The organism is Rhizobium sp. KNZ2-6A, from assembly GCF_056755475.1.
In genome coordinates this window covers 1-57,671 of sequence record NZ_JBNDIC010000024.1, presented here as the reverse complement: position 1 = coordinate 57,671, position 57,671 = coordinate 1, and the positions used below count along the sequence as shown (strand labels likewise).

The 57,671-nt window shown below is 60.9% G+C and carries 50 protein-coding genes and 1 riboswitch (1 of these 51 running past the window's edge); of the genes, 13 read left to right on the top strand and 37 right to left on the bottom strand.

Going from position 1 to position 57,671, the window contains the following annotated elements:
* The 3 genes in view from ACPYOP_RS17670 to ACPYOP_RS17660 are tightly spaced (each overlapping or abutting the next) and all read right to left on the bottom strand, a layout consistent with a single transcriptional unit that may run on beyond the window.
* Positions 1-715, bottom strand: the 5' portion of a protein-coding gene (locus tag ACPYOP_RS17670) for an acetyl-CoA carboxylase biotin carboxylase subunit (RefSeq protein ID WP_481411666.1). Its footprint begins 671 nt before the window's first position; 715 of the gene's 1,386 nt are visible here — the first part of the coding sequence; the start codon lies at positions 713-715; its stop codon lies beyond the left edge, outside the window.
* Positions 712-954 carry an acetyl-CoA carboxylase gene (locus ACPYOP_RS17665; RefSeq protein WP_481411665.1) on the bottom strand — a complete coding sequence of 81 codons (243 nt, stop codon included), beginning with the start codon at positions 952-954 and terminating at the stop codon, positions 712-714. The genes ACPYOP_RS17670 and ACPYOP_RS17665 overlap by 4 nt, the downstream gene beginning before the upstream one ends.
* Positions 941-1,747 carry a 5-oxoprolinase subunit PxpA gene (locus tag ACPYOP_RS17660; RefSeq protein WP_481411664.1) on the bottom strand — a complete coding sequence of 269 codons (807 nt, stop codon included), beginning with the start codon at positions 1,745-1,747 and terminating at the stop codon, positions 941-943. The genes ACPYOP_RS17665 and ACPYOP_RS17660 overlap by 14 nt, the downstream gene beginning before the upstream one ends.
* Positions 1,748-2,004: 257 nt before the next feature.
* Here ACPYOP_RS17660 and ACPYOP_RS17655 point away from each other — a divergent pair, with 257 nt between their 5' ends.
* A complete protein-coding gene (locus ACPYOP_RS17655) occupies positions 2,005-2,913 on the top strand; it encodes a LysR family transcriptional regulator (RefSeq protein ID WP_481411663.1) in 909 nt (302 codons plus the stop codon).
* Positions 2,914-3,016: 103 nt separating this feature from the next.
* Here ACPYOP_RS17655 and ACPYOP_RS17650 read toward each other — a convergent pair whose 3' ends face one another.
* The 10 genes from ACPYOP_RS17650 to ACPYOP_RS17605 form a co-directional block, all read right to left on the bottom strand.
* Positions 3,017-4,750 carry a pilus assembly protein TadG-related protein gene (locus ACPYOP_RS17650; protein WP_481411662.1) on the bottom strand — a complete coding sequence of 578 codons (1,734 nt, stop codon included), beginning with the start codon at positions 4,748-4,750 and terminating at the stop codon, positions 3,017-3,019.
* Positions 4,750-5,172: a TadE/TadG family type IV pilus assembly protein gene (locus ACPYOP_RS17645; protein WP_481411661.1), complete on the bottom strand. Its 423-nt coding sequence runs from the start codon at positions 5,170-5,172 to the stop codon at positions 4,750-4,752. The genes ACPYOP_RS17650 and ACPYOP_RS17645 overlap by 1 nt, the downstream gene beginning before the upstream one ends.
* A gap of 294 nt (positions 5,173-5,466) precedes the next feature.
* Positions 5,467-5,655 carry a hypothetical protein gene (locus tag ACPYOP_RS17640; protein WP_481411660.1) on the bottom strand — a complete coding sequence of 63 codons (189 nt, stop codon included), beginning with the start codon at positions 5,653-5,655 and terminating at the stop codon, positions 5,467-5,469.
* 94 nt (positions 5,656-5,749) lie between these two features.
* Positions 5,750-6,550, bottom strand: a complete 801-nt coding sequence (locus ACPYOP_RS17635) for an ABC transporter permease (RefSeq protein ID WP_481411659.1) — start codon at positions 6,548-6,550, stop codon at positions 5,750-5,752.
* The gene (locus tag ACPYOP_RS17630) at positions 6,547-7,401 is read right to left on the bottom strand and encodes an ABC transporter permease (protein ID WP_481411658.1); all 855 of its coding nucleotides are present in this window, start codon (positions 7,399-7,401) and stop codon (positions 6,547-6,549) included. Before ACPYOP_RS17630 ends, ACPYOP_RS17635 begins: the two co-directional genes overlap by 4 nt.
* Positions 7,402-7,488: 87 nt before the next feature.
* On the bottom strand, positions 7,489-8,661 hold the full coding sequence (locus ACPYOP_RS17625) for an ABC transporter substrate-binding protein (RefSeq protein ID WP_481411657.1): 1,173 nt from the start codon (positions 8,659-8,661) through the stop codon (positions 7,489-7,491).
* A 48-nt stretch (positions 8,662-8,709) separates the two neighbouring features.
* Positions 8,710-9,807, bottom strand: coding sequence for an ABC transporter ATP-binding protein (locus ACPYOP_RS17620; protein WP_481411656.1), 1,098 nt, complete (start codon positions 9,805-9,807; stop codon positions 8,710-8,712).
* A 1-nt stretch (position 9,808) separates the two neighbouring features.
* Positions 9,809-11,872, bottom strand: a complete 2,064-nt coding sequence (locus ACPYOP_RS17615; protein ID WP_481411655.1) for a hydantoinase/oxoprolinase family protein — start codon at positions 11,870-11,872, stop codon at positions 9,809-9,811.
* Complete coding sequence (locus tag ACPYOP_RS17610; protein ID WP_481411654.1) at positions 11,869-13,560, bottom strand: hydantoinase B/oxoprolinase family protein; 1,692 nt, start codon at positions 13,558-13,560, stop codon at positions 11,869-11,871. The genes ACPYOP_RS17615 and ACPYOP_RS17610 overlap by 4 nt, the downstream gene beginning before the upstream one ends.
* 98 nt (positions 13,561-13,658) lie before the next feature.
* On the bottom strand, positions 13,659-16,226 hold the full coding sequence (locus ACPYOP_RS17605) for a winged helix-turn-helix domain-containing protein (protein WP_481411653.1): 2,568 nt from the start codon (positions 16,224-16,226) through the stop codon (positions 13,659-13,661).
* Positions 16,227-16,696: 470 nt separating this feature from the next.
* Here ACPYOP_RS17605 and ACPYOP_RS17600 point away from each other — a divergent pair, with 470 nt between their 5' ends.
* Complete coding sequence (locus ACPYOP_RS17600) at positions 16,697-17,983, top strand: peptidoglycan L,D-endopeptidase MepK (RefSeq protein WP_481411652.1); 1,287 nt, start codon at positions 16,697-16,699, stop codon at positions 17,981-17,983.
* A 29-nt stretch (positions 17,984-18,012) separates the two neighbouring features.
* Here ACPYOP_RS17600 and ACPYOP_RS17595 read toward each other — a convergent pair whose 3' ends face one another.
* A complete protein-coding gene (locus ACPYOP_RS17595) occupies positions 18,013-18,690 on the bottom strand; it encodes a TetR/AcrR family transcriptional regulator (protein WP_481411651.1) in 678 nt (225 codons plus the stop codon).
* Positions 18,691-18,843: 153 nt separating this feature from the next.
* On the opposite strand from ACPYOP_RS17595, the gene ACPYOP_RS17590 reads away from it, so the two are divergent.
* From ACPYOP_RS17590 to ACPYOP_RS17575, 4 genes are read left to right on the top strand one after another with little or no spacing between them, the layout of a single operon-like run.
* The gene (locus ACPYOP_RS17590; protein WP_481411650.1) at positions 18,844-19,854 is read left to right on the top strand and encodes an HlyD family secretion protein; all 1,011 of its coding nucleotides are present in this window, start codon (positions 18,844-18,846) and stop codon (positions 19,852-19,854) included.
* Positions 19,855-19,866: 12 nt separating this feature from the next.
* The gene (locus ACPYOP_RS17585; protein WP_481411649.1) at positions 19,867-21,627 is read left to right on the top strand and encodes an ATP-binding cassette domain-containing protein; all 1,761 of its coding nucleotides are present in this window, start codon (positions 19,867-19,869) and stop codon (positions 21,625-21,627) included.
* Positions 21,624-22,775, top strand: coding sequence for an ABC transporter permease (locus tag ACPYOP_RS17580; protein WP_481411648.1), 1,152 nt, complete (start codon positions 21,624-21,626; stop codon positions 22,773-22,775). The genes ACPYOP_RS17585 and ACPYOP_RS17580 overlap by 4 nt, the downstream gene beginning before the upstream one ends.
* Before the next feature lie 2 nt (positions 22,776-22,777).
* The gene (locus ACPYOP_RS17575; RefSeq protein ID WP_481411647.1) at positions 22,778-23,899 is read left to right on the top strand and encodes an ABC transporter permease; all 1,122 of its coding nucleotides are present in this window, start codon (positions 22,778-22,780) and stop codon (positions 23,897-23,899) included.
* Positions 23,900-23,959: 60 nt separating this feature from the next.
* Here ACPYOP_RS17575 and ACPYOP_RS17570 read toward each other — a convergent pair whose 3' ends face one another.
* The 11 genes from ACPYOP_RS17570 to ACPYOP_RS17520 form a co-directional block, all read right to left on the bottom strand.
* Positions 23,960-25,054: an LLM class flavin-dependent oxidoreductase gene (locus ACPYOP_RS17570; protein WP_481411646.1), complete on the bottom strand. Its 1,095-nt coding sequence runs from the start codon at positions 25,052-25,054 to the stop codon at positions 23,960-23,962.
* A 209-nt stretch (positions 25,055-25,263) separates the two neighbouring features.
* Positions 25,264-26,028, bottom strand: a complete 765-nt coding sequence (locus ACPYOP_RS17565) for an ABC transporter ATP-binding protein (protein ID WP_481411645.1) — start codon at positions 26,026-26,028, stop codon at positions 25,264-25,266.
* The gene (locus ACPYOP_RS17560) at positions 26,025-27,062 is read right to left on the bottom strand and encodes a FecCD family ABC transporter permease (RefSeq protein WP_481411644.1); all 1,038 of its coding nucleotides are present in this window, start codon (positions 27,060-27,062) and stop codon (positions 26,025-26,027) included. The genes ACPYOP_RS17565 and ACPYOP_RS17560 overlap by 4 nt, the downstream gene beginning before the upstream one ends.
* A 2-nt stretch (positions 27,063-27,064) precedes the next feature.
* A complete protein-coding gene (locus ACPYOP_RS17555) occupies positions 27,065-28,081 on the bottom strand; it encodes an ABC transporter substrate-binding protein (protein WP_481411643.1) in 1,017 nt (338 codons plus the stop codon).
* A gap of 164 nt (positions 28,082-28,245) precedes the next feature.
* Positions 28,246-28,501: riboswitch (cobalamin riboswitch) on the bottom strand.
* Between the two features lie 79 nt (positions 28,502-28,580).
* Entirely contained in the window at positions 28,581-29,675 is a 1,095-nt protein-coding gene (locus ACPYOP_RS17550; RefSeq protein WP_481411642.1) for a diguanylate cyclase, read from the bottom strand.
* A gap of 555 nt (positions 29,676-30,230) precedes the next feature.
* On the bottom strand, positions 30,231-31,406 hold the full coding sequence (locus tag ACPYOP_RS17545; RefSeq protein ID WP_481411641.1) for a patatin-like phospholipase family protein: 1,176 nt from the start codon (positions 31,404-31,406) through the stop codon (positions 30,231-30,233).
* A 100-nt stretch (positions 31,407-31,506) separates the two neighbouring features.
* Positions 31,507-33,186 (bottom strand): phospholipase D-like domain-containing protein, encoded by a 1,680-nt coding sequence (locus ACPYOP_RS17540; protein WP_481411640.1) that lies wholly within the window; start codon positions 33,184-33,186, stop codon positions 31,507-31,509.
* A gap of 84 nt (positions 33,187-33,270) precedes the next feature.
* Positions 33,271-33,717, bottom strand: a complete 447-nt coding sequence (locus tag ACPYOP_RS17535; RefSeq protein ID WP_481411639.1) for a hypothetical protein — start codon at positions 33,715-33,717, stop codon at positions 33,271-33,273.
* Between the two features lie 136 nt (positions 33,718-33,853).
* Positions 33,854-35,368, bottom strand: coding sequence for a hypothetical protein (locus ACPYOP_RS17530; protein ID WP_481411638.1), 1,515 nt, complete (start codon positions 35,366-35,368; stop codon positions 33,854-33,856).
* Positions 35,355-36,371, bottom strand: a complete 1,017-nt coding sequence (locus tag ACPYOP_RS17525) for a nucleoid-associated protein (RefSeq protein WP_481411637.1) — start codon at positions 36,369-36,371, stop codon at positions 35,355-35,357. Before ACPYOP_RS17525 ends, ACPYOP_RS17530 begins: the two co-directional genes overlap by 14 nt.
* 166 nt (positions 36,372-36,537) lie before the next feature.
* On the bottom strand, positions 36,538-37,545 hold the full coding sequence (locus ACPYOP_RS17520) for a LacI family DNA-binding transcriptional regulator (RefSeq protein ID WP_481411636.1): 1,008 nt from the start codon (positions 37,543-37,545) through the stop codon (positions 36,538-36,540).
* A 203-nt stretch (positions 37,546-37,748) separates the two neighbouring features.
* Here ACPYOP_RS17520 and ACPYOP_RS17515 point away from each other — a divergent pair, with 203 nt between their 5' ends.
* The 7 genes from ACPYOP_RS17515 (at position 37,749) to ACPYOP_RS17485 (ending at position 44,966) form a co-directional block, all read left to right on the top strand.
* The gene (locus ACPYOP_RS17515; RefSeq protein WP_481411635.1) at positions 37,749-39,068 is read left to right on the top strand and encodes an alpha-L-fucosidase; all 1,320 of its coding nucleotides are present in this window, start codon (positions 37,749-37,751) and stop codon (positions 39,066-39,068) included.
* 32 nt (positions 39,069-39,100) lie between these two features.
* Positions 39,101-39,886 carry a DUF4037 domain-containing protein gene (locus ACPYOP_RS17510; RefSeq protein WP_481411634.1) on the top strand — a complete coding sequence of 262 codons (786 nt, stop codon included), beginning with the start codon at positions 39,101-39,103 and terminating at the stop codon, positions 39,884-39,886.
* Positions 39,887-39,974: 88 nt separating this feature from the next.
* A complete protein-coding gene (locus ACPYOP_RS17505) occupies positions 39,975-41,189 on the top strand; it encodes an ABC transporter substrate-binding protein (protein WP_481411633.1) in 1,215 nt (404 codons plus the stop codon).
* 97 nt (positions 41,190-41,286) lie between these two features.
* Positions 41,287-42,192, top strand: a complete 906-nt coding sequence (locus ACPYOP_RS17500; protein ID WP_481411710.1) for a carbohydrate ABC transporter permease — start codon at positions 41,287-41,289, stop codon at positions 42,190-42,192.
* A complete protein-coding gene (locus ACPYOP_RS17495; RefSeq protein ID WP_481411632.1) occupies positions 42,182-43,036 on the top strand; it encodes a carbohydrate ABC transporter permease in 855 nt (284 codons plus the stop codon). The genes ACPYOP_RS17500 and ACPYOP_RS17495 overlap by 11 nt, the downstream gene beginning before the upstream one ends.
* Before the next feature lie 32 nt (positions 43,037-43,068).
* On the top strand, positions 43,069-44,136 hold the full coding sequence (locus tag ACPYOP_RS17490) for an ABC transporter ATP-binding protein (protein ID WP_481411631.1): 1,068 nt from the start codon (positions 43,069-43,071) through the stop codon (positions 44,134-44,136).
* A 137-nt stretch (positions 44,137-44,273) separates the two neighbouring features.
* Positions 44,274-44,966: a class I SAM-dependent methyltransferase gene (locus ACPYOP_RS17485; RefSeq protein ID WP_481411630.1), complete on the top strand. Its 693-nt coding sequence runs from the start codon at positions 44,274-44,276 to the stop codon at positions 44,964-44,966.
* Here ACPYOP_RS17485 and ACPYOP_RS17480 read toward each other — a convergent pair.
* The 12 genes from ACPYOP_RS17480 to hppD form a co-directional block, all read right to left on the bottom strand.
* Positions 44,956-45,744, bottom strand: coding sequence for an ABC transporter ATP-binding protein (locus ACPYOP_RS17480; protein WP_481411629.1), 789 nt, complete (start codon positions 45,742-45,744; stop codon positions 44,956-44,958). The genes ACPYOP_RS17485 and ACPYOP_RS17480 overlap by 11 nt on opposite strands.
* Positions 45,745-45,752: 8 nt before the next feature.
* The gene (locus ACPYOP_RS17475; protein WP_481411709.1) at positions 45,753-46,745 is read right to left on the bottom strand and encodes a FecCD family ABC transporter permease; all 993 of its coding nucleotides are present in this window, start codon (positions 46,743-46,745) and stop codon (positions 45,753-45,755) included.
* A 38-nt stretch (positions 46,746-46,783) separates the two neighbouring features.
* The gene (locus ACPYOP_RS17470; protein WP_481411628.1) at positions 46,784-47,809 is read right to left on the bottom strand and encodes a FecCD family ABC transporter permease; all 1,026 of its coding nucleotides are present in this window, start codon (positions 47,807-47,809) and stop codon (positions 46,784-46,786) included.
* Between the two features lies 1 nt (position 47,810).
* Positions 47,811-48,779: an ABC transporter substrate-binding protein gene (locus ACPYOP_RS17465; protein ID WP_481411627.1), complete on the bottom strand. Its 969-nt coding sequence runs from the start codon at positions 48,777-48,779 to the stop codon at positions 47,811-47,813.
* 91 nt (positions 48,780-48,870) lie between these two features.
* Positions 48,871-50,163, bottom strand: a complete 1,293-nt coding sequence (locus tag ACPYOP_RS17460) for an ABC transporter permease (protein ID WP_481411626.1) — start codon at positions 50,161-50,163, stop codon at positions 48,871-48,873.
* Positions 50,160-50,846, bottom strand: coding sequence for an ABC transporter ATP-binding protein (locus ACPYOP_RS17455; protein ID WP_481411625.1), 687 nt, complete (start codon positions 50,844-50,846; stop codon positions 50,160-50,162). Before ACPYOP_RS17455 ends, ACPYOP_RS17460 begins: the two co-directional genes overlap by 4 nt.
* A 5-nt stretch (positions 50,847-50,851) precedes the next feature.
* Complete coding sequence (locus ACPYOP_RS17450) at positions 50,852-51,316, bottom strand: hypothetical protein (RefSeq protein ID WP_481411624.1); 465 nt, start codon at positions 51,314-51,316, stop codon at positions 50,852-50,854.
* 69 nt (positions 51,317-51,385) lie between these two features.
* Complete coding sequence (locus tag ACPYOP_RS17445; protein ID WP_481411623.1) at positions 51,386-53,140, bottom strand: alkaline phosphatase; 1,755 nt, start codon at positions 53,138-53,140, stop codon at positions 51,386-51,388.
* A 199-nt stretch (positions 53,141-53,339) separates the two neighbouring features.
* Positions 53,340-53,972 carry a maleylacetoacetate isomerase gene (maiA, locus tag ACPYOP_RS17440; protein ID WP_481411622.1) on the bottom strand — a complete coding sequence of 211 codons (633 nt, stop codon included), beginning with the start codon at positions 53,970-53,972 and terminating at the stop codon, positions 53,340-53,342.
* On the bottom strand, positions 53,969-54,994 hold the full coding sequence (locus tag ACPYOP_RS17435) for a fumarylacetoacetate hydrolase family protein (protein WP_481411621.1): 1,026 nt from the start codon (positions 54,992-54,994) through the stop codon (positions 53,969-53,971). The genes maiA and ACPYOP_RS17435 overlap by 4 nt, the downstream gene beginning before the upstream one ends.
* A 37-nt stretch (positions 54,995-55,031) precedes the next feature.
* The gene (gene hmgA, locus ACPYOP_RS17430; protein ID WP_481411620.1) at positions 55,032-56,393 is read right to left on the bottom strand and encodes a homogentisate 1,2-dioxygenase; all 1,362 of its coding nucleotides are present in this window, start codon (positions 56,391-56,393) and stop codon (positions 55,032-55,034) included.
* Between the two features lie 58 nt (positions 56,394-56,451).
* Positions 56,452-57,561 carry a 4-hydroxyphenylpyruvate dioxygenase gene (hppD, locus tag ACPYOP_RS17425; protein WP_481411619.1) on the bottom strand — a complete coding sequence of 370 codons (1,110 nt, stop codon included), beginning with the start codon at positions 57,559-57,561 and terminating at the stop codon, positions 56,452-56,454.
* Positions 57,562-57,671 lie beyond the last annotated feature (110 nt).

The following is a 57,671-nucleotide window of genomic DNA, read 5'->3' as shown; positions in this document are numbered from 1 at the left end:
AGACCTTCTGGCGACGACGCTGCAGCGAGCACTCGCGCTCGAAACAATGTACGAAGTTCTGTCCGTCACCAAAGATCTGCACCTCGATATGACGGGCGCGGGCAATGACCTTCTCCATGTAGAGGCCGCCATCGCCGAAAGCGGCGGCCGCCTCCGCCGAGGCGAGCGGAAACTGCTCCCGAAGTTCGGAGGGTGACTGAACGATGCGGATGCCACGCCCGCCGCCGCCTGCTGCGGCCTTGATCATGACTGGAAAACCGGTGCGCTCGGCAATTGCCTCGGCAGCCGCGATATCGGCCACGCGGCCGTCGCTTCCCGGCACCGTTGGCACGCCGGCGCGGGCCGCAATCGCGCGCGCCGCCACCTTGTCGCCCAGCAATCGGATAGCCTCGCCGCTCGGCCCGATGAAGATCATGCCCGCCGTCTCGACGGCATCGGCGAAATCTCCGTTTTCAGACAGAAACCCATATCCGGGATGAACGGCATCCACGCCAGCCGAACGCGCTGCCGAGACGATGGCTTCGATGTTCAGATAGGATTTCTTTGGAGCCGGCGAGCCGATATCGATCGCTTCGTCCGCCATTTTCACCGCGAGCATGTCGGCATCCGCCGCGCTATGGACCTGCACAGTGCGAATGCCGAGCGCCTTGGCGGCCTTTATGATCCTGACGGCGATCTCGCCGCGATTGGCAACCAGAACCGAACGGATCGTCATGGATCCACCTCCGCGATGATCTGGCCGGCCATGACGGGCTCCTCATTGTCGACGAGGAAGGTGATGTTCTTGCCGTCGAGCCCGGCCGGGATCTGCTGAAAGGTCTTCATGACCTCGATGAGGCCGATCGTATCGCCGGCGGCGACGGCATCGCCCTCGGCCTTGAAGGGCGGCGTGTCGGGAGAGGAGGCCCTGTAGAAGGTTCCCGGAAGGGGTGATCTGATCTCAAGCCTGCTCATGGGACCTCCGCGCTGCGTCGCTGTTCAAAATCTGTGAAACGGGTGCAATTCTGATGCCCTCGGCAACGAGGGCCTCGCGCATGTGGCGCACGATGTCGAGCGCACCCAAAGTATCGGAATGAAAACAGATGGAATCGAAGGCGATCGGAATATCGGCACCAGTGACGGTGCGCACGACACCTTCCGTGCAGGCCCTGATCACCTTGCGGGCAATTGCCTTGGGATCGGGACGACCCGCATCCCTGGTAAAGACGATCCAGCCCGCATCGCCATAGTCGCGATCGGCATAGAACTCGCGGACGACGGGCTGGCCGGCCTCCTCGGCGGCAAGGCAGGTCGCCGAACCGTCCATGCAGAAGACGGACATATTCGGCGCCGCCGTGCGCATATATTGTATGAATATCTGCGAAAGATCCGTGTTCGCCGCCAGTTCCATATAGAGGGCGCCGTGCGGCTTCACATGCTGGACGGGCACGCCGTGGCGTCTGGCGAATTCCCTCAGCGCGCCGACCTGATAGATCAGATCGTTGATAATCTCGCGGCTGGTGCCGTTGATCTTGCGCCGCCCGAAGCCCTGGAGATCGTTATAGCCGGGATGAGCTCCGACGCCGACGCCGTGGGCGGCGGCCATCCGCACGGTCTCATCCATCAGATTGGGATCGCCGGCATGAAAGCCGGTCGCGATATTGGCGGAACTGATGAGCGAAATGAGCTCCTCGTCATGCGCGTCGCCGATCCGCCATCGCCCGAAGGCCTCCCCCATGTCGCAGTTGATGTCGACAGCTTCCTTCATGCATTCCCTCAGATATGTGCGCTCCAATCAGGACCGATGTGAAGACGCTAGAGAGAAAGGCGTCTCTTGAAAAATACAATTTTCAAAGCATCATTATCTGATAAATTGATATCATCGCCTAAAATGGCATCAATAATTATTGGTATTTATCAATATGATAGAGTTATCGCGCAAAATTAAGCCGAGAACTTGCTCGTCTTAGATCTGCCAGATCTGATTCGATGCAGCGGTTTTCTGATAAATAGATGGGAGACGTTATGAGCCTGAGCCTGCGGCAGCTTCGCTATTTCGTTGCAACGGCCGAATATGGTCAGATCTCGCATGCGGCCGTCAGCCTGTCGATCTCACAATCCGCCGTTACCGCCGCGATTAAGGATCTCGAATTGACAGTCGGCGTGTCGCTATTCAACCGCACGCCCCAAGGGATGGAGCTGACGACGGCCGGGCGGCAATTCCTGTCTCACGCCTATGAAATTCTGGCCAAGGTCGACGAGGCGACCCATCTCAATCTCGTCAGCAGCGACATCGAGGGAGAGCTTGTCGTCGCCGCAACCTATACCGTCATCGGCTATTTCCTGCCGCTTCACATCGAGCGTATCCGCCGTCTCTATCCGAAGCTGAAAATCCAGCTCTACGAGGTCAATCGCGAATCGATCGAGGAGGGCCTGCTCAGCAATCGCTACGACATTTCGGTGCTGCTGACCTCGAACATTCTCAACCCGATGCTGGCAACCGAAACACTTTTGAGCTCTGTTAGGCGCCTTTGGCTTCCGGCGGGTCACGACCTGCAGCGCCGCGACGGTATCGGCCTGCGTGAGATCGCCGAGGAGCCCTACATCATGCTGACGGTCGACGAAGCAGCCCATTCTTCCTTGCGGTACTGGAGCCGAAGCTCCTATCAGCCGAACGTGCTCTTGAGGACCAGTTCGATCGAGGCTGTCAGGTCGATGGTAGCAAACGGGCTCGGTGTCGCCATCCTTTCGGATATGGTGCATCGCCCCTGGTCGCTCGAGGGGCGGCGCATCGAGACCGTGAACATCCAGGATCCGGTTCCGCCGATGGATGTGGGTCTCGCCTGGCGCGCCAATGTCGAATTCAGCCCGCCGATGCTTGCCTTCCGACGCTATTTTCAGCAGGCCTACAGCCTGCCGGGCACCAATTCCTAATCACAACGCGCTTTGGCAGCATTGCCCGGTTGAGACTGACGCATTTCCGTGCTTGCACCGAAAGAATGCGGGATCCGCCACATGGATCGACTGCGCCGAACCGTCATTGGACGAGTACAGGCTGCATGCAGCGCGCATCCGTCACCCTTATGTCGGCCTGACCGACACCGACGCCAAGCACTCCGAGCAGATTGTAGAGGAGCTGGTCGACCGGGGCGGTGACGGCAGACAGCGTATCGGCGACGGCTCCCAGCACCGCGCTCGGCGTGCCAAGGGTCAGAATGAGCACCTGGATGCTGATGTTGGCGTTTTTCAAAAGTGATTGGACGGCCGAGGTCAGGATAGTGCTTGTCGAAACGGTCTTGACGGTGCCGGCGGAAATTTCCGAGGGCTGAAAGGTCACGCGTGTCGGGCTCATATTGGCGACATCGACCTGTGCGCTTGCGATCACTTTCAGAAGCAAGGAATCGATGATCGCCGCTGGAGTAACTCGCGGCTTGGAACCGAAATTCACGAAGGCCGAGGTATCGACGTCTCCAAGCGCGATCTCCGCCACGCCGGGCACGGCGTCGATCCCAACGACGGCGTTCGGCATGCTGCCGCCGACACAGCTGATCGAGGCAAGCTTGGCCTCGGCGGGCGCGATTTCGACATAAAGCGGCACCCTGATCTTTAATCCCGCAATCAGGGACAGACCAGTGACCGAAACCTCGATTGCCGCGCGCACCTGCGGTGTGCGAACGATGGTGCCCGGCGCACCTACTGCGGCAGCCGGCGTTTGTTGTGCGATCTCTCCAATCGCCAGCGTCATCTTCGCCGTCGTAAGGCCGGGCACGGTAGCCCCGAGATCGACAGCGATCTGCCTTTGTTGGTTGGCCGCCATCGCAGTTGCGGAGATCAGGTCCATCACGCTGATCGTGGAGGTCAGGTTGGGCGCGGTTCCGACGACATCCTTACCCAGAGGACCGAGGTTCACAATATCCTGCAGCTTGACGGTCAGCTTCGTGGTCCCCAGCGTCTTGCCCAGATTGTTGATGATGGTGACGACCGCGGGTGAAAGATTGGACGATTTGCCAAGCGCGCCGAGAATCTTGTCATAGGTGACATCGGTCGCCAGGAGCTGATTGTAGCTTACCCCAGTCAGCTTGAGATCCGCCGCCAACAGATTGAGGAAGCTCAAGAGGTTTACCTTCGCGCTGATGAGCGACTGATAGTCAACCAAATTGAGAGAGATCTGCGTTCCAAGGAGAGAACCCAGGAACTTGTTTAGAATGCCGCCATTAAGGCTTGCCAGCCGCGACCCGACAGAAAAAGCCGCCAGACGCTCGCTGGAAGCAGTGCCCGTGGCGCTCAAGGTCAGCGGGTCGGCAAAAGCGGAGGCAAAAGGCATGACGGCCTTCTGGGTAAGCGTGACCTTTACCGAATCGGACGGGGACGTTCCCGAGGTGAAGCGGCTTTCAGGTGCCACGGATGTGTCCGCCTTATAGGACCCCAGAACCATGTTGCCCAAGGTTTCATATTGGCCTGAAGTGGCTGCCGTAGCCGTAATCTGCCCGCTGGTCGTCATATAGCCGCTGCCCGACGCGACCGCGGCCGTCGTGCCGTTGCTTTGAAGATTGGTCAGGAGCGCGCTTTGGGCATTTGCGATATCGGCGGCGGCCGTGATCGCGCCAATATCGCTCAGCTGCTGCAGGCGCCGCTGCTGCAGCGTCATCATGCCGTAATCAATACCGAGGCCGAGGCAGTAAAGGATCAAGGGAGAGACAAGCGCGGTGGTCACCGCGACATTTCCCCGCCTGTCCGCCAAGGCGGCGAGCCGACCGAGAAGCCCCTTCATCAGAGACCTCCCAGCCGGATGGTCGAATAGCGATGGATGGTGGAATCCGGCATCGCGAAAGTGTAGAGGTTCCAAATCGGTAGATCGGATGCGTCGTAGGCGGCGCTCACGGTGAACTGATTGGCATTGGTCGGGTCCGTCGCGACGGTAACCGTCAACTTGCTCTTGTCGATGAAGGCGTCGTTGATCGTCGAGCGGGTGACGAAGTCCTGAACCAGCTGGCTTCGCTCATCGGACGACAACCCGGCGATCGCGGTCCGCGCGGCATCGGCCGTCAGCTGCTGCAGGGAATGGGCTGCGGCGAGATAGATGCCGAAGGCAACCAATGTGAGAAGCAGCAGGAAAAAAAGCGGCGCAATTAAAGCGAATTCGACCGCTGCTGCTCCCTCCTTGCCCCTGCCGAAATGAGAAACACGATACATGGTCCTGTCTCCTGCAATCGGCCGTCATCTATGCGATGACGGTCGAGGAGACCTTAGACTTTGGCCGTTAATTTTATATTTCTAAATAAGATAATTTCTAATATTATTACAGCTTAATTATATTAGATACTTGATAAAGTTCTCATTACTTTCTTGATCGTCGCCACACGCCGCTCCCGAATAGCTGTCCCGCCTCTGATCACGGCATCCGCCGCCATCGCGGTGACAGAAGGCTGTCATTTCTCCGGCCTGATCGGGCCGTGAGGCCGACGCCATAACGCGTAAGGCGGCGATCTACTTTTTCTTCGGCGCAAGTTCCCACCGGCCTTGCAGGTTTCTTACAAAGCAGCGGTTTCCTTTGTAATAGGTCACGGCACCTGTGCGATCCACCTTGATCGATGTCGGCAACGATTGCGTGACCGCTTTCAGCCGCTCGATCATGTCAAACGCTTCCTGTCTTTTTCCAGCGCGGATCAGCGCCATCAGCTTGGACTCTTGTTTCATCCTCTATACTCCCGTTCATGGAGGGCTAGGGGCCGGCGGAGTGTGTGGTCCGTCAGTTGCTTTTTCATATCGATCAACCCGCTTCGCGTTGCATGAGCAGCGAACGCAGTGCCACGACCACCACGCAAACGCTGGAGACTAGAAAGATTGCGCCGGACATGGCGTAAATCGTTGGCGAAGCGCCGGCATTCATCTTGCCGAACAGCACCACCGGCAACGTGTTTTGGCGACCGGCCAGATAGAAGGCGCGCGTAAACTCGTTGAGGGACAGAAGGAACGAAAAGATGAAGGCGCTGACGAGGCCCGGGCGGATCAACGGCAGGGTAATATCCAGGAATTGTCGGAGGCGGCTCGCACCAAGATCATCCGCCGCCATCAGATAGGTCCGCTTGACGGCGGCAAAGCTTGTCAGGATGACGATGAAGGCGAAGGGCATTGCCCACAGCAGATGACCGGCAATGACGGTCAGCGCCGATGCCTTCACGCCGGCGCGGCTGATAACGGTCGATAGCGCCAGTCCCTGGATGACCCCCGGTACGAACATCGGCAGAAGCACCGTCAGGAACCACAGGCCACGGCCGCGGTACAGCTCGCGATGGGCCAGCGCCGCGCCAAGCGAGAGCAAAGTCGCGATGGCAGCTGTCGCAAGCGCAATCATGATCGATTGGCCGAGCGCGGCGACAAGGGCACTTTCCGCCCCGAGCGCGAAATACCATTTCAATGTGATGTCGGAAAAATGCGGCAGGCCAGGCTGCAGCGCCGGATTGAAGGAGACTCCGAGCAGATAGAGCGGCGGCGCATAGATCACGGCGAGACCGATTATGGTCAGTGTCCAGATAACGATGCGCGGCGTCGTTCCCTCCCTGACGATCATTGGCCACGCTCCTCGAACAGCGAGGAGAGGCCGAATATGGCGTCTCCGATCAGCACCAGTCCGAAGACAATCACAAGCATGAGCGTCGAGATCGCAAAGGCCAGCGGGAAATTGGCGACGCGCATGACGTCGTTGATCATCACGGACACGATCGATGCGCCGGCGCCGCCGAGCATCTGCACCTCGGTGGACGACCCGGCAACCATGACGAAGACGAACAGGAACCCGGCGAAAACGCCGGAATAGGTCAGCGGCAGCAGCACGGTGCGCGCCATCGTCCAGAAGCCGGCGCCGAGATCGCGCGATGCCGCCAGCGCGATCGGATCGACGCGGCGCATCGACAGCAGCACGGGGAAGGTGGCGAACGGCAGATAGGAGGCGACGAGCCCGACGATGACGGCAAAGTCGCTGAACAGCAGCCAGTCGAGCGGCGCGTCGGTAATGCCGGCCTGTTGAAGCAGCGTGTTGATGACGCCGGTGCGGCCAAGCAGCAGCCGCCACGAAAAGGAGCGAATGAGATAGGATGTGAAAAACGGAATGGTCAGAAGGGCGGCGAGAACGACCGACAGCGTGCGCCCGGCGAGGAAATACATCGCGTAGGCGGTGGGATAGGCGATGACGAGGCAAATGCTGGCGGTCAGAAACGCTTTGCCTAGGGTCGACAGAAACACGCTCCAGCGACCCGCCTCCAAAATGGCGCCATAGGCGGCGACGCTGAATTCCGGCTTGATCCAATAGGTTGCCGAGTCCCAGGCGCAAAAGCTCCAGACCACGACCAGGACCAGCGGCGCAAGGCCGAGCACGAGGATCGCCGCAAGCGGAGCAGCCAGCAATAGAACTGATGTCTTCATGGTCTATTCCTCCTTCTGTCGGCGTTGATCCCATTGGTTCGGGGCCGGCCTGTCCTTGGACAGCCAGCCCCGGTCCATCGCATTACATCAGGCGTTGCGCAGCTTCTGCCACCACTCCTCGTAGAGTTGGAAATTGTCCGGACGGCAATTCTGCCAGTAGACCTTTCCGGAGAACTTGGCCTTCACATGGTCGGCGAGCTTGGCGACGTCGTCCGCCTTGTATTCGTCGGGATGCGCCTTGGCGAAAGCGAGGTTGTTGTCGGTCGGCACGAGATAGCCGCGCGCCTTGCCCAACTCGCAGCCATAGAGGCCGGCAAGCAATGCATCGACGAATTTGTGGGCAGCCTCGGCCTTGCCACGCTCCGCGGCACCCTTGAGCAACACCGTATTATTGCCCCAGCCTTCATAGCCTTCGACGGGAACGGCATATTCCACCTGAAGCCCACGCTTGCGGCCTTCATAGACGATTGGTTCCCAGCCGGTCATGGCATCGACCTCTTCGTTCGCCACCAACTGCACGCCCTGCTCCCAACCGTTCCAGAAGGTTCGGAACTGCCCGTCCTTCTTGTGCTTGATCAGGAATTCCATGACGAGGCCGAGCTCGGATTCCGTCAGGTTGCCCGGCTCCTTGATCGGCTTGTTTTCGGCTTCCTTGAGATAGATGGCCGTGAAGATGGCGCTGTTGATCCAGGCATCTTCCATCGCGACCCGGCCCTTGAGCTTCGGATCGAAGATGACGCCGTAGCTGTCGACCTTGCCGAGCTTGTCTGGGCGGTAGATGATGGAGTCGGCGTTGACGACGGTCGGGATGCCGTATTGCTTGCCTTCATAGGTCAAGGTCGGGATATCCTTGGCCCATTGCCAGATGCCGGCGAAATTCGGGATCTTGGAAACGTCCCAGGGCGTAATCAGGCCCTGCTTGGCAAGCTCCCTTTCGGCGCCGCCCTGAAAGCCGCCGACATCGAAAAGGTCGTTGGCATTGCCGGCGGCAAGGCGCGCGACGACCGGGCCGACATCGTTGCCGTTATCAGTGAATTCAGGCGCAACGCCGCTCTGGCGCGCAAATTCCTGCCATTTTTCGCCGATGTCGAGCGTGGCCGTGGCCCAGAATGCAACCGTTGCGTCATCGGCCATGGCCCGCGTCGCGGCCAATCCACCAAGGGAGAACGCAGCCGCGCCCGCGCCCATCAGTTTGAGCATGTCACGGCGCTGCATGTTGCTCCTCAAGGCGGAGGAGGCGAGATCTCTATCTCTGTTCATCGTATCATTCCCTTCCCTCTTTTTTCGCTTGTTTCAGCTATTCGGGTTCTACTCATCGCCTGCAGCCAAGGCCGGTATTCCGGAACGATCAATCAGGAGCGCGGCACCCGGCTTCAGACGCACGCGCACGCTTTCGCCCGGCAAGGGCGGGGTCGCGTCCGCGCTGGTCGTCAGCACCACACGCTGGCTGTCGGCGAAAGCGAGCGTAACGTCATGGCTGAGTCCGCGATAGATACTTTCGACAACCTTAAGTTCAATTGTTTCGGCCGCTATCGCGCCAGCCGGGACAAGCTCAATTCGGTCGGGGCGGATTGCGACCAGGGCGTCGGACGACGGCGCAACCCCCGAAAAAGTCGCGCTCAGCCGTTGGCCAGCAATGGTAGCGATGGCCTTGTCGCCGGAAATGGCAATGTTTTCAGGCTTCAGAAGCGTATCGATCCCGACAAAGCGCGCAACGAAAGCATTGGCCGGCGCCTCGAAGAAGCGCGCCGGCACATCGGTCTGCTCAATCCGTCCCTTGTGCATGACGGCCATGCGATCGGAAAGGCTGAGCGCCTCGTCCTGATTGTGGGTAACGAGAATGAAGGTCGCGCCGGTGCGCTTGTGGAGCCGCCCGAATTCGTCACGCATCTGCTGGCGCAACCGTTCGTCAAGTCCGGTCAGCGGTTCATCGAGGAGGAGGATGCCCGGCTCCATGACGAGCGCGCGGGCGAGCGCCACGCGCTGGCGCTGGCCGCCTGAAAGGAGATTGACGTCGCGATCGGCAAAGCCGGAAAGCTCGACAAGATCCAAAGCATTCTCGACCTTGGACTTCAGCCCGGCACCGGCAAGCCCACGCAACTTCAGCCCATAGCCGACATTCTGCGCGACATTCATATGCGGAAAGAGCCCGAGCGATTGGAAAACCGTATTGACCGGCCGACGATTGGCCGGAACGCCGGCCATATCCTTTCCGTCGAAAAACACGCGGCCCGAAGTCGGCTTGTCGAAACCGCCGACCAGCTTCAAAAGCGAGCTCTTACCGCAGCCGGACGAGCCGAGCAGCGTAAAGAACTCCCCTGCCCTAATGTCGAGCGTCACGTCGTCGACGGCGCGCATCGGCCCGAAACTTCTGACGATATGGTCGAGACTGATCGCAATCGCCATATCAGACGCTTCTCCCATCGCTTTCGCGGATGAGCAGCAGCCCCTCCCTGCTCACTTCAAGTTCCTGTCCGGCCGCCACCAGCGACGTTGCCGTCGCCTCCTCGATGAGGAGCGGGCCGGCGATCTTCTCGGAAGCGGGCAGTTTCGTGCGTTCGTAGACGGGGCAGGATACCCAGCCGACCGCGCCGCCGAAATAGACTTTGCGATGCCCCTTGAGGGCCGCCTCCAGCGAACGGCCGTTTCGATCGAGTTTCGGGATGGCGATGACGGGACCGTGGAGCACGGCCTCGAGATGAATCATCGTGATTTCGACCGGCGAAACGGACAGGCGGAAAGTATAGGCGCGCTCGTGTGCAGCATGGAACCGTTCCGCAAAGCTTTCAGCGTCGTCGTCCATTTCGAACAGGGCGAAGACGCCGTGTTCCTGGCCGCGATACCGCGCCTCGACGCGGCAGACGTAGCGGATCTCGGCCGCATCGCCCTTGGAGAAATATCTGACCGCATCCCGTTTCAGCTCGTCGAACCGGCGCTTGAGATTGCTGACGGCATCTGCCTCGAGAGGCGCAAACCAGGTGCTGCGGAAATCGGCTCGCGGCTCGGCCGCCAGCATGCCCCAGGCCGAAAAGATGCCGGGATGCGGCGGCACGACAGTCACCTTCACCCCGAGATCGCGCCCGAGACCGGCGGCAAGCGCAGGACCGGCGCCGCCGGAAATGACGAAAGCGGCGTCGCGCGGATCGTGCCCGCGCTGAACCGTCACGAGCTTCAGCGCATTGATCATCGAGGCATGGGCGATCTTGACGATGGCAAGCGCTGCATCTTCGACCGACAGGTCCATCGGCGTGGCAATCGTCGCAATCGCGGCGGCGGCCTTGGATTTGTCGAGCTGCATCTGCCCGCCGGCAAAGCTCGCCGGATCGAAAATGCCGAGCGTCAGCAAGGCGTCGGAAAGGGTCGGCTTGTCGCCGCCTCTTCCGTAGCAGGCCGGGCCTGGGGTCGAGCCGGCGCTTTCCGGTCCGACGCAGAGCGCGCCGCGCTCGTCGATGCGGGCGATGGATCCGCCGCCGGCACCGATCTCAACGATATCGACCACCGGGACCTGCACCGGATAACCGGGCGCGATGCGGGTATGCTCAAGCTTGTATTCACTGTCGAGCGTCGGCCGGCTGTCGTGAATCAGGGAACATTTTGCCGTCGTGCCGCCGACATCGAGCGACAGCACTTCCGATTCAGCCATCACGGCACCGATACGCGCAGCACCCGCAACGCCACCGGCAGGACCGGATTCGACAAGCGTCAACGGGCTCATCTGCGCCTGATCGAAGGTGGAGATGCCGCCATTCGACTGCATCGCATAATAGGGGCAGGTGAGATCGCGCTCCATCAACGCGCTTTCGAGCCGGGCGAAATAGCGCTTGATGATCGGCTGCACATAGGCGTTGAGCACCGCCGTATTGGAGCGCTCATATTCCCGCCATTGACGCGATACCTCATGGCTGGCGCAGACCGTCACCTCCGGCAGCGCCTCGGCAATCGCGTTGGCGCAGGCGATTTCGTGCTCGGGATTGACGTAGCTGTGGAGGAAGATCACGGCCACCGCCTCGACCTTGCGGGCGCGGCACTCGCGGATGATCGCCTCGACATCACCAAGCTCAATGGGCGTCAGCACCCGGCCCTTGGCATCCATGCGCTCGCGCACCTCGAAGCGCAGGCTGCGGGGCACGAAGGGTTCGGGGCTTTTGAACTGGAGATTATAAAGATCGGGGCGATTGCCGCGGCCGATTTCCAATACGTCGCGAAAACCGGCTGTCGTCACCAGCGCCGTCCTGACGCCCTTGCGCTCGGTGATCGCGTTGATGACGGTCGTTCCGCCATGGGCGAAGAAGATGACATCGCGCGTCGAAAGCCCGTCCTTCTTCTCGGCAAGTTCGATCGCCGCAAGAACGCCTTCGGATTGATCGTGAACGGTCGTCAGGCTCTTGGCGGTGAAGATCTCGCCCGTGCGCTCATCATAACCGACGAGGTCGGTGAACGTACCGCCTACATCCGTCGCCAGTCTGATCATCCCGCCATCCTCTCTTCATACCCGTAGTGGCTGCGGGCCGCCTCGCGGGTGATGTAGCCGTCTTCGATATCGCGGCGGACGCGCTCCGGCTCGCGTGCGCTAGGCTCGCCCCAGCCGCCACCGCCGCCGGTGATGATGCGCACGAGATCGCCGCTGTTCAGCCCGATATGCGGCTCGCGGCCAAAATTGCTGACCTTGCCGCCATCCTCCACCTGCAGGAGATTGATGCTGCCGGGCTTGCCTCCTTCGATGCCCCAAGGCGGCGTGTCCGTCCGCCCGAAGCTGCAATAGGCTGATACGCCGTCTCCAAGAATCTCGTAGTCGCGGATGACGCCGAAACCGCCGCGGCGGCGACCGGCGCCCGATCCCCCCTCGACATTCAGCGCATAGCGTCGCACGAGCAGCGGAAAGCGCGCTTCGATGACCTCGACGGAATAATTGTAGGTATCGCCATCGGTCAGCGCGATCAGCGCATTGGCACCGTCGCCGTCCTTGCTCGCCCCCCAGCCGCCGTGTTGCGGCTCGATATGGATGAACGGCTCACCCATCTCATCCTTGCCGGCGATGTAGACGACGCAAAGGCTCGTATAGGAACCGGCGGAGAAGCGCTCGGGCATGAGCTTGGCAAGCGCCTTCCAGACAAGCTCTGAGGCATGCACCGAGCCTTCGTAATACCAACCCGTCGGAGAAGGCTTCTCCGCCGTGAAAACCGAACCTTTCGGCGCGATGACGGTGAGCGGCCGGAACCAGCCCTCGTTGGAAGGCGCCTCCGGCGCCACCAGCGCCTTGAAGATAGTGCGAACAGCCGATTGCAGCGCACCCGCTGCGCAATTGATCGGCCCTACGACCGCCGGCGGGCAGCCGGTGAAATCCGCCGTCAGCCGATCGCCGGCGATCGTGACCGCCACCTGGACCCTGATGGGGTCGGTGGTGACGCCGTCGCCATCGATAATGTCAGTCGCCTCATAGACCCCGTCGGGCAGCGCGGCGATAGCGGCGCGCGCCTGCCTTTCGCTCACGGTCAGGAGGTGATCGAATGCGGCCTTTACGACGTCGGTTCCGTATTTGTGGGCCAATTCCGCCATGCGGCGGGCAGCAACGCGAACGGTCGCCACCTGTGCTGTGAGATCGCCGATCGCGACGTCGGGCAAACGAACATTTTCGCGGATGATGCGCAGGACTTCTCCGGAGAAGCGGTCGCTGCGTACCACTTTCACACCCGGCAACCGCAATCCTTCCTGAAAGACGGAGACGGCATTCGGCGCAAGCGAGCCGGGAACCGAACCGCCGACGTCAAGATAATGGGCAACATTGATGGCATAGGCCAGAATCCGTCCTTCGAAGAAGATCGGCTTGACGATGGCAAAATCGCAGGCATGCGTGCCGCCGGAATAGGGATCGTTCGTCAGGAGAATGTCGCCATCTTCCAGATCTTCGCCATAGAGTGCGATCAATGACTTGACCTGCGTGCCGAAGGTGCCGGTGAACAGCGTGATGCCGTTCATCTGTGCCACGAGCTCTCCTTCGGGCGTCAGGAGGCCGCAGGCAAAATCAAGCACCTCATAGATGACCGGGCTCATCGAGGTTCTGGCCATGACCACGCCCATCTCGTCGACGGTGGCTGCCAGTTTGCCCTCGATAATCTCCTGCGTCACCGGATCGACGACGACCACGAATCTACCCCGCATTATAATATTCGCACGAGTGCAGATTAGGTGTTTTTTCGTCCGTCGAAAGCCTTCCCGATGGGTGGGCGCTCATGCAGAAACCCACCCGTTCGGGTAGGTTATTTATTGAGCATGCCCTTTTGACGCGCTGCCGTGACGGCTGCCGTCCGCGTCGAGACGTTGAGCTTGGCAAAGATGTTGCGCAGATGGAATTTGATCGTGTTGTCGGAGAGCGCCAGCATCCGGCCGATTTCCTTGTTGGAAAGCCCCGAACTCAGCAACTCCAGCACCATGCGTTCCCGGCCGGTAAAGCCGGATCCGCCGTCGGCAATGGCGGGCTCCTGTATCGTCTCTGTAGCCACGAGCAGAGACTGGAGACGTTTGCGGGTGACGTTTGCCACTGTCGGGTGATTGGCAAGCGCGCGAAGCTCTCCAAGGCCCGCCGCATGATCGAGATGCAGCAAGGCCCGATAGTCGTCGAGCGGCATCGTCAGCACAAGATCGGAGAGGCGGGCGGCGGCCAGATCGGTACGGTCCTCGGCAAGCAGAATCCCTATCTCGATGAGAGCAAGCTCGATGGCGCGCGGAACATGCAGGCGCTGGGACTGCCGCGTTCTGAATTGGTCGAAGACCTCGCGCGCCTTGGAAATTTCGCCGAGCGCCAGATAGGCGCGCGTCCAGAAAATTGCCGGCGTCGCGCCGCGCAGATGGATGGAAAGCAGATTGGCGCGATCCGCAACGATAGCCTGTAAGCCAAAACCACTGGCCTCGGCGTGCCGGATCGCCTGGTCGAGATCACCCGATGCCATGAGAAGCATGGCACGCTCACCATCGATCAGGCGGGTAAGCCGATCGAAGCCGCGTCGGCGCGCCGCCGCACGAATGCGGTCCATGGCGGCGTGGGCTGCCAGGAAATCCCCATGCATGCGCAGGACCCGTTGTTCGGCCATGAAGCCGGCGGCGAGAAGATCAAACCATGTATCGTGGCGTTCGAGATGCGGCAGCGCCCATTCCAGCATGCCGGCCGCGGCTTCCACCTCGCCCCGCATCGATAAAACTTCCGCCTTCAGGACCTGGCCGACCGCGTCGAGATCGCTGCCGGGTCCGATATTGGTCTGTGCCTCGCAGATCAATTCGTCGTAGGCGGCAAGCGCGCTCGCGCAATCGCCCGACAGGAAGAAGGCCTGGCCGATATGCGTGTAGAGATGCATGGCACCGAAATCGGCGCCGCCGTCGCGAAAGGCGCGAATGGCGAGATGACCGTAATGCAGCGCCCGATCAAGTTCGCCGCGGATGAGGAAATTGTAGGACAGCATGTTGAGCGCCAGCGCCCTATGGATAAGTTCCATGCCATCCGGCTGCTGCAAATCATCTTCCAATGCCGAAAGATCGGCCGAGCTCGCCCAGTGATCCGTATAAAGCGCAAGGAGAATGCGCACGACGCGCAGGTCTTTCGCGAGGATCGGATCACCGGCGGCGGCACGCTCTGCCGTGACCAGGTAATGATTGGCTGCGGCAAGCTGCGCCGCTTTGGCATGAAAAATCGAAAGCCCCAGTGTCGCGAGCGGAAAGCGGACCAGATCGATCTCCGCGGCATGCCCGCTCAAGGCCTGGAAAAGCGTTGCGCCGCCGCGCGTGGTGGCATAGACGCGCCGCCAGCCGCCGGCGGTTTCGACAATGCGCGCCGCAAGATTGGCATCGCCCGCCAAAAGCGCATGGTGGACGGCGCGGTCTATGTCGGCGCGCGCCTCGAACCAATGTGCGGCGCGGTTCAGGGAGCGGTTGCCATCGACACCCCTGCGGCTGGCCGTTCTTTTGAGAAACTCGTTGAAGACCGGGTGGAACCGCATCCAGTTGCCGGGTCCGGCAAGCAAGGTCACCGGAAGGGCGTACTCGTTCAGTCGCTCGATCAAGCCCGCGTGCAGGTCACTTTCCAGCACCGCCTCGAGAAGCGGCTGATTGAAAGCCGGCAAGGCCGCGGTCTCGACCAGAAACAGGCGGATATCCTCGGGCAGATGTTCAAACACCTGCTCCGAAAGGTAGGCGCCCATATCCGCGCCACCGCCGTCGAAGGAGGCGAGAATAGTGTCGCTTTCCTCCGATTCCGCGACCAGCAGGCTTACCATTTGCAGCGCGACGGCCCAGCCCTCCGTGCGGCGATTGAAGGAGCCGACCTGCTCCTCGGTCAGATGCGCGCCCTTGCCCTCGAACAACTCCCGTGCTTCGGCATCGGAAAAGCCGAGTTCGCCGACACCGAACTGCTTGAATTCGCCGCGCAGCCGCAAGGCCGACAGGGGAAAGCGCGGCGGGCTGCGGCTGACCAGCACCAGCTTGACATGCTCGAGCGAAAGATCGGCAAGGATCTTTGCCATCAGGGCCTCGGTCGCATCCGTCTGAGCGAAGTGATAGTCGTCGAGGAAGATGACGAGCGGCTCCTCGATCTTGCGCAGGCGCGTGCCGAGCACGGAAAGAAGCGCTGCGGCCGGAAGGTTGCCGGCGTCCGCCCCGTCCTCATTCGAAAGCGTCTGCAGGGCATCGATCAGAGCGAGCAGGAAAGCTTCCTGGTTCGTATGCTCGGCATCGAGCGACACCCAGCACAGCTTGACCCCGTCTTCCTTCAGTAACTCGTACCATTGGACCGCGAGCAAAGTCTTACCGTAGCCGGCGGGCGCGACAATGGTCGTCAAACGGCGCAGCCCGGCGCGCCGGAGCTGCCGCAACAGGTCGCTACGTCTAATAGTTTGCTGCCCGCTGGACGGGGGAGCAAATCGATTCTGTCCACTCATGGGGCCGGATGATGCTGTCTTGGCAAGCAGTTTGCAACCCGCGCGAAAACGTTTGCAAAGCCGGTTAATCTCTATCGTTCAGAAGACTACACCTACATGCATTAGTTGATTTTTCTCGTCATTGCAACGACGAGCGCGAGATCTCCGAAGCGACGATCCATTGAGAGGAAAGCCGGCCTCTCTCGACATGCTTGAGAGAACAAAATTTTGCCGTTTCCGCCTATAAACGGTCCGTTAGGGATTTGTTGACCATAATTGGAGGTATAGCGATGCCGCGGGCGCGGCGCCTCTGAGTTCTGTGTTTATTAGCAAGGGCGAAAGTCGTATCCGTGCATCACGCGATCTTTTCCATCTCGGCGACAACTTTCGCCATGGCTTCCTCCTTCGTCGCTTGCCGGGTGGCGCTGATCGCGATGCTGATGCTTGGCGCCTTTGCCGGCTCGGCTGCGGCGGAAGACCGGGCGCTCAAGCTCTTCTTTACCCATACCGGGGAAAGAGCGACGATTACCTTCAAGCGCGACGGCAAATATGATCCGAGGGGTCTTGCCCAAATCAACCGCTTCTTGCGCGACTGGCGAAAGAACGAACCGACCCGGATTGATCCGGAATTGCTCGATCTCGTCTGGGAAGTCTATCAACGCAGCGGTGCGCGGGAAACCATTCACGTCGTCTCGGCCTACCGCTCTCCCTCGACCAACGGCATGCTGCGCAACCGCTCGCGCAGTTCCGGCGTCGCAAAGCACAGCCAGCACACGCTTGGCAAGGCGATGGATTTCTATATTCCCGGCGTGAAGCTTGCGAGCTTGCGCGCGATCGCCATGCAGATGCAGATCGGCGGCGTGGGTTTCTATCCCAACTCCGGCTCGCCCTTCGTGCATCTGGATGTCGGCAGGGTTCGCGCCTGGCCAAGAATGTCGCGCCCGGAACTCGCGCGGCTTTTCCCGAACGGACAGACGCTTCATGTGCCGGCAGATGGCAGACCGCTGCCAGGCTATCAGGTGGCAATGGCGCAATCCAAGAAGCGCGCGTCCCAGATGGCAAGCAAGATCGCGGCCGTCGACGATGAGGATGATGATGCCGGATCGCCGGCTGCGTCTCGCAGCGGCGTACCCGACAGCAGCCTTATGACCAGCATGCTGCCGACGCCCAGGAACCGGGCTGTGAACGGGCTGGAGGCTCAGCTCGGCAAGCGCGTGGCCGAAGAGAGCAAGGAGCAGCCCTTTGCCGACCTGGCCGCCTATGCCGTTCCGCTGCCGGCATGGCGCCCCACAAGCATCGTCGTCATCCCAACGGCGGCGCCTGAAAGACCCGTCCCACCTGTTGTGCTGGCAAGCCTGGTGGTGGGACGCAACGACGCCGGAAAACTCGTAGTGTCGAACAACGCGAAGAATACGGCCGATAGCGCCATGGCAAAGATGCAGCCAATGGCACAGCTACCGAGTTCCGCCGCGCAAGAAGTATCCGGCGGCGTCGGGGCCATGTCGACCGGGGCCATCGTCGCCTGGGCGTTGCAGCCGCCGGGCACGGCAGTCAACATGACGCTTCCGAGCCTCGTCAGCGCGCCAATACCGATGCATGAGGACATGGCCGATATTCAGGACGCCGACGCCTATGACGGTGACGACTTCGATGTCGAGCGGTTCGGCTTCGAAGGCTGAGGCTGCCTTCTTCCTTCGCCAGGAACAAATCAGTTCGGTGCATCCGATGATCGGGGCGCTTGCTCCGACAACGAAAGATGCGCGAGGCCGCCAAGCGTAAAGCGAACCAGCCGGTCCGCCAGTTCCTCATCCGTGGTCGTATCCCGCCCAAGCGCCGGAATGATCTCGGAGACGCGCTTCTCGGCCACCAGAAGCATGAAACAGGGCGCCATCGTCGAAAGCGCGGCCTGAGCGACGAGCGGATGATCCGGTGCCATATCGAGGATCTGGGCGATGACGCCAAACAGCAAAGCCTTCTTGGGCTCGATCTCCTCACGGCGAAGCTTGTCGATATGAGGCGTGGGCGCGATCAGTTCACGGACGATCACCTTGGCCGGCCATGAATTCTCATTCCCTGTCCTGACGACCTTGACCAGCAGACCGATAAACCGGCGCAGCTTCTCCTTCGGATCGATATCGGTGCTAATCATGCGGGCAAGCACGTCGTAACTCATCAGGCGATGATGCGCCTCGGCGAGAACGTCTTCGTATAAGGCCTCGATGCCGCCGAAATGATAATTGACCGCGGCGGCGTTCGTCCCCGCGCGCAAGGCAATCTCCTTTGCGGTCGCGCGGTCGAAGCCGAATTCAGCAAAAACGGCGCCGCCGGCTTCGAGCAAGCTTATGCGCGTTGCCGTACCGTCTTGCCGATCTCGTGACCGCGCCACTCGTCTACTGCCTCTCGCCATTGTCTCTGCCTTTCATTAATTCAAATATTAATTTGAAATTTGAATTTGACAAGTGTTATAATCTGTTCCGGATCGATCTCGGTCACCATTCGTTTCACCTGAGCCGACCGCTCGTTCGGAGTTCGACAAAGCATGCAGCGTATCATCGTCATCCTGATCCTGTTGATCGCCGTCGCGAGCGGTGCCTGGTGGTATCTCCATCGGGATAGCGGCTCGAACGACCTCGTTCTCTATGGAAATATCGACTTCAGGCAACTCACCCTTGCCTTCAATGGCAGCGAACGTGTGGCCGAAGTCCTTGTCGAAGAGGGCGCGCAAGTCAAGAAAGAGCAGATCGTCGCCAAGCTGGACACAAGCCGGCTCCAGCCGCAGGTCGCCCAGGCGGAAGCACAGGCTGCCAGCCAACGCGCCAATCTCACCCGCCTCAAAAACGGCAGCCGCCCCGAGGAGATCGCCCAGTCCCGCGCCAATGTCGAATCCGCCAAGGCGGAGGCGGTCAATGCCCGCGCCCAATTCGAACGCCAGAATGCGCTTGCTCCCAAGGCCGCGGTCAGCCAGCAGGCTCTGGACGAAGCCCGTTCGGCGGCCGCCGTCGCCGACGCCAAAGTCATCGCAAACCAGAAGGCGCTCGATCTGCTCGTCGCCGGCTCGCGCGTCGAGGACATCGAGGAGGCGGAAGCGCAGCTGCATGCGGCTGAGGCCAATGTCGCGCTTCTGCATCAACAGCTTGCCGATGCCGAATTGAGAGCACCCGTCGACGCGATCGTGCAGTCCAGGCTGATCGAACCCGGCGAAATGGCGTCTCCCACGCGGGCTGCCTTCTCGCTTGCAACCGTCAGCCCGAAATGGGTGCGTGCCTATGTCTCGGAAACCCAGCTTGGGATGCTCCGCCCCGGCATGAAAGCCGTCGTCACCGTGGATTCCCTGCCGGGGCGAACGATCGGGGGATGGATCGGCTTCATTTCCTCCGTTGCCGAGTTCACGCCGAAATCGGTGCAGACGGAGGAATTGCGCACGAGCCTTGTCTACGAGGTCAGGATCTTCGTCGACGACCCCGACAACATGCTGCGGCTGGGCATGCCGGCAACCGTCCGGCCGCTTGCCGGCGAACAGACGGCTCAGCCAACCGCGAAGCAGCAATAGGATGAGGATGCCATGAGCGCCGGCGATCTCTCGATGATAGCAAGCAATGTCCGCAAGACGTTTCATCGGGATACCGGAGAAACGGTGGAAGCGCTCGCCGATGTCTCGCTTGATGTCCGCAAAGGCGCGCTGACGGCGCTCGTCGGCCCGGACGGCGCCGGCAAGACGACGTTGCTGCGCTTGGCATGTGGTCTCATCGCACCCGATAGCGGCAGTTTGCGAGTAATCGGCTTTGATATCGCCGCGGAGCCGCAGCATGTTCAGGATCGGATCGGCTATATGCCGCAGAAATTCGGCCTTTATGAAGATCTGAGCGTTCAGGAGAACCTCGATCTCTACGCCGACCTGCATGGCGTGACGCAGTCGAAGCGCGACGAAACCTATCCCCGCCTCTTCGAGATGACGCAGCTTGGGCGCTTCAGGGAACGGCCGGCGGGAAAATTGTCCGGTGGTATGAAGCAGAAGCTCGGCCTTGCCTGCACGCTGGTGCGGGCACCCGAACTGCTGCTGCTCGACGAGCCCACCGTCGGCGTCGATCCGCTGTCGCGGCGCGAGCTCTGGGAAATCGTCTTCAAGCTCGTCCAGGAGGACGGGCTCTCGGTGATCGTCGCAACCTCCTATCTCGATGAGGCCGAACGCTGCGAACACGCCGTGCTCATGCATGCGGGAAAGATCCTCGATCAGGGACCACCTGCCGACATAACGAAGAAGGCTGACGGCTGCTGTTTCATGGTGCCCACACCGCAGGACATGCCGGCGAGGTCCCTGCAGGCCCGCCTCTTCGCTCTGCCTGGCATTATCGACGCCGTCCCCGAAGCCGGCCGAGTCAGGATCGTGCGCAAGGCGGATCAAAAGGACGCGCCGCTGCAAATGGACGACACCGAGCTCGACGCCGAAAGCGTGGCGCCGCGTTTCGAAGACGCCTTCATGATGCTGTTCGATGCCGTTGCCGGAGATACCGAGCGCAAGATAAATATCAGTCAGCCATCGGACGATCATAATGGCACCGAAACCGTCGTTGAGGTTCACGACCTCGTCCGTAAGTTCGGGGATTTCACCGCCGTCGACCATGTTAGCTTCAGCGTCCGCAAGGGCGAGGTCTACGGTCTGCTTGGCCCGAACGGAGCAGGAAAAAGCACCACATTTCGAATGCTTTGCGGCCTGCTTCCCGCAAGCGGCGGCACGTTGATGGTCGCCGGCTCCGATCTGCGGAGAGCAGGTGCCAAGGCCCGAGAACGGCTGGGCTATGTCGCGCAGAAGTTTTCGCTCTATGGACAGCTCAGCGTCGACGAGAATCTGGAGTTCTTCGCAAGCGCCTATGGACTGCGCGGCAAACACAGGAAGGACAGGATCGCCGCTTTGAAAAGCCAGTTCGAACTGGACCAGTTCTCCAGGCTGGCCAGCGGCCAGCTGCCCGGAGGCTTCAAGCAGCGGCTGGCGCTTGCCGCCGCCTTGCTGCACGAGCCGGATATTCTCTTCCTCGACGAAGCCACAAGCGGCGCCGACCCGCTGGCGCGGCGGCAATTCTGGGGCCGGATCACCGCCCTGTCCGAGCAGGGCGTAACCGTCGTCGTGACAACGCATTTCATGGAAGAAGCCGAGTATTGCGACCGGATCATCATCCTTGATGCCGGCAAGAACCTGGCCGAGGGAACGCCGGTCGAAATCCGCGCCCATGCCGGGACACGCGGCGAGGCGGCGGCAACGATGGAGGAGGCCTTCATCGCGATCGTCGAGCAGGAGCGTCACAAACAGGCGGAGAAAGCGGCATGAACGAGCCCGTCGACAGGCCTGGCCACGGATTGCGTGCATCCCTGCACCGTATCCGCGCGCTCATCCGCAAGGAGACCTGGCAGCTCCTGCGCGACCCGAGCAGCATCGCGATCGGCATCGTCATGCCGGTGGCGCTGCTGATCCTGTTCGGATACGGCATCAATCTGGACGTCAAGAATGTTCCCGTTGCGATCGTCATGGAAGAGAACTCGGCCGAGGCGCGCGGGCTGGCCTCGGCCTTCGAACTCTCCAGCTATTTTTCGCCGAAGCCCGTCAAGACGATGGCCGAGGCCGAAAAAATGCTCCTATCATCGCAGGCGAGAGTAATCCTGCGCATTCCCTCGGATTTCGCGCGTAACATGGCCTCGGGCAAAGGCGAAGTGCAGGTGGTCGTCAATGGCAGCGATGCCAACACCGCCCGCATTTCGCTGAGCTACGCCGAAGCTGCGGTCGGCGTCTGGAATGCCAAGGAAGCGTCCCGCAAAGGGGCGGCCGCCGGCAGCGGCGTGACCATCGAGTCCCGGCTTTGGTTCAACGAAGCCAATGACAGCAGCTATTTCCTCGTCCCGGGCCTCGTCGTCCTCGTCATGACGCTGATCGGCGCGCTCCTGACCGCGCTCGTCATGGCGCGGGAATGGGAACGCGGTACTTTCGAGGCGCTGTTCGTGACGCCGGTCCGCTCAAGCGAAATCCTGCTCGGCAAGACCGTCCCCTATTTTCTTCTGGGGCTCGCCGGGCTTGCCCTTTGCGTCGTCGGCAGCCGGCTGCTCTTCGGCGTGCCGCTTCGAGGGTCGCTGCTGATCCTGACCGTCGTCTCCATGCTTTACCTCCTGGTGGCGCTTGGCCTCGGCCTTGCCATATCCTCGGTCACGAAGAACCAGTTCATCGCCAGTCAGGTAACGGTTCTCGCCACTTTCCTGCCGGCAATGATGCTCTCGGGCTTCATGTTCGATCCGAGGAGCATGCCCTGGGCCGTGCAGATCATCACCTATATTTTCCCTGGCCGGTACTTCGTCACCTTGCTGCAAACCCTGTTTCTCGCCGGCAATATCTGGAGCGTCATCCTTCCCAATGCCGCCGTGCTGACCGGCATGGCCGCGGCACTTCTGGCGCTTGCCGTGCGCATGACCCGCAAGAGGATCGCATAGCCATGTTCATTGCATCGCTTCTGCGCATCGCAACCCTCATCCGCAAGGAACTCCTCGTCATCCTGAAGGATCCGAGAAGCCGGGCAAGCATCGTCGTCCCGCCCATCCTGCAATGCCTGATCTTCGGCTATGCCGCCACCTATGACCTCAATACGGTTCCCTATGCGCTCGTCGATCAGGACAGGACGACGGCATCGAGAGACCTGGTTGCAAAGATCGAGGGATCCGGCATCTTCGAAAGGGTGGCAACGCTGCCGCAGACGGGACAGGCCATAAGGCTGCTCGATGCCAAGCAGGCCGTGCTGATCATCGTCGTCGAGCATGATTTCGAGAGGCAATTGGAAGCCGGCGCCCCCGGCACGGTGCAGGTCATCGCGGATGGCCGGAATTCCAATACGAGCGGCATTGCGCAGGGCTATGCCAATACCATCGTTGGCGACTTCACCTCCGATTGGCTTGCCCAGAAGAGCACTCCCGGCAATGCCGTTCAGGTGACGACGCGCGCCTGGTACAATCCGCAGCTGGAAACGCGCTGGAGCATGGTCCCATCGCTCATCGGCACAATCACCATGCTGATGACGATGATGCTGACCGCCATGTCCGTCGCGCGCGAGCGCGAGGAAGGAACCTTCGATCAGCTGCTCGTGGCACCCTTCACGCCGACCGAGATCATGATCGGCAAGGCCGTCCCGTCGATGATCGTCGGTATAACTCAAGCATCCACGATCCTGCTGGTGGCCTTGTTCTGGTTCCGCATCCCGTTTGCCGGCTCTTTCCTGACGCTCTATCTCGGGCTAAGCCTCTTCCTCGCGGCGGCCATCGGCTTTGGACTATTCCTGTCCTCCATTGCCGGCAATATGCAGCAGGCAATGATCCTCGGCTTCGTCTTCCTGATGCCCTTTATGCTGTTGTCCGGCCTGATGTCGCCGACCGACAACATGCCGAAGGTTCTGCAATATGCGACGATGATCAATCCGCTGAAATATGCGATCAGCATCACGCGCGGCGTCTATCTCGAAGGTGCCGGGCTCGACGCGCTTTTTCCCGACATGCTGGCCCTGGTCGCGATCGCCGCGGCTACCATGCCGGTTGCCGCCTGGATGTTCCGTCACCGGTTGAACTAGCGCAATTCCCGGAAGGCACGCCGCGTGGCACGTCGACCTCGTTGTGAATGACATAGGCTGTCATTCGACCCGCAGCCCCGCCTTCTTCAGGAGCGGCATGACCCGGTCGCAGAAGAACGGCAGTTCATAGGTGTAGTTGACGAAGGACATGGCAATCCCGGAATAGCCCTGTTCGGCAATGGCGATCATATCTTCGACGATCTTTTCCGGCGTGCCGACCAGCGGATAGCCACCCGCGCCGCCTGCAAACCGCTTGCGGTAGCGATCATAGGCTTGCGTATCATGCGACTGGGAGAATTCTTTCTTGCCAGCCATATGGGCATCGACCGCCTCATGATCGGCAAGCGTCACGGCATAACGTTCGTAATAATCCTCCGCCTCCTGCTGGCCTTCGCGGCAGACGACATGGCAGACGGTATAGGCGCCGATATCGCGGCCGAGCTGTTCGGCCCGCCCCTTGATATCCTCGACATGCTTGCCGGCTTCGGAAAGCTCGGTGAAGGTGGTGAAGAGATAGTCGCAATTCTTCGCCGCGAAATCCCGACCCGGCCCGCCGAAAGCCGCGTTCATGGTGACCGGCCGCGGCGATTGCACGCTGGCGGGTCGGCTCACCACATCCTTCAGCCTGTAATAGGTGCCGTCATAGTCGAACGGTGCGTCCGACGTATAAGCCCGTTCCATGATCTCAAGCCATTCGTCCGCCTGGTCATAACCTTTCTCGACCAGCGGCACGCCGAACATGGAGAACTCCTTCGGGTTCCAGCCGCAGACGATGTTGAGGCCTGCGCGGCCGCCGCTGATATGATCGACGGTCGCGAGCGCCTTCGCCGCATAGAGCGGATGCACGAGCGGCACATGAACGGTCATGAAAAGACCGATCCGTTGCGTGACGGAGGCAAGGCCCGCTGCCCAGGTGAAGGTCTCGAAGGACCATTCGCGTACTCGATTCTTGCCGCCGAAACCCTTCCAGCGCGCGATCGGGAGAAAGAAATCCAGCCCGCCGCGATCGGCGATCTGCGCGGCGTTCAGATTGTCTTCCCAGCGAGCCTGCCAGCGCTCCGGCACGTCGGTAATGGCAAGCCCTCCGTCCGCATTGGCGGAAAAGACGCCGAGTTTCAGTTTGCTGGGACCTTTCAGCGGATGCGGCTTGATCATGCTGTTCCTCTTTTTATGGGTCTTCTGCGGACGGAACGCATCGCCCGTTCCAACTGCCGTTGCCGGACGAAAAGATAGGCCCTGTTCCCCTTGCGCCACCACTGTCGATCCATCGATCGAAAAAAACAAGTTTAAACCTAAACTATTTTTGCGCGCGGATCGAAACGGCTCGACGCGAGCGAAAGATCAATGGTTCCGCTTAGACGAGGTCAACCCGCCAGATATTGGATGTTGCAGCGGCCATGGACCGAGGATTTCTGGACATGTGCACGCACGCCGAAAACCCTTTCGATCAATTCCTGCGTCAGCACCTGTTCCGGCGGGCCGGCTGCGACGACGGCGCCATTTTGGAGCACCGCCAGGCTGTCGCAGAACATGGCCGCGAGATTGAGATCATGCAGCGCGACGATCGAGGTCACATCGAGCCTGGAGACGAGGCCGAGAATGTCGAGCTGATGCTGGATATCAAGGTGATTTGTGGGCTCGTCGAGCAGCAGTTCGCTCGGAGTCTGAGCAAGAGCCCTCGCAATATGGACGCGCTGCCGTTCGCCGCCGGAGAGTGTCTGCCATAGCTGCCCGGCGCGGCCCTGCATGCCGACGCGGGTGAGCGCATCGGAAACCGCCGTATCGTCGTGAGCACTCCAGGATGAGAGGGGGCCGCGATGCGGCGTGCGGCCGAGGCGCACGACATCCATGACCGTCACCTGGGTATCGGTCGTCGCCTGCTGTTCGACGAGCGCGATGCGCCGGGCGATGTCGCCGCGCGAGATTGCGGCGATATCGCTGCCGCCGAGCCGGATGACGCCGCTCTTGACCTTCCTCAATCGGCAGATCAGCCGCAACAGGCTGGACTTGCCCGAGCCGTTCGGGCCTAGAAGGCCGAGAACCTTGCCCCTTTCCACCGCCAGGCTGACGCCATTGACGATCAACGTATTGCCAGCCGCAAAGGTCACTGTGTCCACAGCGATGCTCATGCCGTCCTCCGGGCGCGATAAAGAATGATGGCGAAGGCGGGCGCCCCGAACAGGGCGGTGACCACGCCGATCGGCAGGATCTGCTGGGGAATGATGATCCTCGAGACGATATCGGCGCCGACCATGAAGATGGCGCCGGCAAGGGCCGCCGCCGGCAGCAGCCTGTCATGGCTTGGTCCCACCATGAAGCGGGCGGCATGCGGGATGACGAGGCCGACAAAGCCTATGGAGCCGACGATGCTCACGACCGCCGCCGTCATGAAGGCCGTCACGCCGAGCAGCACGATTTGCGCGCGTCGAACCGCAATCCCCAGCGAGGCGGCCGCATCAGTGCCGAAGATGAAGGCATCGAGCACGCGGACATGCGCCATGCAGACGGCAAAGCCGAGAATGGCGACCGGCCCCGAAAGATAGACATCCGGCCAGCGCACGCCGCTCAGCGAACCGAGCAGCCAGAACATGACGCCCCTCGCCTGCTCGGCATTGGCCGACGTGGTGACGATATAGGAGGTCAGCGCGTTGAAAAGCTGCGAACCGGCAACACCGCACAGGATGATGCGCTCGCTCGTGCCGCCGACACCCGTCGCAAGCAGGCCGACGAACAGGAAAGCGACGATCGCACCCAGGAAGGCGCCGCCGGAAAGCCCGAGAATGCCATAGCCGAGCCCGAGGATCATGATGCAGACCGCACCCGTCGAGGCGCCCGCCGAAATGCCGAGCACATAGGGCTCGGCAAGCGGATTGCGCAGCAGGGCCTGCAGGATCACGCCGCTCAATGCCAGCGAGGCGCCGGCGCTGGCGGCAACCAGCGCCCGGCTCAGGCGATAATCCCAGACGATGCCCTGATGAATCCGGCTGAGCTCGAAACCCGTTCCGAACAGCCGGTTCGATACGGCCTTTGCGGTCGTCGACAGCGGGATGGAAATCTCGCCGATCGACACCGCAAGACTGATCATGAAGGCCAGAAGCACGACGGCGGCCAGAGCAAGCGCCAGCAGCGTCCACCAGGGCCGTCGTTCCGCGGTAAGGTGCATCGTCACCACGCCAGACCGAAGGATTTGATGCTCTTGGCCAGGATTTCGATGCCATCGATGGTCCGGATGGTCGGGTTCATCGATTGAGCATCCATTAGAACGAAATGCTTGTTCTTGACGGCGTCGAGCTGGCTGGTGACCGGGTCCTTCTCGAGGAAGTCGAGCTTGACCTTCGGATCGTCGGCCGCATAGCGGCGGCGATCCATGGTGGCGATGACGATTACGGCCGGATTGGCCTGCGCAATGGTCTCCCATCCGACGAGCGGCCATTCTTCCTCGGTCGTAACGACATTCCTGGCGCCGATCGTCTTCAGAATATAGGCCGGCGCGCTGTTCTTACCGGCGATGAAGGCATCACCGTTGACTTCCTTGCTGGAGAACCAGAAGACGATCGGCAGGTCCTTGGATTTTGCGCCTGAAATCGAGGCAACCGCATCTGCTTCACGCTTCTTCAGCTCCGCGATCAAAGCGTCGCCGCGATCCTTAACGTCGAAGATCTCAGCGAGTTCATCGATCTCCTGATAGATCAGGTCCATCGTGAACAGCTCCTTGCGCACGCCGTCGCCGCCATTGGTATTGACCTTGGCGACGCAATCGGTCGGCGCGATATAGGTATTGATGCCGAGCTCGGAAAACTGCTCGCGCTTGCCAACGGAGCCCTGTGGGCCGACATGCCATTCGAATTCGGCGGCAACCAGATCCGGTTCCTTGCCGACGACGGATTCGAAGCTCGGATCATTATCGGCAAGCCGCGGGATCCTGGCGTTGGCTTCGGCAAATTGCGGCAGGACCGGACCGACCCAGACCGCCGTTCCGGCGACCTTGTCGGCAAGGCCGAGCGAGAAGAGGATCTCGGTCATGCCCTGCCCGATCGAAACGATCTTGGCCGGAGCCTTCTGGAAGGTGACCTTCTGGCCGCAGTTGTTGATGGTGAGGGGGTATTGGGTTGCGGCGAAGCCGGACGCGGCAAAGCCCGCCAGACCGAGGGCAAATGTAATGGTCGTCAAAAAATGGGGCATGAACGATCTCGATAGGAAGGAAACTGGGCGGTGTTAGCGCGATCACGCTTAACAAGACCGCCGCCGGTTGCGAGGATCCCAATCAAGACCGATAGATGTCTGAAAATGTCGAAGGCTCAGGTCAATCATTCTCTCTGTCCCTTCCGGGCATCCCCGCCCGGCTGATTGGATCGTGATCGACGGCAGGTCTCCTGGCTTGCGGATATCTGACGATCATCTGCCTTCCCGCAAGCTTAGCTGCAGTGGCATGGCTCAATGCCTCGGGAATAGACCAGCAGACTGGTCACTCCCGGATGATCGGCAATCCGCTTACAGTTGCGGGGGCAGCCACGGTCTAGGTCCCTTTTGGGTCGTCCTCACCGTGTTCCCTATTAATCCCCGCGGAGTCTTCCTTGGGGAACCGTCACATCCAGTTATGCCGGATGACCCCTCCCCGTCAAGGACGCATGGATGCGATAAAGCGAAGGCGCGCCACGTCCACAACATCTGCATGGCCGGCTTAAGCGGCCTCGGCCAATTCCACGCGATTTCGCCCGCCGGCCTTGGCGCGATAGAGTGCCTTGTCGGCAGCCTCGAGCACGTGCTTGAAATCGGCATTCGGCTCATGGGAACAGGCAATGCCGATGCTGACGGTGACGCGGATGCTCTCCTGCTCGAACATCAGGACTGTCGCTTCGATATCCTTGCGGATTTTCTCCGCAATGGCGGTCGCTGCCTTAACATCGGTGTTCGGCAGCAGAACGACGATTTCTTCACCGCCATAGCGGGCGGCAATATCGGTCCTTCGGACGGTCTGCCGGATCACGTCCGCGACCCGCGCCAGGACCGTATCGCCGAAGGAATGGCCCCAGCTGTCATTGATCTTCTTGAAATAATCGATATCGAGCATGATGATCGAAAACGGGATGCGCCTGATGCCAGCTTCCTTGCTGCAACGGTCCCCTTCCCGCTGCAGGACACGGCGATTGGGAAGCCTCGTCAGCGGATCGAGGCTTGCTTCGCTCTCAAGCGCGCGCTGGATGCCGATGCGATATTGCTCTCGTTCCAGCAGATCCGAAAGAAGAAAGACACCGAGTATATTGACGGTGGTGACCGGAAGCGCTGCCGAAAACAGAAGCTCGCGCGCGACCGGCCACGGCAGAAAGACGAGAACCACGAGCGACGTGCAGGTCGCCAGGCCGAACAATGCCGATCGCCTCCACCCCGTGCCGATCCACTGCCGCGGCAGGAGGCTGAGTATATAGCCCGTGAGCGCGACGATCAGTATCCCGGCAATGCCGCCGACAGCGCCTACGCCGCCGACCATGAAACGGAACAGGCCCATCATGACAGCCGCAACAACGGTCCCCAAGAGGCCGCCATAGACCGGTGTCAGGACGAGCAGGATCGAGCGGCCATCCTGGATAACGCCAGGCATCCACTGGATCGGATCAGCCATCGACAGGATGCCGACCACGCCAAACAACAATCCGACCGCAACCGATTTCAAAACGCCGCGATCGACGATCCGGATGACCCAGGAATAGGCATAGACGATGATGGCAACCTGCCCCAGGACGCGCACCAGCGAAGGCAAATGTATTTCAAATCCCATGGCTATCCCCAATCTTCGCGAGGAGCCCCGTCGACGGCACGCACCGGGCATAATCGAAGTCAGCGCAGGATACCACGCGATCTCTATAAAATGGTTTATCGACTCTCTTGCTCAGCGACGGTGACATGACGTCGCTTAGAGCGGCACAGGGGATCGGGTGAGAACCGGAAATGATGATCATTGTCGTAATCGAACTTCGAAATTGACGCGTGTCGATGCCGTGGTATCCGACACCGCAATCCGAGCGGTGGCGCATTCACGGACTTTCGGGAGATTATAAAACATCAAGGAAGAGGAACAATGTGGATGAAAAAATCAAAAGGTTGATAACACCGAGCAGCTTGCCGAAGCTACCCGAAGCCTTCCCCGTGGATCGCTTTTGCACGAAGTATGGATGACAGGCGCTATCTGGCGTCCCGAATGAAGCGGTCAAGTGCCGTCGCACAATTTTCCCGCGTCAGGCGGCGATCGATGCAAGATCAATGCGAGGAGCTTCGCTGAAAAGACGGTAGGCTGGCTTGAGCGCTCCGTGCATGGCCCTAAAGCCGATCACGATCATGCCAATGGTCGTTTCGGGAAGGGCCAGGCCGGAGCGACCTGTCGCATCGCCCCACGATAGTTTGCCCGAACGCTCCGATCGCAGATTGCATATCCCCAATTCACCAGCTTTTCGGATACATCATCGCCGAGATTGCTGAGCCGGGTCGGCGCGCTGGAAAGGGCCGCGATCTCCTTCGGTGAACATGGCAATGCGCCCTCCGCCGTGAGTTTGGACGGGTCCGTATCGATACCCCAATAGGAGCCGAAACGACCGTATCCCTGCGCGACGATCAGGGATGCCTCGTCGCTTACAGCTGCGGCCGCCTTGAAGCGGCCGATGAGATCGCGACGGCGCAGCGCTCTCACCTGGTTATCGGTGACATCCAGAATCCGGCGCAGTTGACTGACCCAATTGCGGCAAAGGCCGGGATTTCGGGCAAATGGCGCGCCGCCATCGCTGACGAAAAGAGTTGCGAAGCGCTTTACCAGCGGCTCGATGCCGTGATTGTCATAGACGCCTCCGTCAGTGAGAATGACGGTCTTGCGGAAATCGCGGATCGCCGGGATCGGTTTGGACCGCGCCGTCGGCCAATCCTGAAAACTGCCGTCCGCAAACCTGAGCACCAGTGGCGACAGAATGGGAGGGAAGGCCGAAGAGGCGGCCACCGCCAGCGCCAATGGAAAATCCGGCCGGTCGATCCGCCCGACGATGTAGTCACCGGCATAGGCCTTGCCAAAGCGCCAGAGGACGCCGGTCTGCAGGTTCGTCGCGCAGAATATGAACTGCGGCTGGTCGGGCAGATCCTGAAGGCTGCGCCCCTGAAACAGATGCCTGTCATAGGATTTTGCCATTTGCCGCGCGGCGGACGTTCCAGGCAGGAGCCCGATTACCGCATCCATGATGTCGATCCTTGCCCGGGCAAAAGCGAGCATCAGACCGGCGAAGACATCGTTCATATTGGCAAAATCAGCCTTGACGAGATCGGGCCAAACGCTCGCGAGCCAGGCGGTGGTGATCGAGCCGCCGGAAACGCTGGAGATGCGCTTTGCCTGCTGCAGAAGCCCAAGCTCGGCCAGGCGGATGAAGGCGCCGACGTGAAAGAGCATCGCCCGAAATCCGCCGCCGGACGCGGCGATACCGATACCCGCCTCGAAGCCGTTGCCGTCCCACCGGAAATCGGAGGCCTCCACGGCCCTCTTTTTCGGCGGAAAGAGGTATCGCATCGATCTCATTCATGGACCATGCCTCATTGTCGGCACCGGAGATCTCCATGCCACGGCGCGCATCTCCTCAGTGCGAGAACAGAAGGCGGTCCTTTGCCGCCTGCGAAGCCGCCACGTAGAACCGCTGAAACCAGGCCGCCTGTCCCGGGGCCGGAGGCCTGGCGAGCGTCAGGCTGTTGGGCGCGCCGGCACCCTGCATCGCCGCGCGGAAATGGAGATGATCGAATATCCGGAGCGCTTCGAGTGCATAGGATGTCGCGACCCGCTGGTCTTCGATCATGACGAGATTGTCGCCATTGCCCGTTTCGCCGCTGGGCGACAGGTTGGACGATCCTGTGAACACCTTGGCCGTCGGCAGGTTGAAGTCGGTCACCACGAACTTGTCATGCTGATGAATACCGCTGCCGCCGCTCCACTCGGTCTTGAAGGGTTCCGGCGCGTGGCTCGCAAGATAGGTGAAATCCACCAAACCGATCGTGCCATCGGGTTTGTGGATTTCGAGCCCTCCTTCCTTGTCGGAAATGCCGTAGCTGAACACATCCTTGCCCATCAGCCGATCGACCGCCTGACGCACCGGGCCTGAGCGGATCTGGTTGAGGAAGGCGATGGCATAGAAGACGGAAGATGAGGCCTGATCGATCGCCGCGCCAACGGGACTGAGCGACAGATTGCTCGATTGGTGCGGCGAAAAGCAGAAATGCGCGGCTGGCATGCCGGGCGCCTGCACCAGGCTCCATTTGCTGCTGAGCCCGTCCTGTTTGAAGGCGTCCAGCCCCTGGAAGGCGAGATCGAAGGCACGGCCGAACAATCCGGCCGCATCGCTTGAATGGAACACGAGCGCATTGTTGGCCTGGATGTAGAGACCGCGATAGCTGAAATTGGTCGAGCCGAACAGGACTTTGAGGGGTTGGTCGCCACGCCGGACGATGAAGACCTTGTTGTGCTGCAGGGTTTTGAAATGCATGCGCTTCACCGCACCCGATCCCGCCGAGACCGCAAGACGCGCGGCCGCCTGCGATTCCGCGCTGCCGGCGGGTTTGTGCGATCCCGAATCGTCGATGATGGCGCGAACGCGATTGCCGCAGCTTTCGAGCTTGGCGACGATATCGCGCTCGTTGAAATCATAGGCGAAGACATCGATGGAGAGATTAGGATCGTTCACCACCTCGTCCAACAAGCCGAAGATGAGATCATAGGCTTCGAAGCCGAGCCACTGGTAGACGTCGCCCGGCAGCTTCGTGAACGTCAGTCCTTCATCCGCATCGCTCGGGATGACGTCCGGATTGTTGCCGAACTTGTCGGCATAGGCCTGCGAGGAGGCGAAGTTGCGGGTAAAGCCGATATCGAGGTAATCGCTATAGGTCATGCGGTCGAGCGAGATCGGCAGATCAACCTGATCGCCGCTGCGCAAGCTGCCTGCGGCATTCATATGCATCTTCGTCACCCGGTAGAGATAGGTTCCGTCCGTCGGGTCATAGGGAAAATGCATCCAGCGGAACCTCTGAAAGGGAGCCTCCGTCGACAGGAAATTGCGGAAACCGTCGACGCCCTTGCCACTGCTGTAATCGAAATTCAAACGGTTCCTCAGCGGAACGTAGTCGGCCGAACTCGGGCTCTTCACCTCGATCGCGAAGCCCACGAAATCATCCTCGGGATGGGTAACATCCATCCCGATGAGGCACATGCGTTCGCCGCGCCACAGTTTCACTGCAAGGCTGCCGGCGCTACCAGTATTGGCAAAAGTCATCTCAATCCCCTCGTAACGTTGGATGAAGGCGATGCTTGTCTTTCGTGCAGGAATGCAGAAGGCCGTTGGGCCGGTTGGATCGGACTAGAATGGCTCGAATACTTGCGAGACCTTCGGCCCGTCACTCAGAAAATCTGTAGCCAGAACCAGATTGAATACGGTCGGTGCCCATGGATCGGGATAGCTTCCCTCAGGCGCGCCGAACGCCCGCATCATCCCGGGAATATTGCCATGATGCCAGCAGACCAGGATCGCCTTGGCTTCGAATTTGGGCTTGGAGAGCAGTGTAACGGCAAGGGCGCCATAGTCTTCGTCGGCATATGAGGTAAGAAGCTCGATACCCAGTGCCTCCGCCAAGGGCTGAACCGTCTGGACAGGCCTTTCGCTGTGTTTCGACGGAGTGGCGGCAAATATGAAATCCGGCGGTCCGAAGCTTTCGGGATACCAGGCGGCCAATGTTTTCGCGCGCGCTCGCCCCGCGGCGGACAGGTTGGGATCTCCCGGATCGTCGGGTTTTTCGGCATGACGCATGACCAATATCCTGACTGGCGCCATTCGTCCCTCCGCTGCCGTCTTGATCCAACGCTACCTGAAATTGGGTCAACGATATTCCTTCCACAACCAAGCGCAATGGACATTTTCGGCATCGGAAAAATTTCATAAAGCGTCATGGTGGCTTGGTTGCCGGCGTGCCGGGAGCCGGGGGCGAGTTCTGGGGAGTAGTGGTCGCAGGTCCATTGGCAGCAGCAGGATCCGGCTGCGGCGATCCGGATGCCGGAGAGGTTTGCGACGATCCTTGCTTGCTGACTGCCCCGCTATTGGCCGGCGGAACTTTCGCGGTTGCCGCGGTATAGAACTGGTAACCGGCGAAGATGATGAGGACGACCACGAGCACGCCATAGACGTTGCGGACTGTCTTCCGGACGCGACCGTAGTTAGACACGCTGTCGCGGATCGGCGTTTCGCTGAACTCCTCGATCTCGGCGCCGCTCAGCACCTGGTTCAATCGCAAGGCCCATATGGCGCGGGCACGGTCCTGGCCGGCAAAATAACCGGCATTGATGAATGTCTGGATGCGAAAAGACAGGATCAGAAACACCGCCGCGCCGACGGCGAACAGGCCCGCGATCCATGTATTGGGTGTCTTTGCGGCATCGGAGAGAATTTTGATCACGAAGGGCGTCGTGGCGACAGCCAGATCCTTCCACAACGCGCCCGTCATATCCTGGGCGCGCTGGGTCGCCTTCTGCGCCTCGTCCACGACCGTCTTGCGCAAGTCGGCAAGGGCCTTCAGCGTCTCCTTGCTGCCGACCTTGACATAGGCCGCATAGGCAGCCTTTGCGGATTCGAGGCTGCCGTCTCCAAATTCTGCGAGGTTCCCCTGGCGATAGCTGCGCGCCCATTCCGTCGCCAGCAGGACATGACGGGTCTCTGTATCGCGCTCGCCGCCGGCAAACACCCAAAACACACCGTCATTGAGCCGCTCGAACATGACAACCAGTTCGGGAAGGGAAATACTGACCCTGCGGCTCGGCGGGCCGGAGAGCTGATAGATGACGTTCGGCGCGGCCCCGTAGACCTGATCGGAAAGTGCCGCCATCAGCCTGGGAGCCGCCAGCAAGCGCCAGGCCTCGAATGTCTGCGACGATTGCCGCGGGCGATCCTGCAGCAACCATGGCCGTATGTCCGCCGGAACGAGCCCCGCATTGCTGGCGTCATGGCATATGCTTCGCGGGTTGGGAAGTTCCGGCATCCGCTCGAATGGAGCGGGAGGCTGCTCCGTCCAAGGCTGGAACCTAGCACCGTAGGATGTGAATGCCTGATCCGCCGTCAGCTCGGCAACGCAGACAACAAGGCTGCCATCCAGGGCTCTTGCCAGGCCTGTCAGGGATTTTCCAAAGAAGAGCCGAAGAACGGACTTCTGCGAGGCCTTGTTGAGCGTAATGGCGAAAACCGTGCTCGACGCCGGCGTGTCGCCGTCATCGAGGGCGATGTCCGTCCCGTCACGCCTGATCGTGACGGATTCGAGAAAGCCGGGAACATCGGCGCGCAGGGCCAGCCATTCCGCTCGAAGGGCTGCATCATCGAGTTTTGCCCTGACGATGACCAGTTCCGCATGCTCTTCGACCGGCTTCGTCGGCTGCGTTCGTGCAATCAGATCGAGGATCTCAGTTGGGGTCATCGGTCTCAACCGCCAGCTTGTCGTGAATGATGATCATGCCGTCTTCGGTCTTTTCGATCAGGGCGCGCAATTCGTTCGGCACGCGGATCTCGATGCCATTTTCGGTCTTGAAATAGAGGGTTTTCGGTCCTTTCACCTGATCGGGAGCCAGCTTCATCGGAACGCCGGAGATCCGCTCTGTCGTGAGGCTGCGATTGAACTTGCTCAGCAGGACGCTGTCGTCTGCAAGCTTGTGCCCGATGACGGTCTCGAGAAAGGAGCGATGGTCGTCACTGTCGATTTCGCCGCCTCCGGAAGCGGCGTCGTAGGTCCGTTTTGTCAGTTCCCGCACCACTTCGCCGTCGACGAGATCCGGATTGTCGCCGATCACCTTGCGCGTGACATCGACGAGCTTCTTCGTCAATTCGGCATCGCTCAAGGTCTGCCGCGCGCCCAGAAAGGCCTCGAAATATTGCGCGACCTTTTGCTGGTTGCGCCTGTCCAGTACGGTCAGCTCGCCGCCCTTGTCGGTCAGTTTGATAAGGGCTGCCTTTTGCAGCGCCGCCTTGTTCTGGACGAAGGTTTTTTGAAGCGCTTCGAGGCTGACCTTCTTCCGGCCGCCGCCGTCATCCTTCAGATCGTAGGCGATGACCGTCTCGTCATCATATTTCAGAAGCGCGAACGATCGCGCTGCCTTCGCCTTCAGGACGAACAGCAGGATCGCCCCTTCGGCGGCGGTTCCGCCGTGATAGGCCTGGAAATCCTCGGCCAGTTTTTCGCTTTCCTCCTGGAAAACGCCTGCATTCGAGGCGATGCGACCAAGACGCTCACGCGTCGAAGACGCATCGGAAAAAGCATAGGGCAAGCCGCCATTCACCGAGCGGATGCGATCGACGAAGAAGCTCTCGAATTCACCGGGATCGACCTCTTCCAGCTTGATCAGACCGTTTTTCGGCCCGACGAGATGGAAGATCATCCTTTCGATCTTGAGCTCGCTCAATTCGTTGTCAGCGAAAAATGCCAAGTGCCCCTCCCACACATGCCAGTGAACACTCAGAACAAGATAGGGTTGAAATGATACAAGGCGATCTTCAAACCTGGATGACGTTGCTGGTGCAGCCGTGTTTCGTGCGGGGCGCCGGTACCTGCGCATGACTCTATCGCAAAATCGCGCAGCTTACGCGGCAGGTTTAGATCCTGCGGCAGGAGTTGCCGGGGACGAATTTTGGCGTGAGCACGAAATCCTGCGGCGGCTCGACGGCGCCTTGGGGATTGGTGATGCGATGCATGAGGCGCCGGGCGATGATGCCGCCGAGCGCCAGCGTGTCCTGAACGACCATGGTGATGCGCGGCGTGATGACCGAACTCCACTGCACATTGTCGATCATGGCGAGCGAGATGTCTTCAGGACAGCGGAAACCCAGCTCCTGCATGGCCTGCAGCGTCGAAAGCGCAACGGCGTTATTGGCGCCGAGGATCGCGGTCGGGCGCTCGGGCTGGATCAGCAGCCGCATGGCCGCCTCATAGCCAGCGGCGCGCGTGAACTGGCCGTCGACCACGAAATTCGGGTTCACCTCGATGCCGGCGTTGGCCATGGTATCGGCAAAGCCGCGATATCGCTCCGTTGCCGTATGCATATGGCTCGGGCCGGTGATGAAGGCGATGCGTCTGTGGCCGAGCTGCAGGAGATGTTCGGTCAGCATCGCACCGGCAAGGTGGTTGTCGGAGCCGACGAAATCGCGCTCGATGCCGGCAACCTTCTGGTCGAAGCAGACGATCGGCACGTTCAGGCTAGCGATGAAGTCGAGATAATCCTGATCATAACCGGACGGCGCGAGTGCCAGGCCGGCGGTCTTGAGGCCGATCAGATGCTCGACCAGCGCCCTCTCGCGATCCGTCTTGCCGGAGGAATCGGTGACGACGACGAAGTGCTGGTGATCGAGCGCATAATTTTCCAGTTCGCGCCGGATATCCCCGAAAAACGGATTACCGACATTGCCGACGACGAAGCCGATCATGCGGCTGCGCCCGCGCGCCAGGCTTTGCGCAAGCGGGTCGGCAACGAAGCCGACAGCGGCAATCGCCTGGCGAATTTTTTCCAGCGTTTTCTGGCTGACACGCGCCGGATTGCTGAGCGCCAACGACACCGTCGAGACGGATACGTCAGCGAGCTTGGCGACGTCGCGAATTGTAGCCATAAATTTTTCGAACCGTTTCTATCGCTTTCAGCTTTCCGATCGAAGGTGCTTCCTTCCATGAATCGCTGTCATAAATCTAACATTTGTCGGCCATGAAGCAATATGCGGGAAGAGATTTCAACAGTGCGCTTGACAGGCAGGGCGTATCGATCAATGATTAAATCGAACCGGTTCGATTTGGCTAGCTCACCTGGGAGGATGATATGAGCGACGCAGTGATCACCAGCGGCCGTGATGTGGCCGAAGGCAAGACATGGTTTGGACATGACCGTTTCGGCATGTTTATTCATTTCGGGCTTTACGCGCTCGGTGCGCGCCACGAATGGCTGAAAAACCGCGAGGAATTCACCACCGAGGCCTATCAGAAGTATTTCGACAACTTCGATCCCGACCTCTACGACGCCCGCGAATGGGCGCGCCGCGCCCGTCAGGCCGGCATGAAATATGTCGTTCTTACCGCCAAGCATCACGAAGGCTTCTGCCTGTGGGACAGCAAGGTTACCGACTACAAGGTCACCAACACGCCCTATGGCAAGGATCTGATCGGGCCTTATGTCGAAGCGCTTCGCGCCGAGGGGCTGAAGGTCGGCTTCTATTATTCGCTGCTCGACTGGCATCATCCGGATTTCCCGGTCGACGGACATCACCCGCAGCGCAACCATCCCGACGCCGCCAAGCTCAACGAGGGCCGCGACGTCAAGCGCTATGCCCAATATATGCGCGATCAGGTGACGGAACTTCTGACGAACTTCGGCAAGATCGACGTGATCTGGTTCGATTTCAGCTATCCCCACCGCGTCTATAAGGGCCTGCCCGGCAAGGGCCGTGCCGATTGGGAAAGCGAAGACCTGATTAAGCTGGTGCGCCGGTTGCAGCCCGACATCATCGTCGGCGACCGTCTCGACCTGCCGCGCGATGCCGATCACATGCCCGATCTCGTCACGCCCGAACAATATACGCCGCGTGTGGCCCCGACGGTTGCCGGTTTGCCGGTGCGCTGGGAAGCCTGCCACACCTTCAGCGGCTCCTGGGGTTATTATCGCGACGAGACCACCTGGAAGGATGCCGGCCAGCTCATCAATATCCTGGTCGATACGGTTTCGCTCGGCGGCAACCTTTTGATGAATGTCGGCCCGACCGGCCGCGGCACCTTCGACGCCCGTGCCATCAAGGCGCTCGACACCTATGGCGAATGGCTGCGGCTGAACGGCCGGGCGATTTACGGCGCCGGGCCTTCCACCCACAAGGCGCCGAGCGGTTGCCGCTTCACTCAGAAGGGAAATCGGCTCTATCTGCACATCCAGACCTGGCCGTTCCGCCACATCCACATCGAGGGGCTGGGGCGCAAGGTCAAATATGCACAATTCCTGCATGATGCCAGCGAGGTCCACTGGCTCGACCCGGACGCCGAAGTCGATTCCAATATCGGTGTTGCCGTCGGAGAGGGCATATTGAGCCTGGAGTTGCCGGTGCTCAAGCCCGATGTCGTGACCCCGGTCATCGAGCTGATCCTCAAGGATTGAGGGGAGCGCGAAGCCCAGCGCCCGGTGCCGTCATGAGCCGCGAAGCCGAACTCATTGCCGCGATGACCCCCTTGATCGCCGATCTGGCCGAAGACGGCAATGGCGCCGTTGCACTCGCCGGATCGCGCGGCAAGGGACGGTCGGATGCGCAATCGGATTTCGACTTTAGGGTCTATGCCGATGCCTATCGCGGGCCGGAGGTTCGACAAACCGAGCCGTGGCGGCGTTTCGAGACCGCCCTGCGGAGCTGGCAGGCCGAGGGCATCCGCATGGATGGCGTCTGGATGCGCCGCTACGCAGGCGTACAGCGCGATCTCGACTCCTGGCTTGCCGGCATCGTCGTGCCGAAGAGTTTCGAATGGACGATCTGGGGCTATCACCTGCCGACGGATCTTGCCAATCAGCAGATCATCGCCGATCCGCGGGGCCTGCTGACCGGCTGGAAGCGGCAGCTGGCGAAATATCCGGAAGCGCTCAGGGCCTCGGTCCTCAGCCAATATATGGATGTCCTGCGTTATTGGGCCAGAGATTACCACTACGAAAGCAAGGTCGTTCGCCGCGATCTCGTTTTTCTCGTCGGGCTGACGGGCAAGCTTGCCAATGCCATCCTGCAGACCGTCTTTGCCTTCAACCGGGTCTATTTTCCGGGTGACGGCTGGAACCTGCCCATGGCAGCCGAACTCGAGCGGCTGCCGCCAAACTTCCTCCAGCGGATGACCGCCATTCTGGAGCCGGGACAGGATCCCGATACATGGCGGCGCCAGCGAATAGAGCTGATCGGCCTGATCGCCGACCTGGAGGCCATGATCGCGGCCTGAACGAGCCGCAAGACCAAGCCGGAGGGGGAGCGTCCGGATAAGTGATGAACGTCACTGCAACCAAAGTCATTCAGGAGGAGGAACCATCATGAAACGTTCATTGATCTTTGCTGCCGCCCTTGCGGCGTGTTCACTACCCGGCATCGGCGCCAAGGCGCAGGATGCCGCCGTGACCCTGACCTGGCAGATGTGGGGCGAACCGAACGATGCGCAGCTCTGGCAGCAGCTGGCCGATCTCGTTAACAAGCAATATCCCGACATCAAGGTCAAACTGCAGCTTTCGGGTTGGGCGGACTACTGGACCCGCCTGCCGGTGCTGGCGGCCTCGGGACAGGTCGCCGACATCGTCTCCATGCAGTCGATGCGCATGCCGAATTTCTACTCGATCCTGGCGCCGCTTGACGATTACGTGAAGAACAGCGACGTGAAGGTGGGGGATTTCGAGACATCGATCATGTCCGGGCTCTCCTATGACGGCAAGCTTTATGCGTTGCCGTATGACGTCGGCCCGTGGATGATCTTCTACAATCGCGACAAGTTCGCCGCCGCCGGCTTGAAGGAGCCGGCCAAGGACTGGACGTTCGACGACTTCAAGGCCGACGCCAAGGCGCTGACGAAGGACGGAACCTATGGTTATGGCACCCAAGGCTTCGATTTCATCGCCGGCCCCGTCGCGCTCGGCGCGGAATATTTCAATGCTGGCAATGAATTCGACCTCACCAATACCGGCTTTGTCGATGCCTTCAGCAAATATGCCGATCTCACCGCCAAGGATAAACTCTCACCGGTCTTTGCCTCCGCCGCCGATGCCGCGGCAGCAAGTGGCCGCTTCGCTTCGGGCAATGTCGCCATGTATATCGACGGTCCCTGGACGCTGATTACCGCGCAGGCCAATGTCAAATTCAAGATCGGCATTGCGCCGCTGCCGCGCGGAAGCGGGCCGTCGCGCTTCATCACGGCCGGCTCGGGCTGGGGTATTTCCGCCGCCAGCCAACATAAGGATGCAGCCTTCAAGGCGTTGCAGGTGCTATCCGGTCCGAAGGCTGCCGAAATCCTCGGTTCGGCCGGACGCGCGCTGCCGGCTCGGCTTGCGCAGCAGACCGCCTGGTATGATGAAGCGGCCAAGAATGTCAGCGGCACCCGCGACACGCTGCAATATATGTTTGCCCACACGACGCCGTTCCGCATCAACGAAAAATGGAACCAGTTCGAGAACCTGGTGATGCAATATGTGCCGCTGGCGCTGACGGGAGATTCCAAACCCGAGGGCGTGCTCAGCGACATTCAGAGCCAGCTTCCGTAACCCGGGCGGCTCGCCCGCCTGCGGCCGGGCCTACTGGCTCGACCGCGGCACCCTTGCCGGAAAGGAGAGGCCCATGATGCTGGGCAAGCACACCGACATGATCGCAAGACCACGGTCGCGCTCGCGCAAATGGTTCAGGGGCGAGGGATGGACGGCCTTGTTCTTCCTGCTGCCGGGGCTGATCGGCATCGTCCTGTTCCTGGTCCTGCCGATCCTTGCCTCGATCGCGCTCAGCTTTACCAATTGGCAATTGCTCGGCACGCCGCGTTTCGTCGGCTTTTCCAATTATACGCGCCTGTTTACGACCGACCCGCAGTTCTGGACGGTCATGCGCAACACCATCTTCTTCACGGTCGAGTACCTGGTGCTGAATATCGTCATCTCGCTCGGGCTGGCGACGTGGATTTCGAGCCTGAAGATCGGACAGCGCTGGTTCCGGGTGATCTTCTTCCTTCCGACCTTCACCCCGCTCATCGCCGGCGCCATGGTCTGGATGCTGATCTTCACCAATGGCGGCCTTTTCGACGGCCTGATGGCTGTGCTGTCGCTGCCGCTTTCAGGCGTACTCAACGATCGCACGCTCGCCATGCAGGCCGTCGTCCTCACATCGCTCTGGGCCGGCGTCGGCTATAATACGGTTCTCTTCAACGCCGCACTCGACATGGTGCCGGCGACCTATCTTGAAGCAGCGCGGATCGATGGCGCGACGGCCTGGGATCGCTTTTGGAAAATCCGCCTGCCGCTGATTTCGCCGACGCTGTTCTTCGGCACTGTCATGACGGCGATCACGTCGCTGCAGGTCTTCGACCAGATTTTCGTCATGACCAAGGGCGGGCCGGGATCGTCGACCGCCACGCTCGGCTATGCCATCTACCAGCGCGGCTTTCAGAACTTCCAGATGGGCTATGCCTCGGCGATCGCCTGGGTGATGTTCACGCTGATCATGGTGCTGACCGCCCTGCAATTCTGGTTCCAGCGCAAATGGGTGCATTATGACGCTTAAATCCGAAACCAGAGCGCGCCGGAAGCTGGTGCTCGATATTGTCAATCACGCAGCCCTCACGCTCGTGGCGATCGCCTTCCTGTTTCCCTTCTTCTGGATGGTATCGAATGCGGTGCGCTCGAATGCCGAAGTGACGGCGATACCGGTGCGCATTTTGCCCGAGGTTTTCGAATGGGGTAATTTCGCCGCCGCCTGGACCAGGCTGCCCTTCGGCCGCTTCTTCCTCAACAGCGCCGTCATCGCCATTTGCGTAACGGCGATCACCGTCGTCGTTTCCTGCCTTTCGGGCTACGCCTTTGCGCGACTGAAGTTCAGGGCGCGCGAAACGTTGCTGCTCGGCTATATCGGCACGCTGATGGTGCCGCCGCTGATGCTGATCATCCCGCTGTTTCTGATCGTCAACAAGCTCGGCCTCGTCAATACCTTCGCCGGCGTTATCCTGCCGATCTCCTTCGGCACCTTCGGCGCATTCCTGATGCGGCAGTTCTTCCTCTCCATCCCGATGGAGCTTGAGGAAGCGGCAAGGATCGACGGCGCCTCGCGCCTGCGCATCCTCGTCAGCATCATCGTGCCGCTCTCCATGCCGGCGATCGGCCTTCTGTCGCTGTTTACCTTCATGGGGCAGTGGAACAACTTCCTCTGGCCGCTGATCGTCATGACCGGCGCCGACAACGCGACCCTGCCCGTCGGCCTTACCCTGTTCCAGACGCAACAGGGCACGCAGTGGAACTACCTGATGGCGGGCGCCACCCTTTCCATGCTTCCAGGGATCTTCCTCGCAATCATCCTGCAGAAGCTCATCTACAACAGCATCGCCCTCAACGCGGGCATGGGCGGGCGCTAAGGCGCCGGCCGACATTTTCGGGAGAGAGATCCATGGCAAAACTGACCATTCGCAATGCCATCAAACGCTACGGCGCGCTCGAAGTGCTGCATGGCGTCTCCGTCGCCGCGCAGGACGGGGAATTCGTGGTGCTTGTGGGACCCTCGGGCTGCGGCAAATCCACCTTGCTGCGCATGATCGCCGGCCTGGAAGGCATCAGCGACGGCGAGATCGAAATCGGCGACCGCATCGTCAACGATCTCGAGCCGAACGAGCGCGATATCGCCATGGTGTTCCAGTCCTATGCGCTCTACCCGCATATGACCGTGCGCGACAACATGGCCTTTTCGCTGAAGCTCGCACGCCGCAGCCGACAGGAGATCGAGCAGAAGGTCAACGATGCAGCAGCGATCCTCGACCTTGCCGCGCTGCTTGATCGCTATCCCCGGCAATTGTCCGGCGGCCAGCGCCAGCGCGTGGCGATGGGCCGCGCCATCGTGCGCAACCCCGCCGTCTTCCTCTTCGACGAGCCGCTGTCCAATCTCGACGCCAAACTGCGCGTACAGATGCGCACCGAGATCAAGACGCTCCACCAGCGGCTCGGCACTACCATGGTCTATGTGACTCACGACCAGATGGAGGCCATGACCATGGCCGACCGCATCGTCGTCATGCGTGGCGGCCATATCGAGCAGATCGGCTCACCGCTTGAAATCTACGATGCGCCGGTCAACAGCTTCGTCGCCGGCTTCATCGGCTCGCCATCGATGAACTTCATCGAAGGCCTCGTCGTCGAACGGGGCGGAGCCATGGAATTGCAGGCTGCGGAAAACCTGCACTGGCCGCTGCCGGAAAGCGCCCGCCGCCATCTCGGCCGATGCATCCAGCTTGGCATCCGCCCGGAACATATCGCCGTCGATGCGGATGGCGTGCAGGCCAAAGTCATCATCATCGAGCCGACGGGCTCGGACACGCATCTGCAATTGCAGGCCGGCGCGCAATCGATCGTCGTAGCCGTCAGGGACCGTCCCTCGGTGTCTCCCGGCCAGCCGATCCAGCTCAGGATCGATCCGACGAAGGCGCATCTGTTCGATCCATCGAACGGCCAGCGCCTGCATTGACTGCTGGACTTTTGCTCTCCGCCTAAACGCCGCGGATAAAATCTTCTGCCGGCATGGCTTTTAGGTTTCAAAACCTAGCCTTGGGTCAAGGTCCGGCCTAAAGACAGCGTGGTTTGAATCGCGTGGAGATAGGGCTCATGAGCCAAGAAGGTCAGAAGACGATCGGCACTTGGTACGTCGATCCGGACGCCGAGGACAAGATGGCGGACGGGCATGCACCGATCTGGAGACATCTGATCGACCTGATCGTCGAGCGCGATCTATCCGCCAAGAGCGTCGTCGACTTCGGCTGCAATCAGGGCAGTCTGCTGCGCCATCTCTATGCCATCAGGCCGTTCCGCAAGGCGCTGGGCATCGATATCGCCGAACAGTCGATTGCCAAGGCCGAGGCTTTCAAGGGCAACTTGCCGGTCCAGCATGCAGTCGGCGGCACGCTTGAGGGCTGGGTCGAAGAGTTCGATCTCGCCATCAGCCATGAAGTCATCTACCTCGTTCCCGATATTGATGCGCATGCTGAAGATATCTGGAAGGCATTGAAGCCCGGCGGCGTCTATTATGCCGTCACCGGCTGCCATACGGACAACCCGCTTTGGCCGAAGTGGCGCGAGCTCGTCGCCAAGCGCACCAACACCGTCGTTCAGGATCGTTCGATTTCCGATTACGGCCGTGCCTTCGCCAAGGCAGGCTTCGCAGTCTCCGGCCGCAAGCTGGAATATGACGGTTTCATTCCGTTTGTCGAAGACGGCTGGACACCGGACTTCGCCGACGCGCTCGACTATTACACGCAGACCAAGATCGTCTTCCGGCTCGTCAGACCCCTTAGTGGCTGAGCCGCGTCAGCTCGACATCGAAATGCGGCGGCGCGTCGGGGCTGACCTGCACGAACCTTCCTTTCACCCGGAAGGTCTTCTCGATCAGCCCGCTTTCAGCAAGCGCCCTCGGCTCGCCGTCAAAGCGCAGCTCGCCTTTTTCCAGCAATGAGATGCGGTCGCTGACGGCGATCGCCTGATTGATATCGTGGATCGCCATGATGATGGTGACGCCCCTCTCGCGGCTGAGGCGATGGACAAGATCCAGCACCTCGACCTGATAGCCGATATCGAGAAACGAGGTCGGCTCATCGAGCAGCAATATGCCGGCCTCCTGCGCAAGTGCTGCCGAGATCCATGCCCGCTGCCGCTCGCCGCCGGAAAGCTCCTGCAGGGTGCGGTCGGCAAGGCTCGAAAGCTCGGTGCTCTCCAACGCCCAGTCGATCGCCTCTTCATCCTTGCGATCGTAGCTGCGGAAAAGCCCGACATGGGCGAAGCGGCCCTGCCGCACCAGCTGCGCGATCGTCATCTCATCCGGTGCCGATGGCTGCTGCGGCAGGAAGGCAAGCTTCTTGGCGATCGCACGCCGCGACATGGTTGCGACCGAGACATCCTCGATCGTCACCTGTCCCTCTGCCGGAGCGATCAGGCCGGCAAGTGCCTGCAAGGCCGTGCTCTTGCCCGAGCCGTTCGGGCCGATCAGCGCCCGGATCTCGCCCTTCTGCATGGCAAGCCCGAACCCGTTCAGTGCCTTGCGACGACCGTAGAAGACAGAGAGTTGCGAACAGGACAGCGGCATGGGCGATCTCAGGGAATTCTTCTCAAAAGGATAAGCAGCACGGGCACACCGACAATCGCGGTAACGACCCCGATCGGCACTTCCTCCGCCTGCCCGGCGAGGCGGCCGATCAGATCGCCCAGAGTGACGAAGATGGCGCCGAGGACGATCGTCAGCGGCAGAACCAGGGGGAAATGCCGGCCGGCGAGGAAACGGGCGAGATGCGGAACGACCAGGCCGACGAAGACGATCGGGCCAACGGCACCGACCGCGCTTGCCGCAAGGGCGCAGGACACCAACAGTACGAGGGAAAACTGCCTACGATAGGAAAGGCCGAACGAACGGGCGACCTGCGCGTCGAATTGCAGCATGACCAGAGGCCGATAGATCACCGGCAGGATGAGGAGGCCTGCGATCGTGAACGGCAGAAGAAACAGCACATGGTCCCAGGTGCGGGCGTAGAGGCTGCCCGAAAGCCATTCGAGAATGATCTCGATGCGCGCCGATCCCCAACCGGCGATGAGGCCGACGGCAAGCGCATGCAGGACCGCGCCGATGGCGACGCCGCAGAGCGTGATGCGCAGCGGACTGAGTTCGAGCCGGAAGGCAAGCATGTAGATGATGCCGCCGGCGATCATCCCGCCCGCAAGCCCCGCAACGGGAAGCCAGGCGATCGGCAGTTCCGCCACCGTATTGTCGCCGGGATCGAAGATATAGACCGTGAAGAGCAGGAACAGCGTAACGGTCAGCGTCGCGCCCTGCGAGACCCCCATCAAGGAGGGATCGGCAAGCGGATTTCGCGTAATCGTCTGCAAGAGCAGGCCGGCGACGCCGAACTGAATGCCGGCAAGGATACCGGTGACGATGCGCGGCAGCCGGATATCGAGAATGATCGACTGCGCCTCGGGCGAACCCTTGCCGCTCAAGACAGCAAGCACATCCGCCGCCGGCAGATCGACGACGCCGAGGAATATCGCGGCCACCAGCGACAGAAGCGCGATGACGATGACGATCGGCAGCATGCCTTTTTGCGGCGGACGAATGGCTGGGGCGTCCACAATCATAGGCCATGCCCCTTGAATTGCAGGCGGCCGCGCTGGATGAGGTAGATGAACACAGGCCCGCCGATTAGTGCCGTGATGATGCCGACCGGGAGTTCCTTCGGAATAGCGACCGTGCGGGCGATGAGATCGGCGACCGTCACGATCAGCGCTCCGATGGCGGCGCAAAGCGCGATCTCCCATACCGCGCCGCGCGGCTTCAGCAAACGCGCGATATGCGGCGCCGCCAGCCCGACGAAGGCGACCGGCCCTGCAACGGGAGCGACACCGGCGACGGGACAGACGCCAAGCACGAGCAGCACGGGCTTCCAGAGATTGAGCTGCACACCCATGCCGGCGGCTGCATGATCGCTGAGCGCGAACATGCCGATAACGCGATGGAGCGCCAAGGCACCCGCAACCCCGACGACGACCCAAGGGAGCATATAGGTGAGATGCGGCCAGGAGCGCCCCTGAAAGCCACCGGAGAGCCAGAACAGCAGCGACGTCGATTGCGGCCCGGTTAAAAGCAGCACATAGATGGTGATCGCGCCGAGAAACAGCGAGACGCTGACACCGCCGAGCGCCAGATGCAACGGCCGCCCCTGCCCGCCCTTCGAAACCCAGAAGGTGAAGGCCGCAGCCGCCAAGCCGCCCGCAAGGCCGACGAAGGGATAGTAGGCGGAGGAAAGCCAGGGGAGAAAAACGAAACAGCAGACGATCGGTGTGACGGCGCCGGCGGTGACGCCAGTGATTCCCGGATCGGCGAGCGGATTTCGTGTCAACGTCTGCAGGAGATAGCCGGAGACCGCGAGCCCGGCACCGGCCAGCGCGGCCGCGAGGCTTCGAGGCAAGCGCAACGTCCAGACAAGGATGGAATCGACCTTGCCGTCAGGCGAAAAAAGAACGCGTATGGTATCCGCGATCGTCAGGATTTTCGCGCCGGGCAGTAGGCCGATGAAGACGATCAGCAGGGTCGCGGCAACGAGGAGTACGATCACCGCCAGTGATCTGCGCGCATCCATCGTGGCCACGACCCGAAGCATCTTACTTCTGAATATCGGCGGGAATGATCTTGGCGGCTTCCGCCCTCACATCGACGGCTGGAAAAGCATCGGGATAGAGGTAGTGCGCGGCTTCGCGCAGCACGATCTCGCGCGCGATCGGACCATTGGTCTCGACCCATTGATCCCCAACATAGAAGACCCGCTTGTTCTTGACGGCGGTCAGTTCCTGCCAGATCGGGTTGCTTTCATGCGGCCGATCCGGACCGGAGTCGTAGATGAAGACGACTTCAGGGTCCTTCTCCAGCATAGTTTCGAGGCTTAGATCGATGCCGAAGGGACCGCCTGATGTCTTCGGCCCGGCGATATTGTCGCCGCCGATGGCCGCGACGATGGAGGCAGCCGTGTTTTCCGTGTGGAAGGCGAAAGGCGTCGCGCCGCCCCACATGATGGCAAAGCGGGGGTGCACGGTCTTCGGCGCCTTGGCGGCGATCTCGTCGAGGTGCTTGTGGAAATCGGCGTTCAGCTGCAGGCCGCGCTCGGGCTTGCCGAGGATCTTCGAGAATTCGGCGATTTCCCTATCGCTCTCGGTCAGGAGCTCCATATTGTAGGCGAGGTAGGGCGCGATCTTTTCCAGCTGCGGCGCATTGCCGACCGTGTAGCGACGGATCGCCACGATCAGGTCGGGCTTGGCTTGCGACAACAGTTCGAGATTGGGTTTGGCGCGCTGGCCGATCTGCGCCATCTGCGCGGTCAGGCCGAGAAGAAAATCAGGCTGCCGGCCTGATGTCATATAAGTGCTGGCAACCGGCCTGATGCCAAGCGCGAGAGCGACGTCATCGGCAAAATAGGAGATCGCAGCAATCCGCTTCGGCTGCGCGGGCACGTCCACCTTGACGCCGCGGTCATCCGTCACGGAAACGGTTTTCGCGTCCTCCGCCGTGGCGGAACTGGCTGCCAGCGCGGCGAGCAGGCCAAAAATAGTAACGATTTTACGGGCGCTGTTCGCCATCGCGAGATCCTCCATCAGATGCGCGAAATGGCTTTAGTCAATAAAGAGGAGTTTTGCAATCCAGTTTTACTTCGCCTTTCGCGAACCCACGTCAGGCCCGCAGCGCCGCCGCCGGGCTTAAGCGCAAGGCGCTGAACGCCGGCACGATGGAGATGATTGCCGCGACGGCTGCAAAGCCGCCGACAAGCCATAGATCATCGAAGGAAAAGCCGACGGGCAGACGCACGGCCGTCGATGCGGCAAGCCGCGCCGAGATCAGCAATGCCGCGATATAGCCGAGCTCAATGCCAAGTGCGATGCCGGCGGCAAAGAGGATGAAGAGCTCGCCCCACACAAGCGCGACGATCGAGCGGACCGGCGTGCCGAGCGCTCGCAAGGCGCCGATCTGCCGGCGCCGCGAACCGACATGCATGATGGTCACGAGTACGATCGCGGCAATGACAATCGCCTGTGTGCCGAGCGCGATCGCCAAGAGAAGACTGCGGGCATCGCCGAGCGTCGCATAGAGCCTCGTCAGCACCTCCGCCGGAAAGACGCCGAGCGTCGTGCCGGTACGATATTCCTGCCGCAGGCGATACGCATCGGCGATCGTCTTCGGCTTGACGAGAACGGCCGGAACGCCCGGAGTCTGTGCATCAAAGTGCTCATCCAGCGGCGCGTCGGCATCGACATGACCGTGCTCATGCTCGTGGCCTTCTTCGTGGCCGGCGGCATGCTCATGCGGCTCTGCGCCATGGGCATCGGCCTCGTCGCCATCATGGTCGTGATGGACTTCCTCGCCATGCATGCCGTGCAATTGCCAGACGGCGCGGATCGGCACGAGGATCGCCCGGTCCCAGGCGGTGCCCGTCGGCGCCATGCGGCCGGTGACCTTATAGGCAATCGCGGTGTGGGTTTCGCCGCCGGTCTCCGCCGTGCCATGCATCGGCTTGATCTCCGCAGCTATCGACAAGGCGACATCGGAGCCGACCACCGCTTCGCCGAGGCGCGAGAACATCGCGCCCTGCGAGAGCGATGGCGAAAGGGAGGAGATCAGGCCGGTCGTCGTACCGACGATCGGGTGTCCGTAGGCGGAATCGCCGAATCCGACGGGTGCCGCCAGCTCGACACGCGGATCGTTGGCAAGGCGGGAAAGAACGGCGCCCTCCATCAGCGGCAGCGGCGCCGGCTGCAGGAAGACGGCCGACAGCGCCAGCTGGGTCTCGCTGCCGGCTGCTCCAACGAGCAGATCGAATTTCTCGGCGGCACGCGCGCTGCCGAGCCGGACGGCACGCTCCTGCAGCGTCACGGTGACGCTCAAGGCGACCGACAGAGCAATCAGCACGACGACGGCAAGCGCCCCACTCCAGAAACGTCTGAGGTCGGCAAGGATGAAAGCAATCATTGCGCGGCGACCTCTTGGCTGTCTTCCTCGATACGCCCGCTCGCCAGGTTGATGCGGCGGCCGAGACGCGCAGCAAGATCAGCGTCATGCGTTACGACGATAAGCGTCGTCCCCTCCTCGGCTGAAAGCTGTAGCAGCAGTTCCGCAACCTCCTTGCCCGCCTGCCGGTCGAGGCTGGCGGTCGGCTCATCGGCAACGACGACGCCGGGACGCGACAGAAGGGCGCGAGCGACGGCGACACGCTGCATCTCGCCGCGCGACAGGGTTTCGATCTTCTGCCGCGGGCGGGTAATGCCGGTCATGGACAGCAGGTGAAGCGCGCGCTCCCGCTCGTCGGGCGCGAGACGCCGCGTAAGCTTGACCGGAAGCACGACATTTTCGAAGGCGGACAGGCCGGGAAACAGATGGAAGTCCTGCATGACGAGGCCGATATTGCGTGCGCGAAATGCGTCGCGCCGGCCGGCGGAAAGGCGCGTGATCTCCGTGCCGCTCCACGACACGCTGCCATCCGTGACGTCTTCCAGCCCGGTAATGGCATTGACGAATGTACTTTTGCCGGAACCGGACGCACCGGTGATCGCAAGGCGGCCGCCGGCCGGCAGATGAAATCGATCTATGGCGAGAACCGGCGCGGCCAGACCCGGGAAATGCATCTTCAGGCCGGAAACATCAAGTGCGAGCATAGGGATCAAACGGTCCTGAATGACGCGTCCCGGAGACGCAGTTGGCTGATGAAACCTGTTTCCGGATCCGTCCACGAGCCGAATTCCAGCACGCCGCGCGCCATGATCGGCGCGTTGTACTGCACGAATGTCTGCTTGGACGAGAGATAGACGACGACGATATTGTCGGGCCAATCGGCATCGGAAGAGCAGAACGGGCAAAGCGACATCGGAATTTCGGTGAGGACGAAGAAGGCGGCCTCCGCCTTCAATGGCGGTGCCATGAAGCCATTGACGGCGACATCCTTACCGCTCAACTGCTTCACCTTGTCGGAAAATTCGAGACCGAGCGGACCGAAGCTCTTGTAGAGCTCACCAAAGCCAAGCTTTTCCGCAGCGTTGGCGCGCATGGCAACGCCCATCATCGGCAGCATGGCGGCGGCCGTGAGCAATGTCCGGCGGTTGATGACAACGGTCTGGTCCCGAGGCATGAGAACCCTCATGAAAGATGGAGGGACAGGCGACCAGAAGCCGCCTGTCCCCACGGATATGAACAGGTTTTACATCTTTTCAGAGCCAAGAGCGAAGGCATCGACCAGTACATGGTAGACATCGCTCTGTTCCATGTAGCCACGGAAACCTTCGGCACCCGGGCCGGCCGCCTGCAGCACGACGTCGTCGACAGCATGGACGCCGCTGTCCTCGTCCTTCGGAAGATTGCCCTGCACGAAGACGGCGCCAGGCACGTCCTTATAGGCTTCGTTGGCAACATATTCCTTCTTCTCGTTCTGGATCGCCGGAACGAAGGGACCGTCGAGCTTCGGACGGAAGGTCTCGTAGTGGTCCGGGCCGTTGTTGGCGGCCATGAACAGGCGGCGCGAAACGTCGACGCGATCCGGATAGCCGTCGCCATCCTTGTCTTCATAGTTCGGGAAGCCGGCGGCAGCATAGGTGCCGACCTTCTCGCGCATTTCCGTGCCCGGCTTGTCGTCGTCGACGGTGCCGATGATCGAGACGCCATGCGTGTGGTCGCCGGTGACGACAACAAGCGTATCCGGATTTTTAGCCTGGAATTCGCGGGCAACGGCAACGGCCTTGTCGAACTCGATTGTTTCGACCAGAGCGCGATCCCAGTCCAGCGGATGGCTCATCTTGTCGATCGAGGCGCCTTCGACCATCAGGAAGAAGCCTTCCGGATTCTTGGAAAGCTTGTCGAGCGCGACCTTGGTCATGTCGACCAGGCCCGGCTGGTTCGGGAACTTGTCGACCGTACCCTTCTTGAGGAATTCGCGGTCGAGCGTGACGTCGAGGTTGCCGGTGTGAAAGAGGCCGAGCAGCTTGTCCTGGTTGGAGCCAGTCGCCGTCGCCAGTTCGTTCTTGTCGGTTGCAACGGCATAGCCGGCATCCTTGAAGAGCGCGATGTAATCCTTGTCATCCTTGCGCTTCGAGCCAGGCACGCTTTTCGCCAGGAAATAGGCCGAGCCGCCGCCGAGTAGCACGTCCGGCTTGACGCCGTACAGCATGCCGACGATGTCGGCCTTGTCGCCGCGCTTACGCGTGTGGGACACGAGTGCCGCCGGCGTCGCATCCTCGACCTCGGCCGTGGTCACGATGCCGAGCGACTTCTTGCCGGTGCGGCGCAGAGCCTCGCCGATCGTTTCGACCTTGGGATCGTCGAGGCTGGCCGGCGTGCGGTCGGCATAGACGCCGAGCGCATTCACGGCGGACTTGTGGCCGGTCATATAGGCCGACATGGTGTTGGCGCTGTCGGTGGCAATCGCCGAGGTCGAGGAGGTGCCGATGAAGGCGACCGGCGGAATATCGTCCATGGCGAGACGGCCGTTGGCCTTGCCTTCCGTCATGCCCTTGGACATGATGCGAGCGCCGGTGCGATGCGCGACGGAGAGACCGTCGCCAAGCAGGAAGATGATGTTCTTGGCCTTCGGCGTGGCCGAGGTGCCATAGACATCCCAGTTGACGGACTTCTTCTCGTCGCCGGCCGACACCTCGACCTTGTACTGGCCGGTCTTTGCAAGCTTGACGCCACGCAGGATCAGGGCCGAGCCGAGAACCTTGTCCTCGGCACCCTTTTCTTCCGCGACAAAATCGGCAGCCTTACCGAAAACAGCCTCATAGCTTTCGCCGTTGACCGTAACCTTGACGTCTTCCGGCTTGACGACCTTGCTGAATTCCACCTTGAAATCGAATGGCGAGCCGGCGAGTACCGTCGCCCGGTCCAACGGATAGACCGTCGCCGCGTGCGCTGCACCGGACAGTACGGTGGCACACATCATGGAGAGAACAAGTTTACGCATTTCATACCCCCTGCGTCGTGGTTGCTTCCCTCTCCTCACTTATAAAAACCAGATGACAATCATGTAAAAAGGAGTCGACTTTCTGCAACTGGAAATTCCGAAGGGAAAATCGCCAAGGAAGGCTGATTGTATGTGCCGTATCTAAAAGACGAGCGAATAGCCTGAATGCCAGGCCTATCGCCATGGGGCGCGTAATTCGCTACGGCTTTACGCGATCGGGATGCGCCGCCTGGAAAGCCGGCAGTTCGGCGCACCTGCCATCGATTTCGACAATGCGCTTGAGATCGGCCAGGTCCACGCCCCAGCGACGGGCATTGTAGACCTGCGGCACAAGGCAGATATCGGCCATGGTCGGCGTGTCGCCAAAACTGAAGCTGCCATCGAATCTGCTCAACATGACCTCGAGCTTGCGAAGGCCGCCGGCAATGAAGTGCCTCATCCATTCCTCGCGGGCATCGGCTTTGTCCGTGAGGGTCATGACATGGGCGGCAACATGCGTGTTGCATATGGGATGGATATCCATGGCGATCGCGTAGGCAAGCGCGCGCACGTGCTGGCGACCCGCGCGATCAGACGGCATCAATCCGCTTTCCGGCCGAAGTTCGGCCAGATATTCGATGATGGAAAGCGACTGCGTCAGGATTTCTCCGTCGATCGTCAGCGTCGGCACGAAGCCTTGCGGATTGAGCGCCAGATAATCCGAGGTATTCTGTTCACCTTCCAAGAGATTAATAGGCACGCGCCTGTAAGCGATCCCAAGCATGTTGAGCGCAATGCGCACACGGTAGCTGGCGGAGGAACGCCAGTAATCGTAGAGGACGACGTCGCTCATCGCGGTTCGGCCCCCATATATTTTTCCACTGATTGTTCGATCGCGCCGAAGATCGAGTGGCCTGAATGGTCCCGCATCTCGATGCGGACCTGATCGCCGAAACGCAGGAACTGTGTCTTCGGCGCCCCGGTTTCGATCGTCTCGATCATGCGGAGCTCGGCAATGCAGGAATAGCCGTCGCCTCCATTCTGGATCGGCTTGCCCGGCCCGCCATCGAGCTTGTTGGATACCGTTCCCGAGCCGATGATCGTGCCGGCGACAAGGCTGCGGGTCTTGGCCGCGTGAGCAATCAGCTCGCCGAAATCGAAGGTCATGTCGACGCCGGCATTCGCCTTACCGAAGGGCTTGCCATTCACGGCGACCAGGAGCGGCAGATGCAGCTTGCCGCCATCCCATGCCTCGCCGAGCTCATCCGGCGTGACCGCGACCGGCGAGAACGTCGATGCCGGCTTGGACTGGAAGAAGCCGAAGCCCTTCGCCAGCTCCTGCGGGATCAGGCCGCGCAGCGACACGTCATTGACGAGCATCACAAGCCGGATGGCCTGCCGCGCCATATCCGGACTGGCGCCCATGGGAACGTCGCCGACGACGACGGCGATCTCACCTTCCATGTCGATGCCATAGGCCTCGTCCGCGGCGAGGATCGGATCGCGCGGCGCCAGAAAGCCGTCCGATCCGCCTTGATACATAAGAGGATCGACCCAGAAGCTTGCCGGCATTTCGGCATTGCGCGCCCTGCGCACCAATTCCACATGGTTGACGTAGGCCGAGCCGTCGGCCCATTGATAGGCGCGCGGCAGCGGCGATGCCGCATCATGTTCGTGAAACCGCATCGTCGGCTGCGCACCGGTCTCGATGCCCTCCGCGATCAGGGCGAGCCTAGGCGCCACATGCGCCCAATCGTCGAGAGCCGCCTGCAGGCTGCGGGCGATGTGATCGACCTCGGAACAACGGGTGAGATCGCGCGAGACGACGACAAGCCGGCCGTCCCTGGTGGAGTCCTTCAAAGTCGCAAGCTTCATATCTAGGCTCCGATGTCAGAAAATATGCGACCGATCTTCACTTGATGCCGGGTGTTCCGTCGAAGCGGCGCTCCAGACCATCCCAGCATTCCAGGTAATCATCCTGCAGCGTCTCGAGCTCGGCCGCATATTTCGTCAGCTGCTGCGGGAAACGGGTTTCGAACATGAAAGCCATGGTGTGATCCAGCTTCACCGGCTTCAGCTCGGAATTCGACGCCTTTTCGAAGCCGGAGGCATCCGGCCCATGCGGCAGCATCATATTGTGCAGGCTGATACCGCCAGGCACGAAGCCCTTTTCCTTCGCATCATACTGGCCGTGGATGAGGCCCATGAACTCGCTCATGATGTTGCGATGGTACCAGGGTGGGCGGAACGTATGTTCGGCCACCAGCCAGCGCGGCGGGAAGATGACGAAATCGACGTTTGCGGTGCCGGCACTTTCGGTCGGCGCCGTCAGCACCGTGAAGATCGACGGATCGGGATGATCGAAGAGGATGGCGCCGACGGGCGAGAACGTCCGCAGGTCGTACTTGTAAGGAATGTAGTTGCCGTGCCAGGCAACCACATCGAGGGGCGAATGGCCGATCTCCGTGACATAGAACTTGCCGCACCATTTGACATGCACGCGGCAAGGCGTTTCCTTGTCCTCGAAGGCGGCGACGGGCGTCTTGAAATCACGCGGATTGGCCAGGCAATTGGCGCCGATCGGCCCGCGCTCGGGCAGCGTGAATTTCGCGCCATAATTCTCACAGACATAGCCGCGCCAGACTTCCTCCTCGCCCTTACGCGTCACCTTGAACATCATGCCGCGCGGGATGACGCATATTTCCAGCGGCTCGACATCCATGATGCCCATTTCGGTAAACACCCGGATGGCGCCGACCTGGGGAACGACCAGCAGCTCGCCATCGGCATCGAAGAAGTAATCGTCGACCATATCCTCGTTGAAGACATAGGCATGGGCGGCCATGCCGGTCTGGGTGAGCACGTCACCGCCGGTCGTGATCGTGCGGATTCCTTCCAGAAAATTCAGCCGCTCGGTCGGTGCCGGCAACGGGTCCCAGCGAAGCTGGCCGAGCGGAAGCGAATGATCATCCAGGCATGGCGCTGATTTCCAGAACGGATAGGAAGCACTGGAAAAGCGGCGAGTGTGGCGCACGCTCGGGCGGATGCGATAGAGCCAGGACCGTTCATTCGTTCCGCGCGGCGCCGTGAAGGGCGAACCGGAAAGCTGCTCGGCATAAAGACCGTAATTGCACTTTTGCGGGCTGTTCTGTCCCTGCGGCAAAGCACCGGGAAGCGCCTCGGTTTCGAAGTCGTTGCCGAAGCCGGGCATGTATTGCAGCGCTTCCGCCGCAGTCGCCTGGCGATCGGAAGCCTTGGATATCGTCTGGTCCATCGCTCCACTCCTCCCGAAAATGCAGGCTATCCGGTGCTTGCACCGGGTAGCCTGGAAATCACTCGGCGGCCGTGCCGATGACGCCGCGCTTGATCTGGTCGGCCTCGATCGACTCGAACAGCGCGCGGAAATTGCCTTCGCCGAAGCCTTCGTCACCCTTGCGCTGGATGAACTCGAAGAAGATCGGGCCGATGACGGTCTTGGAGAAGATCTGCAGCAGGATTTTCGTCACGCCGCCATTCACCACGCCTTCGCCGTCGATCAGGATACCATGTTTCTTCATGCGCTCTATGGGTTCTTCGTGACCGTTCACGCGCGCATAGGACATGTCGTAATAGGTTTCCGGCGGGCCGGGCATGAAACGCAGGCCGTTCTCGGCTAGCGTATCGGTCGCCCGATAGATATCATCCGTTCCGACGGCGATGTGCTGGATGCCCTCGCCCTTGTACTTCTTCAGGAACTCCTCGATCTGGCTGGTATCGTCCTTCGATTCATTCAGCGGAATACGGATCTTGCCGCAGGGCGAGGTAATCGCCCGGCTCACTAATCCGGTGATGCGGCCATCGATATCGAAGAAGTGGATCTGCTTGAAATTGAACAGATCGCGGTAGAAATCCCACCATTTGTCCATGTTGCCGCGGAAGACATTGTGCGTCAGATGGTCGAGATAATAGAAGCCGACGCCTTCGGGATTGGGATTGGCTTCGCCGATCCAATCGAATTCGGCATCGTAGGCCGATCCCTTCTTGCCGTAGGTCTCGACGAAATAGAGCAGCGAGCCGCCGATGCCGACGATTGCCGGAACATCGAGCGCCTTGTCATTCCCTTCGTAGGGAACGGCACCCTTCGATACGGCATGGTCGAAGGCGTGCTTGGCGTCGACGACGCGCCAGGCCATGGACGGCGCCGCCGGGCCATGATCGGCGATGAAGCGGGCGGCATGGCTGCCGGGCTCAGCGTTCAGGATGTAGTTGATGTCACCCTGGCGCCAGACGGTGATATCTTTTGTCTTATGCTTGGCGACCGCGACATAGCCCATGCGGGTGAAGAGCTCGCGCAGTTTCTCCGGCTCGGGATGGGCGAATTCGACGAATTCGAAGCCGTCGGTGCCGGCCGGATTATCGGCGGTGATTTCGGACGGCGGCGCATCATGCGGAAAAGGACCCATTTTCTCCTCCTCAGAGATGGTGCTTTGACTATGCAAAGTATGGCCCAAAACACGCGCAAAGTGCTTGCATTCTCCATGCGAAATGAAAATATTATACACGATCCGTGAGC

Coding starts and splice junctions, on each gene's coding strand:
- ACPYOP_RS17570 (WP_481411646.1), bottom strand. CDS start 25,054: ATGATCAAGCCGCATCCGCTGAAAGGTCCCAGCAAACTGAAACTCGGC.
- maiA (WP_481411622.1), bottom strand. CDS start 53,972: ATGAGCGACGTCGTCCTCTACGATTACTGGCGTTCCTCCGCCAGCTAC.
- ACPYOP_RS17435 (WP_481411621.1), bottom strand. CDS start 54,994: ATGAAGCTTGCGACTTTGAAGGACTCCACCAGGGACGGCCGGCTTGTC.
- ACPYOP_RS17505 (WP_481411633.1), top strand. CDS start 39,975: ATGAAACGTTCATTGATCTTTGCTGCCGCCCTTGCGGCGTGTTCACTA.
- ACPYOP_RS17460 (WP_481411626.1), bottom strand. CDS start 50,163: ATGATTGCTTTCATCCTTGCCGACCTCAGACGTTTCTGGAGTGGGGCG.
- ACPYOP_RS17565 (WP_481411645.1), bottom strand. CDS start 26,028: ATGAGCATCGCTGTGGACACAGTGACCTTTGCGGCTGGCAATACGTTG.
- ACPYOP_RS17550 (WP_481411642.1), bottom strand. CDS start 29,675: ATGGGATTTGAAATACATTTGCCTTCGCTGGTGCGCGTCCTGGGGCAG.
- ACPYOP_RS17520 (WP_481411636.1), bottom strand. CDS start 37,545: ATGGCTACAATTCGCGACGTCGCCAAGCTCGCTGACGTATCCGTCTCG.
- ACPYOP_RS17470 (WP_481411628.1), bottom strand. CDS start 47,809: ATGCTTCGGGTCGTGGCCACGATGGATGCGCGCAGATCACTGGCGGTG.
- ACPYOP_RS17465 (WP_481411627.1), bottom strand. CDS start 48,779: ATGGCGAACAGCGCCCGTAAAATCGTTACTATTTTTGGCCTGCTCGCC.
- ACPYOP_RS17485 (WP_481411630.1), top strand. CDS start 44,274: ATGAGCCAAGAAGGTCAGAAGACGATCGGCACTTGGTACGTCGATCCG.
- ACPYOP_RS17495 (WP_481411632.1), top strand. CDS start 42,182: ATGACGCTTAAATCCGAAACCAGAGCGCGCCGGAAGCTGGTGCTCGAT.
- ACPYOP_RS17455 (WP_481411625.1), bottom strand. CDS start 50,846: ATGCTCGCACTTGATGTTTCCGGCCTGAAGATGCATTTCCCGGGTCTG.
- ACPYOP_RS17480 (WP_481411629.1), bottom strand. CDS start 45,744: ATGCCGCTGTCCTGTTCGCAACTCTCTGTCTTCTACGGTCGTCGCAAG.
- hmgA (WP_481411620.1), bottom strand. CDS start 56,393: ATGGACCAGACGATATCCAAGGCTTCCGATCGCCAGGCGACTGCGGCG.
- ACPYOP_RS17600 (WP_481411652.1), top strand. CDS start 16,697: ATGGCTTCCTCCTTCGTCGCTTGCCGGGTGGCGCTGATCGCGATGCTG.
- ACPYOP_RS17610 (WP_481411654.1), bottom strand. CDS start 13,560: ATGCGGGGTAGATTCGTGGTCGTCGTCGATCCGGTGACGCAGGAGATT.
- ACPYOP_RS17625 (WP_481411657.1), bottom strand. CDS start 8,661: ATGAACAGAGATAGAGATCTCGCCTCCTCCGCCTTGAGGAGCAACATG.
- ACPYOP_RS17620 (WP_481411656.1), bottom strand. CDS start 9,807: ATGGCGATTGCGATCAGTCTCGACCATATCGTCAGAAGTTTCGGGCCG.
- ACPYOP_RS17555 (WP_481411643.1), bottom strand. CDS start 28,081: ATGCCCCATTTTTTGACGACCATTACATTTGCCCTCGGTCTGGCGGGC.
- ACPYOP_RS17560 (WP_481411644.1), bottom strand. CDS start 27,062: ATGCACCTTACCGCGGAACGACGGCCCTGGTGGACGCTGCTGGCGCTT.
- ACPYOP_RS17530 (WP_481411638.1), bottom strand. CDS start 35,368: ATGACCCCAACTGAGATCCTCGATCTGATTGCACGAACGCAGCCGACG.
- ACPYOP_RS17575 (WP_481411647.1), top strand. CDS start 22,778: ATGTTCATTGCATCGCTTCTGCGCATCGCAACCCTCATCCGCAAGGAA.
- ACPYOP_RS17615 (WP_481411655.1), bottom strand. CDS start 11,872: ATGATCAGACTGGCGACGGATGTAGGCGGTACGTTCACCGACCTCGTC.
- ACPYOP_RS17650 (WP_481411662.1), bottom strand. CDS start 4,750: ATGAAGGGGCTTCTCGGTCGGCTCGCCGCCTTGGCGGACAGGCGGGGA.
- ACPYOP_RS17445 (WP_481411623.1), bottom strand. CDS start 53,140: ATGCGTAAACTTGTTCTCTCCATGATGTGTGCCACCGTACTGTCCGGT.
- ACPYOP_RS17645 (WP_481411661.1), bottom strand. CDS start 5,172: ATGTATCGTGTTTCTCATTTCGGCAGGGGCAAGGAGGGAGCAGCAGCG.
- ACPYOP_RS17640 (WP_481411660.1), bottom strand. CDS start 5,655: ATGGCGCTGATCCGCGCTGGAAAAAGACAGGAAGCGTTTGACATGATC.
- ACPYOP_RS17580 (WP_481411648.1), top strand. CDS start 21,624: ATGAACGAGCCCGTCGACAGGCCTGGCCACGGATTGCGTGCATCCCTG.
- ACPYOP_RS17655 (WP_481411663.1), top strand. CDS start 2,005: ATGAGCCTGAGCCTGCGGCAGCTTCGCTATTTCGTTGCAACGGCCGAA.
- hppD (WP_481411619.1), bottom strand. CDS start 57,561: ATGGGTCCTTTTCCGCATGATGCGCCGCCGTCCGAAATCACCGCCGAT.
- ACPYOP_RS17500 (WP_481411710.1), top strand. CDS start 41,287: ATGATCGCAAGACCACGGTCGCGCTCGCGCAAATGGTTCAGGGGCGAG.
- ACPYOP_RS17510 (WP_481411634.1), top strand. CDS start 39,101: ATGAGCCGCGAAGCCGAACTCATTGCCGCGATGACCCCCTTGATCGCC.
- ACPYOP_RS17635 (WP_481411659.1), bottom strand. CDS start 6,550: ATGATCGTCAGGGAGGGAACGACGCCGCGCATCGTTATCTGGACACTG.
- ACPYOP_RS17535 (WP_481411639.1), bottom strand. CDS start 33,717: ATGCGTCATGCCGAAAAACCCGACGATCCGGGAGATCCCAACCTGTCC.
- ACPYOP_RS17450 (WP_481411624.1), bottom strand. CDS start 51,316: ATGCCTCGGGACCAGACCGTTGTCATCAACCGCCGGACATTGCTCACG.
- ACPYOP_RS17515 (WP_481411635.1), top strand. CDS start 37,749: ATGAGCGACGCAGTGATCACCAGCGGCCGTGATGTGGCCGAAGGCAAG.
- ACPYOP_RS17665 (WP_481411665.1), bottom strand. CDS start 954: ATGAGCAGGCTTGAGATCAGATCACCCCTTCCGGGAACCTTCTACAGG.
- ACPYOP_RS17590 (WP_481411650.1), top strand. CDS start 18,844: ATGCAGCGTATCATCGTCATCCTGATCCTGTTGATCGCCGTCGCGAGC.
- ACPYOP_RS17475 (WP_481411709.1), bottom strand. CDS start 46,745: ATGCTGCCGATCGTCATCGTCATCGCGCTTCTGTCGCTGGTGGCCGCG.
- ACPYOP_RS17490 (WP_481411631.1), top strand. CDS start 43,069: ATGGCAAAACTGACCATTCGCAATGCCATCAAACGCTACGGCGCGCTC.
- ACPYOP_RS17585 (WP_481411649.1), top strand. CDS start 19,867: ATGAGCGCCGGCGATCTCTCGATGATAGCAAGCAATGTCCGCAAGACG.
- ACPYOP_RS17630 (WP_481411658.1), bottom strand. CDS start 7,401: ATGAAGACATCAGTTCTATTGCTGGCTGCTCCGCTTGCGGCGATCCTC.
- ACPYOP_RS17660 (WP_481411664.1), bottom strand. CDS start 1,747: ATGAAGGAAGCTGTCGACATCAACTGCGACATGGGGGAGGCCTTCGGG.
- ACPYOP_RS17540 (WP_481411640.1), bottom strand. CDS start 33,186: ATGACTTTTGCCAATACTGGTAGCGCCGGCAGCCTTGCAGTGAAACTG.